Source organism: Belnapia mucosa (assembly GCF_016775475.1).
In the GTDB taxonomy this organism is placed as follows: Bacteria; Pseudomonadota; Alphaproteobacteria; order Acetobacterales; family Acetobacteraceae; genus Belnapia; species Belnapia mucosa.
The window spans coordinates 1-55595 of the sequence record NZ_JAEUXJ010000009.1 but is presented as its reverse complement, the minus strand read 5'-3'; the positions used below and the strand labels follow the sequence as shown (position 1 = coordinate 55595).

Annotated in this window: 54 protein-coding genes (1 of these 54 running past the window's edge); 26 read left to right on the top strand and 28 right to left on the bottom strand. The window is 70.8% G+C overall.

Annotated features, from left to right (window positions below; all coding sequences use genetic code 11):
• The 3 genes in view from JMJ55_RS19450 to JMJ55_RS19440 are tightly spaced (at most 14 nt apart) and all read left to right on the top strand, a layout consistent with a single transcriptional unit that may run on beyond the window.
• Nucleotides 1–557 carry the end of a glycosyltransferase gene (locus JMJ55_RS19450; RefSeq protein ID WP_202827260.1) on the top strand. 1651 nt of this gene lie to the left of the window's left edge, so the window shows 557 of its 2208 coding nt (coding positions 1652–2208); its start codon lies off the left edge, out of view; the stop codon is at nt 555–557.
• A 1-nt stretch (nt 558) separates the two neighbouring features.
• The gene (locus JMJ55_RS19445; protein WP_202827259.1) at nt 559–984 is read left to right on the top strand and encodes a hypothetical protein; all 426 of its coding nucleotides are present in this window, start codon (nt 559–561) and stop codon (nt 982–984) included.
• 14 nt (nt 985–998) lie between these two features.
• The gene (locus tag JMJ55_RS19440; protein WP_202827258.1) at nt 999–3470 is read left to right on the top strand and encodes an FkbM family methyltransferase; all 2472 of its coding nucleotides are present in this window, start codon (nt 999–1001) and stop codon (nt 3468–3470) included.
• On the opposite strand, the gene shc is transcribed toward JMJ55_RS19440, so the two are convergent.
• The 4 genes from shc to JMJ55_RS19420 form a co-directional block, all read right to left on the bottom strand.
• On the bottom strand, nt 3465–5468 hold the full coding sequence (gene shc, locus JMJ55_RS19435; protein ID WP_456237081.1) for a squalene--hopene cyclase: 2004 nt from the start codon (nt 5466–5468) through the stop codon (nt 3465–3467). The genes JMJ55_RS19440 and shc overlap by 6 nt on opposite strands.
• A gap of 150 nt (nt 5469–5618) precedes the next feature.
• The gene (locus JMJ55_RS19430) at nt 5619–6773 is read right to left on the bottom strand and encodes a glycosyltransferase (RefSeq protein WP_202827257.1); all 1155 of its coding nucleotides are present in this window, start codon (nt 6771–6773) and stop codon (nt 5619–5621) included.
• A complete protein-coding gene (hpnA, locus tag JMJ55_RS19425; RefSeq protein WP_202827256.1) occupies nt 6770–7765 on the bottom strand; it encodes a hopanoid-associated sugar epimerase in 996 nt (331 codons plus the stop codon). Before hpnA ends, JMJ55_RS19430 begins: the two co-directional genes overlap by 4 nt.
• A 43-nt stretch (nt 7766–7808) precedes the next feature.
• Nucleotides 7809–8930, bottom strand: a complete 1122-nt coding sequence (locus JMJ55_RS19420) for an RMD1 family protein (RefSeq protein WP_202827255.1) — start codon at nt 8928–8930, stop codon at nt 7809–7811.
• A 120-nt stretch (nt 8931–9050) separates the two neighbouring features.
• Here JMJ55_RS19420 and JMJ55_RS19415 point away from each other — a divergent pair, with 120 nt between their 5' ends.
• Nucleotides 9051–9626, top strand: coding sequence for an ABC transporter substrate-binding protein (locus JMJ55_RS19415; RefSeq protein ID WP_202827254.1), 576 nt, complete (start codon nt 9051–9053; stop codon nt 9624–9626).
• Nucleotides 9627–9630: 4 nt separating this feature from the next.
• Here JMJ55_RS19415 and JMJ55_RS19410 read toward each other — a convergent pair whose 3' ends face one another.
• From JMJ55_RS19410 to JMJ55_RS19395, 4 genes are read right to left on the bottom strand one after another with little or no spacing between them, the layout of a single operon-like run.
• Nucleotides 9631–10080, bottom strand: a complete 450-nt coding sequence (locus tag JMJ55_RS19410) for a DNA polymerase III subunit chi (RefSeq protein WP_202827253.1) — start codon at nt 10078–10080, stop codon at nt 9631–9633.
• A 5-nt stretch (nt 10081–10085) separates the two neighbouring features.
• Nucleotides 10086–11501 carry a leucyl aminopeptidase family protein gene (locus JMJ55_RS19405; RefSeq protein WP_202827252.1) on the bottom strand — a complete coding sequence of 472 codons (1416 nt, stop codon included), beginning with the start codon at nt 11499–11501 and terminating at the stop codon, nt 10086–10088.
• A 4-nt stretch (nt 11502–11505) separates the two neighbouring features.
• Nucleotides 11506–12405 (bottom strand): hypothetical protein, encoded by a 900-nt coding sequence (locus JMJ55_RS19400; protein WP_202827251.1) that lies wholly within the window; start codon nt 12403–12405, stop codon nt 11506–11508.
• 46 nt (nt 12406–12451) lie between these two features.
• Nucleotides 12452–13954: a leucyl aminopeptidase gene (locus JMJ55_RS19395; protein ID WP_202827250.1), complete on the bottom strand. Its 1503-nt coding sequence runs from the start codon at nt 13952–13954 to the stop codon at nt 12452–12454.
• Between the two features lie 193 nt (nt 13955–14147).
• On the opposite strand from JMJ55_RS19395, the gene cysQ reads away from it, so the two are divergent.
• Genes cysQ through JMJ55_RS19370 form a run of 5 tightly spaced genes read left to right on the top strand, consistent with a single transcriptional unit; the run spans nt 14148 to nt 18197 of the window.
• On the top strand, nt 14148–14906 hold the full coding sequence (gene cysQ, locus JMJ55_RS19390; RefSeq protein ID WP_202827249.1) for a 3'(2'),5'-bisphosphate nucleotidase CysQ: 759 nt from the start codon (nt 14148–14150) through the stop codon (nt 14904–14906).
• Nucleotides 14903–15874 carry an L-threonylcarbamoyladenylate synthase gene (locus JMJ55_RS19385; RefSeq protein ID WP_202827248.1) on the top strand — a complete coding sequence of 324 codons (972 nt, stop codon included), beginning with the start codon at nt 14903–14905 and terminating at the stop codon, nt 15872–15874. Before cysQ ends, JMJ55_RS19385 begins: the two co-directional genes overlap by 4 nt.
• 7 nt (nt 15875–15881) lie before the next feature.
• Entirely contained in the window at nt 15882–16658 is a 777-nt protein-coding gene (locus JMJ55_RS19380) for a DUF7168 domain-containing protein (protein ID WP_202827247.1), read from the top strand.
• Entirely contained in the window at nt 16655–17089 is a 435-nt protein-coding gene (locus JMJ55_RS19375; RefSeq protein ID WP_202827246.1) for a hypothetical protein, read from the top strand. The genes JMJ55_RS19380 and JMJ55_RS19375 overlap by 4 nt, the downstream gene beginning before the upstream one ends.
• Nucleotides 17090–17132: 43 nt before the next feature.
• Nucleotides 17133–18197: a ketopantoate reductase family protein gene (locus JMJ55_RS19370; RefSeq protein ID WP_202827245.1), complete on the top strand. Its 1065-nt coding sequence runs from the start codon at nt 17133–17135 to the stop codon at nt 18195–18197.
• Between the two features lie 7 nt (nt 18198–18204).
• Here the strand turns inward: JMJ55_RS19370 and JMJ55_RS19365 are convergent, their stop codons facing one another.
• Both JMJ55_RS19365 and htpX read right to left on the bottom strand, forming a co-directional pair.
• Entirely contained in the window at nt 18205–18579 is a 375-nt protein-coding gene (locus JMJ55_RS19365) for a c-type cytochrome (RefSeq protein WP_202827244.1), read from the bottom strand.
• Nucleotides 18580–18624: 45 nt separating this feature from the next.
• On the bottom strand, nt 18625–19545 hold the full coding sequence (htpX, locus tag JMJ55_RS19360) for a zinc metalloprotease HtpX (RefSeq protein WP_202827243.1): 921 nt from the start codon (nt 19543–19545) through the stop codon (nt 18625–18627).
• 93 nt (nt 19546–19638) lie between these two features.
• Between htpX and JMJ55_RS31670 the strand changes: the two genes are divergently transcribed.
• Nucleotides 19639–19908, top strand: a complete 270-nt coding sequence (locus JMJ55_RS31670) for a succinate dehydrogenase assembly factor 4 (RefSeq protein ID WP_268885359.1) — start codon at nt 19639–19641, stop codon at nt 19906–19908.
• Between the two features lie 201 nt (nt 19909–20109).
• On the opposite strand, the gene acs is transcribed toward JMJ55_RS31670, so the two are convergent.
• From acs to JMJ55_RS19330, 5 genes are all read right to left on the bottom strand, one after another.
• Complete coding sequence (acs, locus tag JMJ55_RS19350) at nt 20110–22044, bottom strand: acetate--CoA ligase (RefSeq protein WP_202827242.1); 1935 nt, start codon at nt 22042–22044, stop codon at nt 20110–20112.
• A gap of 225 nt (nt 22045–22269) precedes the next feature.
• Nucleotides 22270–22623 carry a Rieske (2Fe-2S) protein gene (locus tag JMJ55_RS19345; protein WP_202827241.1) on the bottom strand — a complete coding sequence of 118 codons (354 nt, stop codon included), beginning with the start codon at nt 22621–22623 and terminating at the stop codon, nt 22270–22272.
• Entirely contained in the window at nt 22620–23108 is a 489-nt protein-coding gene (locus JMJ55_RS19340) for a GFA family protein (protein ID WP_202827240.1), read from the bottom strand. Before JMJ55_RS19340 ends, JMJ55_RS19345 begins: the two co-directional genes overlap by 4 nt.
• 4 nt (nt 23109–23112) lie before the next feature.
• Nucleotides 23113–23529, bottom strand: a complete 417-nt coding sequence (locus tag JMJ55_RS19335; RefSeq protein WP_202827239.1) for an EVE domain-containing protein — start codon at nt 23527–23529, stop codon at nt 23113–23115.
• Between the two features lie 8 nt (nt 23530–23537).
• Nucleotides 23538–24134: a glutathione S-transferase N-terminal domain-containing protein gene (locus JMJ55_RS19330; protein ID WP_202827238.1), complete on the bottom strand. Its 597-nt coding sequence runs from the start codon at nt 24132–24134 to the stop codon at nt 23538–23540.
• A 114-nt stretch (nt 24135–24248) separates the two neighbouring features.
• On the opposite strand from JMJ55_RS19330, the gene JMJ55_RS19325 reads away from it, so the two are divergent.
• From JMJ55_RS19325 to JMJ55_RS19315, 3 genes are all read left to right on the top strand, one after another.
• Entirely contained in the window at nt 24249–25172 is a 924-nt protein-coding gene (locus JMJ55_RS19325; RefSeq protein WP_202827237.1) for a ketopantoate reductase family protein, read from the top strand.
• Nucleotides 25173–25240: 68 nt separating this feature from the next.
• Nucleotides 25241–25552 carry an HU family DNA-binding protein gene (locus JMJ55_RS19320; RefSeq protein ID WP_202827236.1) on the top strand — a complete coding sequence of 104 codons (312 nt, stop codon included), beginning with the start codon at nt 25241–25243 and terminating at the stop codon, nt 25550–25552.
• A gap of 69 nt (nt 25553–25621) precedes the next feature.
• On the top strand, nt 25622–26302 hold the full coding sequence (locus JMJ55_RS19315) for a glutathione S-transferase family protein (protein ID WP_202827235.1): 681 nt from the start codon (nt 25622–25624) through the stop codon (nt 26300–26302).
• Nucleotides 26303–26324: 22 nt separating this feature from the next.
• Here JMJ55_RS19315 and JMJ55_RS19310 read toward each other — a convergent pair whose 3' ends face one another.
• The gene (locus tag JMJ55_RS19310; protein WP_202827234.1) at nt 26325–28319 is read right to left on the bottom strand and encodes a calcium-binding protein; all 1995 of its coding nucleotides are present in this window, start codon (nt 28317–28319) and stop codon (nt 26325–26327) included.
• A 101-nt stretch (nt 28320–28420) separates the two neighbouring features.
• On the opposite strand from JMJ55_RS19310, the gene JMJ55_RS19305 reads away from it, so the two are divergent.
• The gene (locus JMJ55_RS19305) at nt 28421–29215 is read left to right on the top strand and encodes an enoyl-CoA hydratase/isomerase family protein (RefSeq protein WP_202827233.1); all 795 of its coding nucleotides are present in this window, start codon (nt 28421–28423) and stop codon (nt 29213–29215) included.
• Here JMJ55_RS19305 and JMJ55_RS19300 read toward each other — a convergent pair.
• Nucleotides 29160–30920 (bottom strand): PAS domain-containing protein, encoded by a 1761-nt coding sequence (locus JMJ55_RS19300; protein ID WP_202827232.1) that lies wholly within the window; start codon nt 30918–30920, stop codon nt 29160–29162. The genes JMJ55_RS19305 and JMJ55_RS19300 overlap by 56 nt on opposite strands.
• On the opposite strand from JMJ55_RS19300, the gene JMJ55_RS19295 reads away from it, so the two are divergent.
• Nucleotides 30919–31605 (top strand): DUF2459 domain-containing protein, encoded by a 687-nt coding sequence (locus tag JMJ55_RS19295; protein WP_202827231.1) that lies wholly within the window; start codon nt 30919–30921, stop codon nt 31603–31605. The genes JMJ55_RS19300 and JMJ55_RS19295 overlap by 2 nt on opposite strands.
• A gap of 289 nt (nt 31606–31894) precedes the next feature.
• The gene (locus JMJ55_RS19290; RefSeq protein ID WP_202827230.1) at nt 31895–32074 is read left to right on the top strand and encodes a hypothetical protein; all 180 of its coding nucleotides are present in this window, start codon (nt 31895–31897) and stop codon (nt 32072–32074) included.
• Between the two features lie 274 nt (nt 32075–32348).
• Here the strand turns inward: JMJ55_RS19290 and JMJ55_RS19285 are convergent, their stop codons facing one another.
• Genes JMJ55_RS19285 through JMJ55_RS31665 form a run of 4 tightly spaced genes read right to left on the bottom strand, consistent with a single transcriptional unit; the run spans nt 32349 to nt 35855 of the window.
• Nucleotides 32349–33311, bottom strand: a complete 963-nt coding sequence (locus JMJ55_RS19285; protein ID WP_202827229.1) for a tripartite tricarboxylate transporter substrate binding protein — start codon at nt 33309–33311, stop codon at nt 32349–32351.
• Entirely contained in the window at nt 33308–34066 is a 759-nt protein-coding gene (locus JMJ55_RS19280; RefSeq protein ID WP_202827228.1) for an SDR family NAD(P)-dependent oxidoreductase, read from the bottom strand. The genes JMJ55_RS19285 and JMJ55_RS19280 overlap by 4 nt, the downstream gene beginning before the upstream one ends.
• Nucleotides 34067–34078: 12 nt before the next feature.
• Nucleotides 34079–35740: a DUF6311 domain-containing protein gene (locus JMJ55_RS19275; RefSeq protein ID WP_202827227.1), complete on the bottom strand. Its 1662-nt coding sequence runs from the start codon at nt 35738–35740 to the stop codon at nt 34079–34081.
• Nucleotides 35727–35855 (bottom strand): hypothetical protein, encoded by a 129-nt coding sequence (locus JMJ55_RS31665; protein WP_268885358.1) that lies wholly within the window; start codon nt 35853–35855, stop codon nt 35727–35729. Before JMJ55_RS31665 ends, JMJ55_RS19275 begins: the two co-directional genes overlap by 14 nt.
• Before the next feature lie 201 nt (nt 35856–36056).
• Between JMJ55_RS31665 and JMJ55_RS19270 the strand changes: the two genes are divergently transcribed.
• The 4 genes from JMJ55_RS19270 (at nt 36057) to coaBC (ending at nt 38817) form a co-directional block, all read left to right on the top strand.
• The gene (locus JMJ55_RS19270; RefSeq protein WP_202827226.1) at nt 36057–36416 is read left to right on the top strand and encodes a response regulator; all 360 of its coding nucleotides are present in this window, start codon (nt 36057–36059) and stop codon (nt 36414–36416) included.
• Nucleotides 36417–36540: 124 nt separating this feature from the next.
• Nucleotides 36541–36678 (top strand): hypothetical protein, encoded by a 138-nt coding sequence (locus JMJ55_RS19265; RefSeq protein WP_202827225.1) that lies wholly within the window; start codon nt 36541–36543, stop codon nt 36676–36678.
• Between the two features lie 68 nt (nt 36679–36746).
• Nucleotides 36747–37625 carry a TauD/TfdA dioxygenase family protein gene (locus JMJ55_RS19260; protein WP_202827224.1) on the top strand — a complete coding sequence of 293 codons (879 nt, stop codon included), beginning with the start codon at nt 36747–36749 and terminating at the stop codon, nt 37623–37625.
• Nucleotide 37626: 1 nt separating this feature from the next.
• Nucleotides 37627–38817, top strand: coding sequence for a bifunctional phosphopantothenoylcysteine decarboxylase/phosphopantothenate--cysteine ligase CoaBC (gene coaBC, locus JMJ55_RS19255; RefSeq protein WP_202827223.1), 1191 nt, complete (start codon nt 37627–37629; stop codon nt 38815–38817).
• A gap of 234 nt (nt 38818–39051) precedes the next feature.
• Here coaBC and JMJ55_RS19250 read toward each other — a convergent pair whose 3' ends face one another.
• Genes JMJ55_RS19250 through JMJ55_RS19240 form a run of 3 tightly spaced genes read right to left on the bottom strand, consistent with a single transcriptional unit; the run spans nt 39052 to nt 42119 of the window.
• Complete coding sequence (locus tag JMJ55_RS19250) at nt 39052–39345, bottom strand: hypothetical protein (RefSeq protein ID WP_202827222.1); 294 nt, start codon at nt 39343–39345, stop codon at nt 39052–39054.
• Between the two features lie 15 nt (nt 39346–39360).
• Complete coding sequence (locus JMJ55_RS19245) at nt 39361–39801, bottom strand: DUF488 domain-containing protein (protein WP_202827221.1); 441 nt, start codon at nt 39799–39801, stop codon at nt 39361–39363.
• Nucleotides 39798–42119, bottom strand: a complete 2322-nt coding sequence (locus tag JMJ55_RS19240; RefSeq protein WP_202827220.1) for an NADP-dependent malic enzyme — start codon at nt 42117–42119, stop codon at nt 39798–39800. The genes JMJ55_RS19245 and JMJ55_RS19240 overlap by 4 nt, the downstream gene beginning before the upstream one ends.
• Before the next feature lie 141 nt (nt 42120–42260).
• Between JMJ55_RS19240 and mutS the strand changes: the two genes are divergently transcribed.
• Genes mutS through JMJ55_RS19225 form a run of 3 tightly spaced genes read left to right on the top strand, consistent with a single transcriptional unit; the run spans nt 42261 to nt 48085 of the window.
• The gene (gene mutS / locus JMJ55_RS19235) at nt 42261–44918 is read left to right on the top strand and encodes a DNA mismatch repair protein MutS (RefSeq protein ID WP_202827219.1); all 2658 of its coding nucleotides are present in this window, start codon (nt 42261–42263) and stop codon (nt 44916–44918) included.
• A gap of 20 nt (nt 44919–44938) precedes the next feature.
• Nucleotides 44939–47755 carry a [protein-PII] uridylyltransferase gene (locus tag JMJ55_RS19230; protein ID WP_202827218.1) on the top strand — a complete coding sequence of 939 codons (2817 nt, stop codon included), beginning with the start codon at nt 44939–44941 and terminating at the stop codon, nt 47753–47755.
• Nucleotides 47756–47806: 51 nt separating this feature from the next.
• Nucleotides 47807–48085 carry a hypothetical protein gene (locus JMJ55_RS19225; RefSeq protein ID WP_202827217.1) on the top strand — a complete coding sequence of 93 codons (279 nt, stop codon included), beginning with the start codon at nt 47807–47809 and terminating at the stop codon, nt 48083–48085.
• Here the strand turns inward: JMJ55_RS19225 and JMJ55_RS19220 are convergent, their stop codons facing one another.
• The 3 genes from JMJ55_RS19220 to JMJ55_RS19210 form a co-directional block, all read right to left on the bottom strand.
• Nucleotides 48086–49867 carry a chloride channel protein gene (locus tag JMJ55_RS19220; protein WP_236033855.1) on the bottom strand — a complete coding sequence of 594 codons (1782 nt, stop codon included), beginning with the start codon at nt 49865–49867 and terminating at the stop codon, nt 48086–48088.
• Between the two features lie 51 nt (nt 49868–49918).
• The gene (locus JMJ55_RS19215; RefSeq protein WP_202827216.1) at nt 49919–50068 is read right to left on the bottom strand and encodes a hypothetical protein; all 150 of its coding nucleotides are present in this window, start codon (nt 50066–50068) and stop codon (nt 49919–49921) included.
• A 91-nt stretch (nt 50069–50159) separates the two neighbouring features.
• Nucleotides 50160–50906, bottom strand: coding sequence for a TSUP family transporter (locus JMJ55_RS19210; RefSeq protein WP_202827215.1), 747 nt, complete (start codon nt 50904–50906; stop codon nt 50160–50162).
• 82 nt (nt 50907–50988) lie between these two features.
• On the opposite strand from JMJ55_RS19210, the gene JMJ55_RS19205 reads away from it, so the two are divergent.
• From JMJ55_RS19205 to JMJ55_RS19195, 3 genes are all read left to right on the top strand, one after another.
• Entirely contained in the window at nt 50989–51870 is an 882-nt protein-coding gene (locus JMJ55_RS19205) for a LysR substrate-binding domain-containing protein (protein WP_202827214.1), read from the top strand.
• A gap of 21 nt (nt 51871–51891) precedes the next feature.
• On the top strand, nt 51892–53436 hold the full coding sequence (murJ, locus tag JMJ55_RS19200) for a murein biosynthesis integral membrane protein MurJ (RefSeq protein ID WP_202827213.1): 1545 nt from the start codon (nt 51892–51894) through the stop codon (nt 53434–53436).
• Nucleotides 53437–53503: 67 nt separating this feature from the next.
• Nucleotides 53504–54391 carry an FkbM family methyltransferase gene (locus JMJ55_RS19195; RefSeq protein WP_202827212.1) on the top strand — a complete coding sequence of 296 codons (888 nt, stop codon included), beginning with the start codon at nt 53504–53506 and terminating at the stop codon, nt 54389–54391.
• Between the two features lie 27 nt (nt 54392–54418).
• Here JMJ55_RS19195 and JMJ55_RS19190 read toward each other — a convergent pair whose 3' ends face one another.
• Nucleotides 54419–55426, bottom strand: coding sequence for a class I SAM-dependent methyltransferase (locus tag JMJ55_RS19190; protein WP_202827211.1), 1008 nt, complete (start codon nt 55424–55426; stop codon nt 54419–54421).
• Nucleotides 55427–55595: the final 169 nt, after the last annotated feature.

Below are 55595 nucleotides of genomic sequence, written 5' to 3'. Positions count from 1 at the left end.
GGCGGTTCGAGCCGCGCAAGGGCTTCGACCTCGCGGTGGAGGCGGCGCTCGCGGTGTTGGAGGCGCTGCCGGAGGCGGAGTTCACCTTCGCCGGCGGCCTGCCCGACCGGCAGGGCTCCGCTGAAGGCCCGCTCGCCGCCCTGCTCGCCCATCCCCGCGCCCGCTTCCCCGGCCTGCTGGAGCGGGAGGCGCTGGAGACGGCTTATCGCGCCGCCGACCTCGTCCTGGTGCCGAGCCGCTACGAGTCCTTCGGCCTGGTGGCGATCGAGGCGATGGCGGCCGGCACGCCGGTGGTGGCGCTTGCGGCCGGTGGTTTGGCCGAGGTGGTCACCGATGGCGTCGATGGCCTGCTGGTCCCGGATGGGCCGGAAGCGGCGGAGGCGCTGGCCGCGGCGCTGCTCGACCTTGCCCGCGACCCGGCGCGCCGCGCCCAGCTGGCCGCCGGCGCCCGCCACAGCTTTGAGACGCGCTTCACCATCGCCGCCATGGTGGATCGGCTGGAACCCGCCTTCCAAGCGCTGGCCGCCGCCGCGCGCAACCGGCGGGAGGCCGCCTGAGATGCAATTCGACGCCGATGCCGTCCACCGCCTGCTCGCCATGCTGGAGCCGGGTGCGCCGGCGCCGGGTGAGGCCGCACGGCTTGCTGCCGAGGTGGGGTCCTGGCCGGAGATGCTGGCGCATCTCCTGCTCCGCCGCGGCAGCTTCGAGCCCTGGCCGGAGCTCTCGGCCGCGCTGCGGGCGCCGATGGCGCGCTTCCGCGGCGGGCCGCTGAACCGCCGGCCGCAGGCCCGCGCCGCCATGGACGTGCAGCGCCAGGAGGGCAGCCAGCAGGCGCTGGAGGCGGCGCTCGCCGCCCTGATCGAGGCCGAGCGGGCGCGGGCTGAGCCGGTGGCGGCCGCCGATGCCGCGTTGCGCGCCCATGTCGAGGCCCGGCCGCGCGGCGGCTTCGACCTGCATCATCGCATCCGGCCCGGGCAGGGCTGACGGGACACAGACTGATGGACGAGCGAGAGGGCCTGCTAATCGGCGGCGGGGACGCGGCCGGTTTTCGGGAATTGGCCTGGCGCAGCGGCGGCCGGTGGAGCAGCCGCATCAGCCCCTATACCCGGCGTGCCACGCTGTATGCCGGGGCGGCCGGGGCCTGGATGGAATTCCACCTGCCGCAGGGCCGCTGGCGGCTGATGCTGGTCCGCCATGGCTGGTCCGGCCATGTGCTGGTGCGGGAGGCGGGGCGCTATGCGATCCACGACCTCTACGCGCCCGAGGCCGAGAGCGGGATGCTGGAGATTCCGGTCGAGGCCGCCGGCGAGGCGGAGCCGGTGCGGATCGAGGCGACCGGCATGCGCCACCCCGATGCGCGCGCCTGCCAGCTCTGGTTCCTCGGCCTGCGCAGCGGCGCCGGCGTTTACCATCCCGAGCTGGGCCGGAAGGCCAGCCCGCATTGCCGGCTGATCGAGGCCGCCGAGGGCCGCTTCCTCGCGCTGCGGACTGATACCGGCGTCGCCGACTACCTCGCCGCCGCCGGCACCTGGGAACCGGACAGCCTGCGCATCTTCAGCCGCCATGTGCCGGGCAGCCGGGTGGTGGTCGATGTCGGCGCCAATATCGGCCACCACAGCATCGCCCTGTCGCGCCTGGTGCCGGGCGGCCGCGTGCTGGCCTTCGAGCCGCAGATGCAGATGTACAACCTGCTGAATGCGAATATCGCGCTGAACGGCTGCGCCAATGTCACGCCCTTCCGCATGGGGCTCGGCGCGCGGGAAGCGGTGCTGCGGATGTATCCGATCAGCTATGGCGGCTTCGCCAATTTCGGCGCCCTCGGCATCCGGCCGGACGAAGCGCCGGAAGGCGAGGCGGTGCCGGTGCTGCCGCTGGATGCGCTGCTGGAACGCCAGGGTATCCCGCACCGGGATGTCGGCTTCCTCAAGATGGATGTGCAGTCCTACGAATTCTTCGTGCTGCAGGGCGCGGCGCGGGTGCTGGAGGAAGCGCGGCCGGCGGTCTATTGCGAGATCGCGCCGCGCTCCATGCGCCGCGCCGGCTATGACTACCGCGAGATCTATGCGCTGCTGGACCGGCTCGGCTATGGCTTCCTCGACGATGCCGAGGCGCCGCATGCGCCGCCCGACTGGGATGGCGAGAGTGCGGCGGAGTGGAACATCCTCGCCCTGCCCGACCGGCAGCGCGCGCCGCTGGTGCTGGACCGCGCGCCGGCCTCCCCTGCGCCGGCCGCCCCGCCCCCGGTTCACCGCGTCGCGCTCGACCTGCCGCCGCCCGCTGCGCCGGCCGCCTGGCCCGAGGCGGAGGGCTTCGCCCTGCCGACCCGGATCAGCGACCTGCCGCGCTTCGCCGCCGGCACCGAGCCCTTGATCGACGAGCAGGAATCCGGCGCCTGGGCCTTCATCTGCCGCGACCCGGCGCTGCTCCAGCGCATCGGCGCCTGGTTCGGCCGCGACCCGGCCGGGCTGACCCTGAAGATCTGGCAATACCCCTATCAGGGCGACGACCTGCGCGGGGTGAACTGGGGCCGCTACTTCAACCTGGCGCATGAGCCGGGGCTCGACATCCGCAGCCAGGGCAATCTGCTGCTGTCGCTGAAGGCGCAGAATTTCGCCGCCATGGCCGGGCTGGCGCCGCGCATCCATGGGCTGTTCCTGCTGGAAGGCCCCTGCGGCACGTTGCATCCCGGCATCCTGACCGAGGATGCGGCGCTGCTCCGCCACGATGCCGAGCCGCCGCTACCGGAGGATCTGCATGGCCGGATCGCTGAATTCTGCGCCCGGCACGGGCTGAACCCACCCTTCGGCGACCTGGCGACGCCGGGCAACCACCGGCTCGGCACCTGGGTCGATTGGCAGTATGCCTATCCGACCGAGGCGCATGTGGAATTCCTCCGCACCCACTACCTGCGCCACACCCAGTTCGGCGAATCGAAATACCAGACCGCACCCGGCCTCGGCATCGGCGAGGGCATCCGCGACACGCTGCGGCGGGTGGGCGACCTTGGCCTCGACCGGATCGAATTCGGCGGCGCCACGGTGCTCGATATCGGCTGCAATGGCGGGCAATTCCTGAACTATGCCGCGGCGCGCGGGGCCCGGCATGGGCTCGGGCTCGACTGGCCGGAGACGGCGCGGGCAGCCGCCTATGCCTCGAACCATCTCGGGCATTTCAACATCGACTACCGCGGCGCCGCGCTGCATGAGGGGCTGCCCGAGGGCATCGGCGGCCTCGATGTCGTGCTCTACCTGGCGATGGTGACGCATCTCGGCGTGCCGGACTGGCTGCACGGGCTCGGTCGCCGCCTCGTGCTCGAGATCAACCACGCCCACCAGGTGGAGGCGACGCTGGCCGCGCTCGAGCCGCATTGGTGGCTGCGCTTCGTCGGCAAGGCGAGCGACCATGGCGACCGGGCGATCTACCACGGCTTCAGCCGCCGGCACTTCCCCCGAGCGCCTGAGGGCTTATAGCCCCCAGGCTACCCGCCGCGAATTCCCGCGCCGCAGGTTCCGCAGCCGCGCCAGCGCCCAGAGCGGAAACAGCCGCGCATAGCCGTGGTAGCGGAGGTAGAAGACGCGCGGGAAGCCGGTGCCGGTATAGTCCTCCTCCGGCCAGGCGCCGTCCGGTCCCTGGTTCCGCAGCAGCCACAGCGCGCCGCGCTCGACCGCCGGGTCATCCGTCGCCCCCGCCGCCATCAGCGCCAGCAGCGCCCAGGCGGTCTGGCTGGCGCTGCTCGGGCCCATGCGGCGGTCCGGGTCGGCGCGGGTGCCGCCGCGGCGGGGATAGGTCATCCCATCCTCGCCCCAGCCGCCATCCGGGTTCTGCGCCGATTTGAGCCAGGTGACGGATTTGCGCATCGCCGGATGTTCGGGCGGCAGGCCGGCGGCGTTCAGTGCGGTGACGGCCGACCAGGTGCCATAGACATAGTTGACGCCCCAGCGGCCATACCAGGCGCCATCCGGCTCCTGCTCGCCCAGAAGATAGGCCACCGCCTGCCGCACCACCGGGCTGTCCGGCGAATGGCCGAGCTGCGCCAGCATGGCGAGGCAGCGGCCGGAGACATCGGCGGTCGGCGGGTCGAGCAGCGCGCCATGATCGGCGAAGGGGATGCTGTTCAGGTATTGGTGGGTGTTGTCGGCATCGAAGGCGCCCCAGCCGCCGCCCTTCGACTGCATCCCCACCACCCAGTCAGTGGCGCGGGCGATGGCCGCTTCCAGCTGCGCCGCCTCGGCCCCGGCCGCCGCCCCCTTCCGGGCGCGGTCGAGGGCGAGGACCACCGCCGCGGTGTCGTCCACATCGGGGTAGTGCGGATTGGCATATTGGAAGGCCCAGCCGCCGGGCGGCACGCCGGGACGCGCCTCGGCCCAGTCGCCCTCCAGATCCGTCACCTGCCGGTCCAGCAGCCAGCCGAGGCCGCGCCCCGCCGCCGCCTCGGCCTCGGCGCCGCCGGCCTCCAGCAGGGCATGGGCGACGAGGGCGGTGTCCCAGACCGGGGAGAGGCAGGGCTGCACATAGGTCTCGTCGCGGTCCGGCCGGTCCATGACCAGCTTCTCGACCGCGGCCCAGGCGGTGACCAGGCGCGGATCGTCCTCCGGGACGCCGAGGCAATGGTACATCCAGATGGCATTGGCCATGGCCGGGTAGATGGCGCCCAGCCCGTCCTCGCCATTCAGCCGCTCGGTCACGAAGGCCTCGGCCCGGGCCTCGGCCCGGGCGCGCAGCGCCTCGGGGATCAGGCCATGGGCGCGCTGGAGGACCCCATCCATCTTGCGGAACAGGGTGCGCCAGGGCTCGGCGGCATGGGCGCCACCCGGCCAGTCCCGCACCTGGGCGGGCGGGGTGCGGAACAGCTCGGCAATGCCGACGCCCAAGGGCGCCAGCGGCTGCGGCCGGCGCGCCATCGCCACCGTCAGCGGCACCAGCACGGTGCGGGCCCAGTAGCTGATCTTCGACAGGTGGAAGGGGAACCAGCGCGGCAGCAGCACGATCTCGGGCGGCATCACCGGCACCGCCTGCCAGGGCACCTCACCGAACAGGGCGAGGGTGGCGCGGGTGAAGACATTGCTGCGCTCCGCCCCGCCGGCGGCCAGGATCGCCTCCCGCGCGCGGGCCATATGCGGCGCATCGGCCGGGTCGCCGATCAGGCGCAGGGCGAAATAGGCCTTCACCGAGCAGGAGATGTCGATCGGCGCGCCATGGAAGAGCGGCCAGCCGCCGCCGCAATTGGCATCCTGCTGCGCCTGGATGCGGCGGAGGTAGCGGCCGATCCGCGCCTCCCGCGCCGGGTCGCGGCGGCCGAAGAAGCGGCAGAGCATGAGGTATTCGGCCGGGATGGTGGCATCCGCCTCCAGCTCGAACACCCAATGCCCATCGGCTTGCTGGCGGGAGAGAAGATGCGCCGCGGCGGCATCGATGGCGGCTTCCAGCGGCTCCGGCACCAGCGGGCCCAAGGGTCCGTCCGGCGCCAGGTCCTGCCGCAGCGCCGCCGCGGCGAGATCCTGAATCGTGGACAAGGCAGACAAATCCCCTCTCGGTCAGCCCCGAGGCTGGCCTGTCATCGAATCGAATAAGACTTCCTATCGCGCTTGCGAAGAGTAAGCCCCCGGTATGGCTGCGGATTAATCCAGACCTGTGGCACGATCCGCGCGTGGACCGGCCTCCCCCTTCCACATGCCACCCCGACCCCGCCATTCCGCCAGGGCCGAATCCAGGGTGAACGCCATATAGGCCGCCGCGATGCCTGGCAGGGCGAAGCCGCGTAGCGGCGAGAGGCCGAAGCGCAGGAGGGTCGGGGCGAAGGCCAGCGCCATCGCCGCCCAGCCAAGCAGGCCGAGCCAGCGCGCCGGCCCCGCCGCCAGCAGCGCCAGCAGCGGCGGCGCCAGGAAGATCAGGGCCAGGGCCGCGATCATCCCCGCCAGCAGCAGGGGGTTGTAGCCGAGCTGGGCATAGGCCGTCCGCGCCACCATCCGGCGGATGGCATCGAGACCCTCATAGGGGCGGAGGCTCTCGACCCGCTCCGTCAGGCCGGTCCAGATCGGTCCCACCGCCTTCATCCGCCGCGCCAGGGCGCAGTCATCGATGATCGCGCCGCGGATCGGGGCGAGGCCCCCGGCGCGTTCGAAGGCCGCCCGGTCCAGCAGCACGCAGCCGCCGGCCGCCGCCGCCGTCCGCGCCCGCGGGTTGTTCGACCAGCGGAAGGGGTAGAGCATCTGGAAGAAGAAGATGAAGGCCGGGATCAGCCAGCGCTCCGCGGCGCTGGCGCAGCGCAGCCGCGCCATCAGCGAGACCAGGACCAGCCCCCGCGCCTCGGCCCGCTGGACCAGCCGGCGCAGGCTGTCCGGGACATGGCGGATATCGGCATCGGTCAACAGCAGCCGGTCGGGCACCTCGCGCAGCGCCTCGGCCAGGCCCTGCTCCAGCGCCCAGAGCTTGCCGGTCCAGCCCGGCGGCCGGGCCCGGCCCGGCACCACGGTCAGGCGCGGATCGCCCCCGGCGGCGGCCAGTGCGGCAGCGCCGGTGCCATCCGTGCTGCGGTCATCGACCACGACCAGGCGGAAGGGCCCGGGATAATCCTGGGCCAGCAGGCCCTGGACAGTGGCGCCGATCGTCTCCGCCTCGTCCCGCGCCGGGACCAGGGCGACCACGGCGGGCCAGCGGGCCGGGTCGGGCAGGCTGGCGGCGTCGCGGTCGTCATCCCGCGCCAGCCAGAAGAAGCCCCGGCCGAGCAGCAGCACGGCCCAGGCGAGCAGGGCGGCCAGCGCCAGCCATATCATCGCCGCAGCATCCCCTCCTCGCGGAACCAGGTAACGGCATCGCCCACCGCCTCCTGCCAGGGCCGGGCCCAATGGCCGAGCACCCGGGCGGCCTTGGCGGAGGAGAAATACATCGGCCGCGCCGCCATCCGCAGCCCGTCCAGGGTCAGCATCGGCTCCCGCCCCGTGGCGCGGGCCCAGGCCTCGGAGGCGAGGGCCGCCGGCCAGAGCGGGGCGCGGGGCAGGCGCACCGGGCGGCGGCGGCCGAAGATCGCCGCGATCCGCGCCAGCAACTCGCCGAGCGGGACGTCCTGGCCGCCGAGGATATGCCGCTCCCCGATCTCGCCCCGGGTCAGGGCGGCGACGCAGCCTGCCGCGACGTCATCCACATGCACCAGGTTGAGGCCTGTATCGACATAGGCCGGCATCTTCCCCCGCGCCGCCTCCAGGATGATGCGGCCGGTCGGCGTTGGGCGCCGGTCGCGCGGACCGATGGGGGTGGAGGGGTTGACGATGACCGCGGGCAGGCCGGCTTCCGCCACCAGCCGCTCGACCAGCCGCTCCGCCTCGGTCTTGCTGCGCTTGTAGGGGCCGATGGCCTGGGCGGGCGTCGCGGCATCCGCCTCGGTCGCCGGCTTGCCATCGGCGCGGGGCTTGAGGGTGGCGACCGAGGAGACATGCACGATGCGCCGGCAGCCCTCGGCCAGGGCGGCGCGCATCACCGCCTCGGTCCCCGCCACGTTCACCGCCCACATCCGGGCCGGGTCGGGGACGAAGATGCGGTAGTCGGCGGCGCAATGGATGGCGGCCTCGCAGCCCCGCATCGCCTCGGCGACCGAGGCGGCATCGGTCAGGTCGCCCGGGATGAACTCCACCGGCAGGCCGTCCAGCACCGCCCGCGGCGTATCCGGCCGGACCAGGGCGCGCACCGGATGGCCGGCCCCGGCCAGCGCCCGCGCGATGGCGGAGCCGAGGAAACCCGTCCCGCCGGTCAGCATCACCGTCTCCGCCATGGCTCCCCGCGCCCGATCCGGCCGGGGTTGTGGCCGGAAGCCGTCAGTGCCGCAACAGGGAGAGGATGATCTCGACGGCGATCAGGACCAGGATCGCGATCTCCAGCAGCTCCGCCCGGCCGCCGGCGGCCTCGCTATGCAGGGCGGTATAGGTCTCGCGGATGATGGCCAGCTTGCGGTCCACCGCGGCGCTGACATTGGGCACCCGGAAGAGGTCGATGGCGGTCTCATAGACCCGGGCGAGATAGACGTCCTCGGTGACCTGGAGGGCATTGTCCACCCGCTCGGTCAGCTCCGAGACCTCGGCGACCAGGGTGTGCAGCCGCCGCGCGAGCCGGGCATAGCGGCGGGAGGCGAGGAGGCTGGTGCGCCGCCGGGCCGCCTCGACCAGGTCGCGCATGCGCGGCAGCTCCTCGTCCAGCATCTCGTCATAGGTCCGCATCTCCAGCAGCTGGGCATTGGCCATCTCCAGCACATCGGCCACATCGGTCTCCCGCTGCGGCTCCAGGATGAAGGCGCGGTCCCAGGTGATCACCGCCAGGTCGTCCGGGTGGTAGGAGAAGCGGTGGCGCAGCAGCTCCCCCCGCGCGCCCTCCGAGAGCGGCCGCTCCTCGCCCGAGAGGAGGGGGATGAGGTCGAGGCGGCGGAGCAGCATCTCGGCGGTCAGCGGCTCCTCGAAGCCATCGACCAGGGCGATCAGGTAATCCTCCTGCAGCGGCGCGGCGGTCGGGCGGTCCAGCGCCTCGCGCAGCAGGGGGGCGAGCTCGGCCAGCAGCCGGTCCCAGATCGCCGGCGGCGCGGCAGGGCCGACCGCGGCATCCATCCGGTTCACCAGCCGCGTGTAGTCGTCCCAGGGCAGGTCCTGCACCGGCAACCGCAGGGTCAGGGTGGCGATGCCGAAATCATAGAGCCGCACCCCCGCCGCCGCGGTCATCGCCTGGCCGCCGATCTCGAGCGTGACGGGCCCCAGCTCCAGCGCCAGCGGCGGCACGCCGAAGGAGACGGCCTTGGGCGGGGTGCCGATCAGCCGGCTGCGGGCGCTGGCCCCGCCGCTGCGGCTGGCCCAGAGCTGCTCCGCCCGCTTCAGGTCGATCTCATAGGCGATGTCGAAGAGGCGGAGCGCGATGACCGCCCCCGACCGCACCCGCAGACCATCCTGTCCCACCCGCCGCTCCCCCTGTTGCCGGGCGGGACTATGCCCCAGCCCGGGATCGGCCGCCTGTGACCCTTGTGATGCACCCCCCGGATCGCGCCCCCCAGGCCGGGCATGCTAAGGCGCGGCCCCATGATCTCCCTTGCCCGCCGTGCCCTTCCGGCCCTGCTCCTCCTCCCCGCCCTGGCCCGCGCCCAGGCGGCGCCGATCGAGCGGCTGCATGCCGCCCTGCTCGATGTCATGCGGAATGCCGGGGCGCTCGGCGTCCGCGGGCGGGAGCAGCGGCTGCGGCCGGTGATGGAGCAGGTCTTCAATCTGCCGGCCATGACCCGGATCGCGGTCGGCCCGGCCTGGACCGGCTTCTCCCCGGCCGAGCAGGAGGCTTTGGTCACCGCCTTCAGCGACTGGTCCATCGCCACCTATGCCAACCGCTTCGACGGCTATGGCGGGGAACGCTTCGAGACGCTCGGCGAAAGCGCCCGGCCGAATGGCGACCAGCTGGTCAACACCCGGATCGTCCGGCCGAACGATGCGCCGGTGGCGATCAACTACCTCCTGCGGGAGGGACGGATCGTCGATCTCTACCTGACCGGGACGATCAGCGAATTGGCCAGCCGCCGGGCGGAATTCGCCACCATCCTGCGGGATGGCGGGGCGGCCCGGCTGGTGGAGGAGCTGCGGCGGCGGACGGCCGGGCTGCTGCGCTGATCGCTCAGGCCTTCTTCTCCCAGCCCCGCGCGCCCTGCTGCCAGTAGGACAGCGCATGGCCTGCCGCCTTCGCCGCGCTCCAGCGGCGGCGGGCGGCGGCGACGGCGGCCTCGTCGGCGCCGTCGAACAGGTCCAGCACGCGGTCGTAGTCCGAAAGCCGCGTGCTGTCGGCGCCGTCCACCAGCACCAGGAAGCGGGCGCCGTTCGGGGCGGGTGCATCCTCGGCGGTCAGCCAGATCGGCTGCATGGCGGCATGGCCGGATTTCGCCGAGCCATGCGGCAGCCAGTCCGGATCGGTCGAGGTCCAGAGCGCATCGTCCAGCGCCGCCACCCGCTCCTCGCTGCCGCAGAGCACCACCGCCCGCCCGCCGGTGCCCAGCACCCGGCCGAGCAGTTTCGGCAGGGCCAGCTCCAGCGGCAGGCGGGTGAGGTGGTAGAAGGCGACCTCGGCCATCGGGCTTAATGCTCGAAATACATGGCGACCAGCGCATCCAGCAGCCGCGCCCCGAAGCCGCTCGGCCCGCGGGGACCGAGCGCCACCGCTTCCGCCCGGTCATCGACCCCGGCGATGTCGAGATGCGCCCAGGGCAGTCCGCCGGCGAACTCCCGCAGGAAGGCCGCCGCATGGCAGGCATCGGGCTGGCGCGTCCCGCTGGCGCATTGCTTCAGGTCGGCGATGGCGCTGGCGAGATCCTCGCGGTGCCGCGCCCCGATCGGCATGGGCCAAAGCAACTCGCCCACCGCCTCCCCCGCCGCCTGGGCCTGGGCCAGCAACCGCTCATCCGTGCCGAACAGCCCGGCGCGATGCGCCCCGAGCGCGGTGACGATCGAGCCCGTCAGCGTCGCCAGGTCGAGCACCGCCCCCGGCTGGAAGCGCTGCGCGTAGTGCAGCGCATCGGCCAGCACCAGCCGCCCTTCGGCATCGGTGTCGATCACCTCCACGGTGCGGCCGGAGCCCATGCGCAGCACATCGCCCGGCCGGTAGGAGGCTGGTCCGACCGCATTCTCGGCGAGCGCCAGGATGGCGATGGCGGGCGCGGGGGAACGGCGCAGCGCCAGGGCCAGCATCGCCCCGGCGCAGGCGGCGGCGCCGGCCATGTCGGCCTTCATCGCCTCCATCCCCGCCGCGCCCTTGATGCTGATCCCGCCGGTGTCGAAGCAGATGCCCTTGCCGATGAAGACCAGGGGCGGGGCCGCCACGCTGCCGCGCCAGCGCAGCACCGCGAGGCGCGGCGGATTCTCGCTGCCGCCGCCGACCGCGAGCAGCCCGCCCAACCCCTCCCGCGCCAGCCGCTTGCGGCCGAGCACATCGACCGCGATGCCGTATTCGGCCAGCGCTTCCAGCCTTGCGGTGAAGGCGCGGGTCGTCAGCGCATTGCCCGGCTCCATCGACAGGTCGCGGGCCAGCAGGCAGCCCCGCACCCCGGCCGAGGCGCGGTCCCAGAGCGGCACCACTGCCTCCGGGTCATCGACGATGAGGTCGAGCCGGTGCGGGCCGGGCGTGGGCTTGCCGCGATAGCGGTTGAAGCGCCAGGCGCGCAGGCAGGCCCCGGCGGCGAGGGAGGCGGCGGCGACAGGCGGCAGGCCGCGGGCATCGATGCCGAAGCGCCGCACTTCCCCGGCCGCGGCGGCGGCATGGCCCCCGGCCTCCTCCCAGTCGAGGGGCCGGCGGGCGGCGCCGGTGCCGAGCAGCATCACCCCCCGCTCCGGCAGCAGCACCGTCTGGCCGGCAGCGCCGGCGAAGCCCGCCGCCTCCGCCGCCGCCCGCAACGCGGCCGGCACCGCGGCGGCATCCGACAGCGGCAGGGCGAGCGGCGCCCGCGCATCCTCGCGCGACGCGCGGCGCAGCTTCACCGTCAGCATTTCAGAAACCACTTCATCAAATATCCCCAAGATCTCTCGAGGATAATAGATCATCCACAACATAGCTGATTTGCTTCAGTGATATCGTCTTAATTAAATCTTCTAAAATTGACAGAAATACGCCGACTGCATTCCCATTTACAATGTATAATGGACATTTATACAATCTATTCTTTTCACCAACTGTGTTGCTTTGAATCACAGTATAATCAATTTTCTCAAGCCTGCTGCCTTCGTCGCTTCTATAGTACTCGTACATATCGCCGTAGAAAATAATCACTGGTATTATCATGCAGAGATCTATCAGTTCAGAATCAGATACATATTGGAAAAGCTCCAATGAATCTTTCTCGATTACTTCTGATGCTCTATATAACCTCGCCATCGCAGATGAAATCTGACCCAAGTCAAAATCATGGGGTTTATCTCCATTATTATTAACTACTACTGCTGAGCGAGCGGGTTGTTGAATTTGAAGTTTTTCAGAAAATCCGCTTATTAAGCAAAATCTACTGCGAAATTCATAATTTTCTTTGAAGATAGAAATAACACTGTATATATCATCACTGTCAAAAGATGACCATGGGGAAGAAAATACAACTAGGGGTCTGCTATACTTTTTTGCATCCATAACCACGTTAGTTGTTATATTTATGTGCTCGAAATTATATCTTTCATCACTAATTTTTATAGTTCTGTTTTTCAGTGCAATAAAATCAATCTCCTCAACAATTCCTTCTTCACTTCTTATTCTTGGATTCGCAATGTATTCCCAATCATGCTCGATGAGCTTTGAGGCAGTTTGTAGCTCCGAAGGAAATCCGGTTTGTTTCTCAATTTTTTCTTTCAGTTTATCGACACTGTAAGAAACCGAATTTTCGGCGATGTTTGCAGCGCTAGAAATTCCATTGGTCACGTTCCCACTTCTGTCTATTTTATTCGAAGATTTCTTCATTGCAACATCAGCCTTCGTAATGCTCGGCGACCAGCCGGTCGAGCAGCCGGACGCCGAAGGCCGTCGCCCCTTTCGGCGCGGTCGGCAGGTCCTTGCTGCTCCAGGCGACGCCGGCGATGTCGAGATGCGCCCAGGGCATCGGCCCCGCCTTGGTGTCGATGAAGCGCTGGATGAATTGCGCCGCGGTGATCGACCCGCCCGGCCGGCCGCCGACATTCTTCATGTCCGCGATCTCGGATTTCAGCTGCTTGTCATAGGCATCGCCGAGCGGCATCCGCCAGCAGGCCTCGCCCACCGCCTTGCCCGCCGCCATCAGCCGCCCGGCCAGCTCGTCATCGTTGCTGAACAGGCCGGCATGCTCATGGCCGAGCGCGATGATGATGGCACCCGTCAGCGTCGCCAGATCGACCATGAAGCGCGGGGCGAAGCGCGTCTGGCAGTAATGCAGCACATCCGCCAGCACCAGCCGGCCTTCGGCATCGGTATTGATGACCTCGACCGTCTGGCCGCTCGCCGTCGTCACCACATCGCCCGGGCGCTGGGCATTGCCGCCCGGCATGTTCTCGACCAGGCCGACGATGCCGACCGCATCCACCTTGGCCTTCCGCCCCGCGAGCGCCGCCATCAGCCCGATGACGGTGCCGGCGCCGGCCATGTCCCATTTCATGTCCTCCATCCCGGCCGCGGGCTTGATGGAGATGCCGCCGGTATCGAAGGTCACGCCCTTGCCGATGAAGGCGACCGGCTTCTGCCCCGGCTTCTTGCCCTTCGAGGCGCCGTTCCATTGCAGCACCACCATGCGCGGTTCCTGCGCGCTGCCCTGGGCGACGCCGAGGAAGGCGCCGAAGCCGAGCTTCTTCATCTCCTTCGGCCCGATGATCTCGACCGTGAGGCCGAGGCTTTCCAGGGCGCGGCAGCGCTCCGCCATCTCCGGCGGGTTCAGGATGTTCGGCGGCTCGCTCACCAGGTCGCGGCTGATGAAGACGCCATCGGCGATGGCGCGCAGCGGCGCCCAGGCCGCCTTGGCCGCGCTCCCGGCATCGGTGGCGATGGCCAGGCGCTCGAGCTTCGGCTTGTCCTCCTCCTTCTCCGTCGTGCGGTAGCGGTCGAAGCGGTAGCTGCGCAGCAGCAGGCCGAGGCCGAGCGCCGCGGCGACCGGGGCCGAGAGCGCCTCGGCGGCGACCACCGCCTCCCGCTCCGCCTGGACCAGGGCATGGAGGGCGCCGCCCGCCGCCTCGGCGGCCTCCGGCGTGATCTCCTTGCCGAGGCCGATGGCGACGATGCGGCTCGGCCCCGCGACTCCATCCGCCAGCGCCGGGGCCCAGAGGGTGCAGCTCTGCCCCTTGCGGCCCTTGAAGCCGGCGGCTGCCAGCACCCGCGTCACCGCCCCGCCGCTCGCCGCGTCGATCGCCTGCGCGAGCCCGGAGAGCGCCTCCGCCCCTTCGCCGATGGGCAGCACCAGCGCGCCATGGCGGGGCAGGGCGGGCTTCACGAAAGCGATGTCGATCATGCGGCGGGGGTTCCGGCAGAAGGGTTATAGCATTTTCAAGTCCGGCGGATGCGCCGGACGACTCGGAAAATGCGGCCAAACAATAGGCAGATCGCTTCCACCTGTGCACAGCACGGGTGGAAGCGGTCTGGCCGCCGAGGATAGCACCCTCCGCCGCTGGCGGGAGGCGGGGCGGGCAGGTAAAGCTGGGCGCATGGACGATGCCCCCCTGCTGGAACTCGCCGCCGGCCTCGCCCGCCGCGCCGCTGCCGCGATCGAGGCGGTGCGCCGCGCCGGCTTCGTGGTGGACCGCAAGACCGATGAGAGCCCCGTCACCGAGGCCGACCGCGTCGCCGAGGCGCTGATCGTCGAGGGGCTGCGCGCCGCGACGCCCGACATCCCGGTGGTGGCGGAGGAGGAGGTGGCCGGCGGCGTCGTCACCGCCGCCTGCCCGGCCTTCTGGCTGGTCGATCCTTTGGATGGCACGCGGGACTTCGCCAAGGGCCGCAGCGAATATGCCGTCTGTATCGGCCTTGTACGGGACGGGCGGGCGGTGCTCGGCGCGCTCGCCCTGCCGGCCACTGGCGAGGTCTTCGGCGGGCTGCTCGGCGCCGGGGCCTGGAAGGAGGATGCGGCGCCGCGCCGCCCCATCCAGGCCCGCCGCCCGCCGCCCGAGGGGCTGACGGTGCTGGCCAGCCGCCAATATGCCGACGATCCGCGCATGGGCCCCTTCCTGGCCGGCCGCCCGGTCGCGGAACGCCGCAGCGCCTCCTCGGCGCTGAAATTCTGCCGGGTGGCGGAAGGCGCGGCGGATCTCTACCCCCGCTTCGGCCCGACCATGGAATGGGATTCCGCCGCCGGCCAGGCGCTGGTCGAGGCCGCGGGCGGGGCGGTGACGCTGGTGGATGGCACCCCCCTCCGCTACGGCAAGCCGGACTGGCGCAACCCCGACTTCATCTGCCGCGGCGCATGACGGAGCGGCTGACGCCCGCCGAGCTGGGCCGCGCCGCGGCGCTGCTGCGCGCGGGTGAGTTGGTCGCCTTCCCGACCGAGACGGTCTATGGCCTCGGCGCCGACGCCCGGAACGCGCGGGCCGTCGCCGGCATCTTTGAGGCCAAGGGCCGGCCGCATTTCAACCCGCTGATCTGCCACTACCCGGAAGCCGAGGCGGCCTTCGCCGAGGTCCGCGCCGATGACCGCGCCCGGCGCCTCGCGGCGAGGTTCTGGCCAGGGCCCCTGACCCTGGTGCTGCCGCGCCGGCCGGAATGCCGGGTGGACCTGCTGGCTGGGGCGGGGCTCGATACGCTGGCGGTGCGGGTGCCGGCGCATCCGACCGCGCTCGCCCTGCTGCGGGCGGCGGGGGTGCCGGTGGCGGCGCCCTCGGCCAACCGCTCCGGCCAGGTGAGCCCGACCACGGCCGAGCATGTGCTGGCCGGGCTCGGCGGGCGGATCGCCGCGGTGCTGGATGACGGGCCCTGCGCGGTAGGCGTCGAGTCGACGGTGCTGGACCTGACCAGCGCCGGCCCCGTGCTGCTGCGCCCTGGCGGGGTGCCGGTGGAGGCGATCGAGGCGGAGCTCGGCCCGGTCGGGCGGACGCTGCCGCTCGCCGCCGCTGCGGCGACGGCCTCGCTGCGCTCGCCGGGGATGCTGCTCTCGCATTATGCGCCCGGCCTGCCGGTCCGCCTCGGCGCCACCGAGGTTGCGGCGGACGAGGCGCTTCTGGCCTTCGGCCCGCCCCTGCCAGGCGCGGCGGTGGTCTGGAACCTCTCGGAGACCGGCGACCTGCGCGAGGCCGCCGCGCGCCTCTTCGCCGGGCTGCGCTGGCTGGATGAGGCCGGCGCGGCGCGCGGCTGCCGCGGCATCGCCGCTATGACGGTGCCGGAGACGGGGCTGGGTGCCGCGATCAACGACCGGCTGACGCGGGCCGCAGCGCCGCGCTGAGCGGGCCTTGACCGCCCCCCACACCCCGCCTCATCTGCCCGCGATGGACCAGCAGACCGAACTCGCCAAGGTGAAGGCCCGCATCCGGGCCCTCGCCGCCAAGACCGTCGAGCGCGGCTGTTCCGAGGCGGAGGCCATGGCGGCGGCGGCCAAGGTGGGCGAGCTGCTTGAGGTCTATGGCCTCTCCATGGGCGAGGTGGAGCTGCGCGAGGAGGCCTGCGTCCAGGCCCGCCTGACCGTCCAGGGCACGGCGCGCATCGCGCTGCGCTGGCTCTTCCCCTCGGTGCTCCGCTTCTGCGAATGCCGCGGCTGGACCGATGGGCGGGAGGATTTCGTCCTCTATGGCCTCGAGCCCGATGTGCAGATGGCGGAATACCTGCTGCGGGTGATCGAGGGTGCGCTGGGCTGGGAGGAGGCGCGCTACCGCCAGAGCCCGGCCTATCGCAGCAACCCGCTGCCGGGCCAGGCGATCCTGCGGAGCTTCCGCTACGGCTTCGCCGACCGGGTGGCCAAGCGGCTGGATGCCATGGCGGAGGAGCGGCAGGCCTCGGTCGAGGCGCGCCGAGCCGCCGCCGCCGCCCCCACGACAGGCACCGCCCTGGTGCTGGCCAAGGCGCGCAAGGTGGAGGAGGGCTTCCGGGGCCTCGGCATCCGGCTGCGGACGGTGACCAGCACGGCGACGGTGCGGGACCGTGGCGCCTGGGGCCATGGCGCCGCGGCTGGCGGGCGGGTCGGGCTGAACCGCCCGGTCGGGGCCGATCCGGGCGCCCGCCGCCTCAAGTGAGCCGGGCCGACGCCGCGGCCCGGCGCCTCTATGCCTGGGAGGACCGGGTGGTGGCGCCGCGCGACACCAGCCTCGTGCCCTTCGCGCAGCTCCAGGCGCTGGTCGACCATGTCTGGGCCGCGGAGGGGCTGCGCTTCCCGCCGCGCGTACGGCCGCTGCCGCGCCAGGCGCGGCGCACCGTGGCGCGGGCGACGCGGCTGGCGATCGAGGCGCCCTCCGCGCTGCCGAGCTGGATCCTGCTGCACGAACTCGCCCATGCCATGACCAGCACGGCGGAGGGCGAGAGCGCCGGCCACGGCCCGGCCTTCGTCGGCCTCTACCTCCATCTGCTGGTCCGCCATGCGCGCATGCTGGAGGAGGCGCTGGCCGCCTCGCTCCGCGCCGCCGGCATCCCCTTCGACCCCGCGGCGCGGCCCGTCTTCCTCGGCTGACATGCGGGTGCGAGACTGCGTCCGACACAGGGGGAGGGATGCGATGCGGCCGAGGATCGCTTTCGTCGGGGCCGGCGCGGTGGGTGGCTATGTCGGCGGGCATCTCGCCCGGCTCGGCCATGACGTGACGCTGATCGACCCCTGGCCGGAGCATGTGGAGACGATCCGCGCCCGCGGCCTCGCCCTCTCGGGGCTGGAGCCGGAGGAGAATGTCACCGTCCAGGTGCCGGCGCTGCACCTGACGGAGGTGCAGGGCCTGTCGCGGCAGCGCCCGGTCGACATCGCCTTCGTCAGCGTGAAGTCCTACGACACGGTCTGGGCCGCGCATCTCATCGCGCCGCATCTGGCCGAGGGCGGCTTCGTCGTCTCCCTGCAGAATTGCATCAATGAGGAGCGGATCGCCGGCGTGGTCGGCTGGGGCCGCACCCTCGGCATGATCGCCGCCACCATCTCCGTCGATCTGTATGAGCCGGGGCGCATCCGCCGCACCGTCGGCCGCGGCGGCGCCGGGCGCATCGTCTTCGCGGTGGGGGAGGTGCATGGGCGCATCACCCCGCGGCTGGAAGCGCTGCGCGACATGGTCGCCGGCATCGACAGCGTGAAGGCCACCAGCAATCTCTGGGGCGAGCGCTGGTCGAAGCTCTGCGTCAATGCCATGCGGAACGGCACCAGCGCCGCCACCGGCCTCTCGGGCAACCAGTGCGACCAGGACCCGCATATCCGCCGCTTCGCGCTGCGGATCGGGGCGGAAGCGGTGCGGATCGGCGAGGCGCTGGGCTATGGGCTGGAGCGCATCCAGGGCATGGAGCCCGCCCTGCTCGCCGCCGCCGGGGAGGGCGAGCCGGCGGCGCTGGCGGCGGCGGAGGAGACGCTGCTGGAGAATGGCCGCCGCGCCCAGCGCAGCGACCTGCAGCGGCCCTCCATGGCGCAGGATATGGCCAAGGGCCGCAAGACCGAGATCGACTTCATCAACGGCTTCATCGCCGCCGAGGGCGCCAAGGCCGGGCTGGCGGCACCGGCCAATGCCGCGCTCACGGCGGTGGTGAAGCGGGTGGAGCGCGGCGAGATCCCGGCGCGACCGGAGAACATCGCCGGGATCAATCTCTGAACCGCGCCTAGCTGTTCGACTTGAGATAGGCGATCAGGTCGTTCAGCTGCTGCTCGTTCCGCAGGCCGGGATAGGACATGGACCCGGCCGGGACCACCGCCTTCGGGTTGGCGAGATAGGCGCGCAGGTTGTCCTCGTCCCAGGTGAGGCCACCCTCGGCCTTCTCCCGCATGCTGGCGGAGTAGCGGAAGCCCTCGATGCTGCCCGCCTTGCGGCCGACCGCGCCATGCAGGTTGGGCCCGACGCCGTTGCGGCCGCCGGCCTCGATCGTGTGGCAGGCACGGCACTGGTTGAAGACGCGCTGGCCGGCCGCCGCATCCTGCGCCGCGGCGGGCAGGGCGGGGGCGAGTGCCAGCGCGGCGATCAGGGCGGTGCGGAGCATGGTCCTCTTCCTCTCGGTTGGTGATGGGCCCTGGCGGAGCGCGGCTCAGCCCCAGGGGTTGCGGCGGTCGGCTGTGCCCCAGGCGCTCGGGGCCACCGGCTGCGGCCAGGCCGGGGCGGGCGGCATCATCGCCAGCAGGCGGCGGATGCGCTCCTCGGTCGGCGGATGGGTGGTAAACAGGCTGTCCAGCCGCAGCCCCGACAGCGGATTGACGATGAACATATGCGCGCTGGCCGGATGCGCCTCGGCGGTGTGGTTCACCAGCCCCTGCTTATAGTGCTCGAGCTTCTGCAGCCCGCTCGCCAGCCAGCGCGGGTCGCCGCAGATCTCGGCGCCCAGCCGGTCGGCCTCGTATTCGCGGCTGCGGCTGATCGCCATCTGCACCAGCATGGCGGCGATCGGGCCGAGGATCACCAGCAGCAGCCCGCCGATCGGGCCGAAGGGGTTGCGCCGCCCATCCTCGGTCCGGCCGCCGAAGAGGAAGCCGAATTGCGCCAGCATGCCGATGGCGCCGGCCAGCGTCGCGGTCAGCGTCATCAGCAGCGTGTCGCGGTGGCGGATATGCGCCAGCTCATGCGCGACCACGCCGGCGACCTCCTCCTCGGACAGCAGGTCGAGCAGGCCGGTATTCACCGCGACCGCGGCATTTTCCGGGTTGCGGCCGGTGGCGAAGGCGTTCGGCTGGTCCTCATGAATCACATAGAGGGCAGGCATGGGCAGGCCGGCCCGCGCCGCCAGCCCCGACACCAGCTGGAACAGGCGCGGGGCGCTCTCCGGCGCGATCGGCTCGGCATTGTGCATCGAGAGCACGACGCGGTCGCTGTTCCACCAGGACCAGAGATTGGTGCCGCAGGCGACGAGGAAGGCGATGACCATGCCCTGCCACCCGCCCAGCATGTAGCCGATGGCGAGGAACAGGGCCGTCAGCCCGGCCAGCAGGATCGCGGTGCGCAGATATCCGCCCATCGGGTGCCGCCTCTCCTCTCCTTGCGCGTTGGCGTTCGTACGGCAGGACACCAGATGAGACTGCACCCTGTCATGCGACAAGAAGGAGACCCGATGTCCGACCCCACCCCGCTGCCCCCGAGCGATCCGCCCGCCCCGGTGCCGCCGATCCCGACGCCGCCGCCCGGCCCGGAGATTCCGCCCCCGCCGGTGACCGACCCGACCGGGCCCGACATGCCCATTCCCGGCGACCCGATGACGCCGCCGGCCGGCGACCCACCGCCCGAGCAGCCGCTGCGGATGCGGGAGGTCGGCGGCCCCGCCGGCCCCGAGCCGACCCGCTATGGCGACTGGGAGCGGAAGGGGCGCGTCAGCGACTTCTGATCCCGATTCGGTCCCTGACCGGAGCGGGAACGGGCTTGTGGGTCACCGGCTGGTCAGCCCACAAGCCCTTGCGGTGAAAGGCTTTCCCGCCGTCCCGAGTCGCGCGTCAGCGATTCGTTCGCACGACTCGGGCCAGGGCCTTGATTCCAGGGCTTCTAATTTTCGCGCCCTGGACTCGGGATTCACCCCCTGTTCCAGCCTTCAGCCGACGCGGTTCGCCACCAGCTCCTGCACCACCCCGGGATCGGCGAGCGTCGAGGTGTCGCCGAGCGCCTCGGTCTCGTTCGCCGCGATCTTGCGGAGGATGCGCCGCATGATCTTGCCCGAGCGGGTCTTCGGCAGGCCCGGCGCCCATTGGATGGCATCCGGCGAGGCGATCGGCCCGATCTCCTTCCGCACCCAGGTCACCAGCTCCTTGCGCAGCGCCTCGGTCGGCTCCTCGCCGGTCTTCAGCGTCACGTAGCAGTAGATGCCCTGGCCCTTCAGGTCGTGCGGCATGCCGACCACGGCCGCCTCGGCGACCTTCGGATGGGCGACCAGCGCGCTCTCGATCTCCGCCGTGCCCATGCGGTGGCCGGAGACGTTGATCACGTCATCGACGCGGCCGGTGATCCACCAGTAGCCATCGGCATCCCGCCTTGCGCCGTCGCCGGTGAAATACATGCCGGGGAAGGTGGAGAAATAGGTCTGGATGAAGCGCTCATGGTCGCCATAGACCGTGCGCGCCTGGCCGGGCCAGCTATCGAGGATGACGAGATTGCCCTCCGTCGCCCCATCCAGCAGCTTGCCCTCGCCATCGACCAGCGCCGGCATCACGCCGGGCAGCGGCAGGGTCGCCGAGCCCGGCTTCTGCGCTACCGCCCCCGGCAGCGGCGAGATGAGGATGCCGCCCGTCTCCGTCTGCCACCAGGTATCGACGATCGGGCAGCGCTCATCGCCGACGACGCGATAGTACCAGAGCCAGGCCTCCGGATTGATCGGCTCCCCGACGGAGCCGAGGATGCGGAGCGACTTGCGCGAGGTCTTCTTCACCGGCGCCTCGCCATCGCGCATCAGGGCGCGGATGGCGGTCGGTGCGGTGTAGAAGATATTCACCTGATGCTTGTCCACCACCTCCCAGAAGCGGGAGACGCTGGGGTAGTTGGGCACGCCCTCGAACATCAGCGTGGTCGCGCCATTCGCCAGCGGGCCATAGACGATATAGGTGTGGCCGGTCACCCAGCCGACATCGGCGGTGCACCAGTAGATCTCGCCGGGGCGGTAGTCGAAGACCAGCTCATGCGTGTAGCTGGCCCAGACCAGGTAGCCGCCGGTGGTGTGCAGCACGCCCTTCGGCTTGCCGGTGGAGCCGCTGGTATAGAGGATGAAGAGCGGATCCTCCGCCTCCATCGGCTCCGGCGCGCATTCGGCCGGCTGCTGGGCAGTGATCTCCTCATACCAGTGGTCGCGGCCGTCCTGCATGGGTACGGCGGCGCCGGTATTCTTCACGACGACGACGGATTTGATGCTCGGGCAGCTCGCCAGCGCCTCATCCGCATTGGTTTTCAGCGCCACGCTGCGGCCGCCGCGCCGGCCCTCATCGGCGGTGATGAGGACCGAGCATTCGCTGTCCTGGATGCGCGACGCCAGGCTGTCCGGGGAGAAGCCGCCGAAGACGATGGAATGGACGGCGCCGACCCGGGCGCAGGCCAGCATGGCCACCGCCGCCTCGACGATCATCGGCAGGTAGATGCAGACCCGGTCGCCCTTCTTGACGCCCAGCTCGCGCAGCGCATTGCCCAGGCGGCAGACCTTCGCATGGAGTTCCTTGTAGGTGACTTTGGCATCGCTGGCCGGATTGTCGCCTTCCCAGATGATCGCCACCTGGTCGCCGCGGCTCGCCAGATGCCGGTCGAGGCAGGAGACGGAGGCGTTCAGCACGCCATCCTCGAACCAGCGGATCGCAACATCGCCGGTGAAGCTGGTGTTCTTGACCCGGGTCGGCGGCCGGATCCAGGCGACGCGCCCCGCTTCCTTGCCCCAGAAGGCGCCGGGATCGGCGGCGGCGGCCGCGGTCATGGCCGCATGCTGCTCCGCGGTCACATGGGCGGTGGCGGCGATCGCCGGCTTCACCGCGATCAGCTGGTCGTCGGACATTCTGGTGTCTCCCCTCGGGCGGGCCTTTATAGGGGCAGTTTGGCCATGCCGCCTTGAGCCGCGTCAATCGGGGAGGCGATGCCGGAAGGGCGTTGACGGCGGCATTTCGTTGCTATTACGTTCAGGCATCATCGGCCGGATTGCGTCATGGCGGCGCGATTCGAAACCGGACAGGCCAGCGCGGACGGGGCGAAGGGGGTTTTGTCCGAAAGCTGCGGGTTCAGCTCAAGCGCCCGCATCCGCCGGCACCACCAGCATCCCGTCCTCCACGCGGCTCGGCACCGCCTCCAGCGCCTGGCCGATGCAGGGGCCGCTGACGCAGACCCCGTCCTCGATCCGGAAGCGGGCGCCATGGACGGCGCAGATGATGTGGGCCTTGCGGGTATCGAGGAAGCGGTGCGGCAGTGGCTCCAGCGGCAGGCCGATATGCGGGCAGGAATTCACATAGACCACCACCTCCCCGCCCTTCCGCACGGCAAAGAGGCCGGTGAAGCGGCCGGGCGGGGCGGGGTAGCCGCGGGCGGCACCCTCGGCGATCTCCTCCACGGGGCCGAGCACCCGCTCATCCGCACCGATCATCCGGTGAGGCCCAGCCGTTCATGCCATTCGGCGATGCTCTCCTCCGGGTAGCGGTCATGCCGGCGGTCGCGCGGCCCGGCCTCCACCGCCACCCAGGGCGCCCGGAATTCCAGCATGATATGCGTCGTCTCCGGCGGCTCGGGCAGCGGCGTGTCGATGGCCGAGGCGAAGGGATGGATCAGCTCCGGCCAGCGCGCGTCATACAGCCAGAGGGCGCTGCCGCAGGTCCCGCAGAAATGCCGCTCGGCGGGGCTGCGATGCGCCCGGGCATCGCCTGGGTCCTTCAGCCGGGCATGGTAGACGGTGATGTGCTGCCGCCCGGTGACATGGAGGGAGGCGTTGTCGGCGCCGAGATTGATGGCATAGCCGCCCCCGCCCTGGGTCTTGCGGCAGATGGAGCAGTAGCAGCGCTGGTACGGATAGGGGTGCGGGCTTTCCACCCGAAATTTCACCGCACCGCATTGGCAGGACCCTTCGAGCTGCATCGCCTCACTCCCCGGCCAGATCACCCATGCGGCAGAGGATGGCCCAATGCGGGTCGGAGATGGGCATCACGGAAAGGCGCGACTGCCGGACCAGGGCGAGATCGGCCAGATCGGGCGCCGCCTTGATGGCGGCGAGCGTGACCGGCTTCGGCACCGGCCGCACCGCCCTCATGTCCACGCAGACCCAGCGGCCGGTCTCGTCGGTCGGGTCGGGATAGGCCTCCCGGACTACCTCGACGATGCCCACGATCTCCTTGCCGATATTGGAGTGGTAGAAGAAGGCGCGGTCGCCGAGCTTCATGGCACGCAGGTTGTTGGCGGCGAGCGCATTGCGCACGCCGGTCCAGGGCTCGACCCCGTTCGCCACCTGCTGGTCCCAGGAAAAGGCGTCCGGCTCGCTCTTCACCAGCCAACGGGCCATGCGCCGCCTCAGCCGACCGGCATGGTCTGGGCCAGCGGCGGCAGGGCGAGGACCTTCTCGTACCAGGCCGTGAGCTGCGGGTGGCCGGGCCGCCAGGGCTCGTGCGGGTAGCGGAAATCGAGATAGCCGAGGGCGCAGGCGATTGAGATCTCGCCGATGGTGGTGAGCGCGCCGAGCGTCGCCGCCTCCGCCTCCAGCGCATCGAGGGCGCGGGTGACCTTGCCCTGCTGCTGGGCGATGTATTCGCGGCGCCCGTCATCCTGCGGCAGCGCCACCTCGCGCCGGCGCGGCTGGGTGGCATCCAGGATGCCATCGGCCAGCGCCTGCTGCCGCAGCGCATTCCAGCGCGCCGGGCCGGGGGCGGGGAAGAGCTTTGGCGCATCGCCGATGCTGTCGATATATTCGCAGATCACCGGGCTGTCGTAGAGCGCCATGCCGTCATCGGTCAGCAGCGAGGGCACCTTGGAGAGCGGGTTCACCGGCACCAGCGCGGGGTCGGTGGTCGAGACCTTCCAGCGCTCGACCTGCGCATCCAGGCCGCGGGCGATGGCGCAGGCCGTGACCTTGCGGACATAGGGGCTGGCCGGGGAGAAGGCGAGTTTCATGGCGTTTCCTTCGCTGCGCCGGCGAACAATCCCAGAGCCCGGCCCCCGCCGCAAGGTTGGACGGCGCCGCCGAATCCCCCGATGATCGGCGGCAGCGGGCGGACAGGAGCAGTGATGCGGATTGCAGTGATCGGGGCCGGCGGCGTCGGCGGCGGCTTCGGCCTGGCGCTTGCCAAGGCCGGGGCGGATGTCACCTTCCTCGCCCGTGGCGCGCATCTGGCGGCGATGCGGGAGAAGGGGCTCAGGATCGAGGGCGGCCGCGGCGCCAGCCATCTGATGCCGACCCAGGCGACCGACGACCCGGCGGAGATCGGCCCGGTCGATCTCGTGCTGTTCTGCGTGAAGCTCTGGGATGTCGAGCAGGCGGGGGAGCGCATCCGGCCGCTGATCGGGGCGGAGACCGGGGTGCTGCCGCTGCAGAACGGGATCGATTCCAGCGAAAGGCTGATCCCGATCCTCGGCGAGGCGGCGGTGATGGGCGGCGTCGCCCAGATCAGCGCCACCATCGCCGAGCCGGGGCTGATCCGCCAGACCGGCAGCTTCATGCGGATGATCTTCGGCGAGCTCGACGGGCGCAGCAGCAAGCGGGCGGAGGCCTTCCTCGCGCTCTGCCAGAAAGCCGGGTTCGACGCGGTGCTGAGCCCCGCCATCCAGACCGAGCTCTGGCTGAAGTTCATCATGCTGGCCACGAATTCCGGCCTGACGGCGCTGACCCGCCAGCCGATCGGGCGGCTGCGGGACGACCCGGACATCGCCCCCTTCTTCGGGGAAGCCTATGCGGAGGTGATCGCCGTCGCCCGCGCGCGCGGCGTGGCCCTGCCGGCGGATGTCGAGGCGCGGATGGCCGCCCATAACCGCAATGCGCCGGCCGACATGATGGCTTCCATGGCCCATGACCTGATCCGGGGCAACCGGATCGAACTGCCCTGGTTGTCCGGCAAGGTGGTGGCGCTGGGGCGCGAGCTTGGGGTGCCGACCCCGGTCCATGCGCTGATCCATGCCGCGCTGAAGCCTTATGTAACAGGGTCGCCCGACTAAATTGCAGTATAGGACTGACAAATCGCTCGGTTCGCGCTATTTCCCGGCGAATCGAAAGGAGATCCTGCGTGTCGAAGAAGTTCCTGACCGATGTGATCGTGAAGTCCGCCGAGATGCCGACCCTGGCCGCGAATGCGCTGGCGAGCGACATCATCGCCGCCATCAAGCAGCAGATCGTCGAGACCGGCCGCTTTACCATCCCCGATTTCGGCGCCTTCATCGTGCGCGAGACGGCGAAGCGCACCGCGCTGAACCCCCGCACCGGTGAGAAGGTGGCGGTGAAGGCGGGTGCGACCGTCCGCTTCAAGGCCAGCCCGTCCCTGAAGGATGCGGCGCTGGCCGGCATGAAGAAGGCGAAGCGCAAGGCCGCCAAGGCCTGAGCATCGCCCCCTTGCCTCCGTGCAAGGGGACAGGCCTTATCCTTCCACCACGCGTGGGAGGATAAGGCCATGATCCGCTTCTACTACAACCTCGCCCCGAACCCGACCAAGGTCGCGCTCTGCCTTGAGGAGATGGGGCTCGAATACGAGCCGGTGCCGGTCGATACCCGCAAGGGCGAGCAGCACAGCCCAGAATTCCTGAAGATCAATCCGAATGCCAAGGTGCCGGCCATCGTCGATGGCGACCAGGTGGTGTTCGACAGCAATGCGATCCTGCTCTACCTCGCGGAGAAGACCGGCCAGTTCCTGCCGCCGGCCCATGAGCGTGGTTCGATGCTGTCCTGGCTGATGTTCGTCGCCAGCGGCATCGGCCCCTATTCCGGCCAGGCCGTGCATTTCACCCGCTTCGCGCCGGAGCCGAAGGAGTATGCGGTCAGCCGCTATGTCTTCGAGGCGAAGCGGCATTGGGGCATCCTCGACGCAAGGCTGGCCGAGCGCCGCTTCATGCTGGGCGAGACCTACGGCATCGTCGACATGGCCGTCTGGGGCTGGTCGCGGCTGGTGCCCTTCGTGCTGGGCGAGGACGGCTTCGCTGGCCTGCCGAACGTGAAGCGGCATCTGGAGGAGATCAACGACCGCCCCGCCGCCGCCCGCGCCCTGGCGCTGAAGGACCGGCACGCCTTCAAGGCGGATATGGACGAGGCGGCGAAGCTCGCGATGTTCCCGCACCTCGCCCAGAAGGTCGCCTGATCAGGTCGCCTGATCAGGTCGCCTAGCCGAGGATGAAGTCCGCGGTGGAGAGATCCGCCGCGGCAATGCCGCGCAGCAGCACCGTGTCGCTGGCCGAGAGGTGCAGCGTCACGCCACCGGCGCCATCGGTGAAGGTGACCTTGGCGAGGTCGGAGACGCCCACCAGCTGGATGCGGTCGCTGCCCTTGGCGAAGTCGCCGACGAGATCGGCGCCGCAGCCGGCCGCGAATTCGAAGACATCCGCCCCGGCCTCGCCGAACAGGATGTCGTTGCCGCCTTTGCCATCGAGCGTATCCGCCCCGGCGCCGCCCAGCAGCCAATTCGCGCCATCGCTGCCGACCAGCAGATTCGCCGCAGCATTGCCGCGGGCGAAGATGGTGGCGCCGAGCAGCACCATCACCTCGATATTCTCGGGCAGGGCGAAGCCGCCGCCGGCGATATCGATGAGGAGGGCGTCCCATCCGGCGCCCGGCGCCTCCAGCACCCGGTCCGCGGTGCTGCGCACCAGATAGGTGTCGTCGCCCGCGCCGCCGACCATCACGCCGGCCTCGCCCGCCGCGCTGCCGCTGTCGATCGTGTCATGCCCGGCACCGCCTTGCAGCAGATCGCCGCCGCCACCGCCGACCAGGCTGTCCTGCCCTGCCTCGCCCGCCAGGCGGTCGCGGCCGGCGCCGCCCTCCAGCGTATCCTGGCCCTCGCCGCCCGCGAGGCTGTCATCGCCTTCGCCGCCCTGGAGGGCATCATTGCCATCGCCGCCGCGGATGGTGTCGTCGCCCGCCAGGCCGATCAGGAGGTTCTCGCCCTCATTGCCGGTGATGAGATTGGCGAGCGCATTGCCGATGCCGACGCTGTTCCCGGTGGCCGGCAGCAGGGTGAGGATCTCGACATGGGCGGGCAGGGTGTAGCTGGCCGAGATGCGGACCTCATCCACGCCACCGCCCGGCGTCTCGAGGATGATGTCGGCGGCGTCATCGGCGTAATACACGTCATTGCCGTCGCCGCCGGCCATGCGATCGGGGTTGGCACCGCCTTGCAGCGTATCCTCGCCCGCGCCGGCCGAGAGGCTGTCCTGCCCGTCGCCGCCATCGAGCAGGTTGCTGCCCTGGATATCCACCAGCACGTCATCGCCGCCGCCGCCATAGAGCGTATCGGCATCGCCGCCGCCATCCAGGCTATCAGCCTCGATATCGCCATAGAGGGTATCCTGCCCGGCGCCGCCGAGCAGGGTGTCGTTGCCGGCATCGCCCGCGACGGAGTCGTTGCCCTCGCCGCCATCGAGGGAATCCGCCTCGGTGCCGCCGAACAGGCTGTCATGGCCCACCTCGCCATGCAGCGTGTCCTGCCCGGCTTCGCCATAGAGGGTATCGTCGCCGATGCCGCCCAGCAGGCTGTCATTCTCGACGCCGCCATAGGCGATATCATTGCCCTCGGCGCCGTCGAGCGTGTCACGCCCGGCCTCGCCGAACAGGGTATCGTTGCCGCCCTGGGCATAGACCTGGTCGTTGCCGGTGCCGGCCTCGATCCGGTCATGCCCCTCGCCGCCGAGGACGACGTCATTCCCCTCGCGTGCCCGGATGGTGTCGTCGCCGGCATAGCCGTTGACGAGATCGTCGTGGAAGGAGGCGGTAATGGTGTCGCTGCCGGCGAGGATCAGCGCGGCGGCGCCGGCCTCGTCATGGTTGCGGATGAACTGGCCGAGCGCATAACCGGAGACGCTGATGCCGTCGATGAAGAGGAAGGGCACATCGGTGCCGGTCTGCAGCCGCAGGATCTCGGTGATGATGCCGCCCGTGGGCACGGCACCATCGAAGGTCATGCCGATGCCCTTGAACTGGAGCGAGACCTCGACCTGCGCCGGTCCGCCGCTGCCGGCATAGGGATTCGGGACCAGATTGGTTGCGACATACTGCGTCGCCGTCGCGGTGAGGACATGCAGGGCGGCGAATTCATCCGTCCGCATGAAGCCGGGGATGTTCTCGGCATAGGTGGGATCGGGGGCGACGACGAACTGGGCCATAGGGAGACAGATACAGGAAACTCGCCCCAGGGTGGAATAACAGCCGGGTTGCCTCCGCCCCCGCCCACCCGCAGACTGCCCGGGACAAGGGAGGCCTCAGCATGGCAGTCGTCGAGACCGAACGGCATGGGCAGGTGCTGGTCGTCCGGCTGAACCGGCCGGAACGGCTGAATGCCCTGAACCACGAGATGCGCTGCGCCCTGGCCGAGATCTGGTCGGATTTCCGCGCCGACCCCGATCTCGAGATCGGCATCCTCACCGGCACCGGCCGTGGCTTCTGCGCCGGGGAGGATATGAAGGAATCCCTCGCCGACGGCGCCCCCGGCGGCCGCCAGCCGGAGCGGGAGGACCCCTTCGCCAGCGGCGCGCTGGAGAAGCCGGTCATCGCCGCGGTCAACGGCTTCGCCATGGGCGGCGGATTCATGCTGGTGGAGCGGACCGACCTGCGCGTCGCCGTCCGCGGCGCGGTGTTCGAGGTCTCGGAGGCGAAGCGCTGGCTGCTCGGCGGCTATAACCACGGCCATCTCGCCAACCTGCCGCATCCGGTCGCGCTGGAGATGGCGCTCGGCTTCCGCTTCACCGCGGAGCGCTTCCACGAACTCGGCTTCCTGAACCGGCTGACCGAGCCGGAGGCGCTGCTGCCGACCGCGCTGGAAATGGCGGCGCATATGCTGACCCTGCCGCCGGCGGCGCGGGTCAACACCGTCCATATGATGCGTCAGATGCGCCCGCGGGTCGGCCCGGCCGAGGCGCGCCTGGCGGCCCGGCTGCACGACCACGGCGCGAAGAGCGACCTGATGGAAAGCCGCGCCGCCTTCGCCGAGAAGCGGCCGCCGCGCTTCAAGGGCTGGGACGATCCGGCCGACCGCTTCCGCCTGCCGACCTTGGATCAGTAGCCGGCGCGTCGAAGGAGAGCTCGGGCGGCGCCTCCGCCCCGCCCGGCAGCAGGGCGGTCACCCGCGCCGCCGGCAGGGCGATGCGGCAGAGCAGGCCCCCTGGCCGCCAGGAGCGTTCGACCGTGCCGCCGAGCTGGCCGTGCAGCGTCGCCTCGATCACCCGGCCGCCGAAGCCGCGCCGCGTCGGCGCGCCCGCGACCGGTGGCCCGCCGCTCTCGCTCCAGTCGATCAGCAGCCGATCGCCCTCCAGCCGCCAATGCACCGCCACCTGGCCGCCGGCGGCCGAGAGGGCGCCGTATTTCATCGCATTGGTCGCCAGCTCATGCACCGCCATGGCGATGGGCTGGGCGGCGACGGCGGCCAGCCGCACCGGCGGACCCTCCAGCAGCATCTGCCCGGCGGCGCCGAGGAAGGGTTCCAGCTCGCCTTGCAGCAGGCTGCGCAACTCGGCGCCGCTCCAGCCGCCCTCGGCCAGCAGCGTGTGGGCGCGGGTCAAGGAGGCGACGCGGCCCTGCACGGCGCGGGCAAAGCTGTCCGGGTCCTCACGCGAGGTCAGGCGCAGCGCCGCCTGCACCACGGCCAGGGCATTCTTGGCGCGGTGGTCCAGCTCCCGCGTTAGCAGGGCCTGGCGTTCCTCCGCCCGCACCCGGTCGGTGATGTCGAGATTGACGCCGACGACCCGCACCGCCCGGCCCGAGGCGTCGCGGAACACCCGGCCGAGGGCGAGGATCGAGCGGATATCGCCATCCCCCGCATGGCAGATGCGGAATTGGTGGCGGAAGCTGCCATCGTCGCGCGGCGCGGGGACTTCGTGCTGAACCCGCTCGATCACCATGCGGCTGCGATCCTCGGGCAAGATCCGGGCCTGCAGCCTCTCCCGGTCGGGCGGGCCCTCGGCGGGGTCGAAGCCCATCAGGGCGAATTGCTCCGGCGACCAGATGGCCTGTCCGGTGCGGAGGTCGCGTTCCCAGATGCCGAGGCCGGCGGCTTCCTGCGCCAGCCGCAGCCGCTCCTCGCTGGCGCGCTGGCTGGCCTCGGCCTGCTTCAGCTCCGTCACATCGACATGGGCGCCGACCATGCGGAGCGCCCGGCCCTCGGCGTCGCGCTCGATCTCGGCCCGCGCGGCGATCCAGCGCACCTCGCCGCCGGGGGCGAGGATCCGGTAGTCCTGGGCATATTCGGTGATGCCGGAGGTATCGGAGACCGCCTCCAGGAAGCGCCGCTCGGCCCGGTCCCGGTCGTCCGGGTGCAGCCGCGCCACCCAATCCGCATGGCGTTCCAGCCGCGCTTCGCCGGGCATGCCTTGAAGGGTCATGTATTCCTGCGAGCGGCGGTTGACGCCCGAGCGCAGGTCGATCTCGAAGCCGCCGACGCGGCCGATGCGCTGCGCCCGGCGCAGCCGCGCCTCGCTCTCGGCCAGCGCCGCGGTGCCGGCGGCGACCTGGGCGCCGAGTTCCGAGAGGCGCTTCGCCATCTCCGCCTCGGCCGCCACCAGGGCCCGGCCGCGGCGGGCCAGCAACAGCGCGGTGCCGGCCAGGGCGAGGCTTGCCAGCGCCAGCAGCCCACCATACCAAGCGCCGGAGATGCTGGCCCCGCCCGACCAGCGCGGCAGGATCGCGGCGACGGACAGGGCGATGGCGAGCAGCAGCGTGAGGCCGAAGGCATGGTCTGGCTTCGGGCCCTGGCGGCTCCGGTCAGGGGGCATGGCGAAGCCCGGCCGGCGCGTCCTGCTGCTTCTGCTCCTGCTGCTGCCGGCCTGCGTCGCCGCGCCGCCGGCGTCGCCCGTGTCCGGCCCGGCCGTGGCCGAGATTCAGGTCATCGGCCGCGACTGGCATACCGATATTGCCGTGCCCGCCGACGACCCGCGCCTGCCTCCGGTGCTCGCGGCCGTGGCGCGGGATTTTCCGGGCGTCCGGCACCTCGTCTTCGGCTTCGGTGACCGCGCCTGGCTGCTGGGGCGGGATGCATCGCCCCTCGGCATGCTGCGGGCGCTGCTGCCGGGGGCTGGCGCCATCCTGGTGACGGCGCTGGCCCGCCCGCCGGAGGAGGCCTTCGGCCCCGCGAATGTCGTGACGCTGCCGGTCTCGCGGGCCGAGCTCGACCGGCTGGAGGCCTTCCTTGCCGCGAGCATCGACGCGCCGGGACGTCCGGGCGACCGGCTGGTCCCGCTGGCTGATGGCCCCTATCCCGGCAGCCTGTTCCATCCATCCCCGGTCATCTATTCGGCGACCCGCACCTGCAATACCTGGACCGCGGAGGCGCTGGCGGCATCCGGCTTGCCGGTATCCGCCAACGGAGTTCTCCTCGCCGGGCAAGTGATGGCGCGCGCGCGCAGGGTTGCGGCCCTACGTCGGGGAAAGCCTAGCCCAGAATCATCGCCCCTGGAATGACCAGCCGGTTCAGCGCGCGGGCACGACGACGGTATTGGACGGCGGCGGGCTCGGGTCGCTGCTGCTGAAGCTGACGCAGCCGGCCAGCCCGAGCGTGACGAAGACGAGCAGGGCGAGATGGCGCATGGCGGTTTCCCTTTCGCGGTTAGGCGTGGCCATGACGCCGCGGCGCAGGGTTGGTTCCACCTGCCGTGCGATACGATATTGCAATTATCCGATCACGGAATTGCGGGCGACAGCGGTGGGAACCCATGCCATTTTTCCGCATCGGCACGACGGGGATGCTGCGATGGGATACCGGTTCCTGGCCCTTCTGTTCGCCTTCTGCCTGCCGGGCTGTGCCGTGAACAGCTTCGGCGCGCCGCAATGGCGCGACAATGCCGAGGCGCCGGCTTGGCGCCGCCAAGCCCCGAGCGAGCTCCCGCCGCTCCAGCGCCTGCCCGCGCCCGCCTATAGCGCCCGGGCCTAGAGCATTTTCAGGTCCGGCGTGTCCGCCGGACGACTCGGAAAATGCGACCAAACAACAAGCCAGACCGCTTTCACGTGTGCGCAGCGCAGGTGAAAGCGGTCTAAGGCCCGTTAGACAAGGCCGATCGGGTCGGTCCGCCGGGTCTTTTTCGCCCCCGGTGCGTCGGCCGGCTTGCCGATGCAACCAGCATCGGCCGCGCCGTCCTTCTTCCGGGGCCAAAAAATCCCTCGCCAGCCCTCAACCGCCGACCTTGTCTAACGGGCCATAGGCCCCGCTACTTCCCCGCCTCGGCGGCCAGCGCGTCCCGCACCAGCGGGGCGAGCCCGGCTTCCTCCGCGATCCAGTAGTCGCGGAAGGCGGCCGGTCCCATGAAGCGGATCGGCAGGCCCAGCTCCTCCATCTTGCGCCGGTGCTCCGCGCCGGTGATGGCGCGTTCCAGCGCCGCGGCCAGCACCCGCTCCACCTCCGGCGGCAGGCCGGCCGGGGCGACGAAGCCGCGGGCCGAGCCAGTGACGATCGGCGTGCCGAGCGAGGCGGCGGTCGGCACGCCGGGCAGGAAGGGGCTTTCCGCCCGGTCCAGCACCGCCAGGGTCCGCGCCGCCCCGGACCGGGTCTGCGCCATGGCGGTGCCGCCAGCGACCAGCGCCACCTCGATCTCGCCCGAGAGCAGCGCCACCAGCTCGGGCGCCGAGCCCTGGTAGTGGATCTGGTTCACGGTGATGCCGTGCAGCCGTTGCAGGGCGAGGGAGGCGAGGTGCTCCCAGCTCAGAATGCCGGGGTCGGAGACCCGCAGCGCCCCCGGCCGCGCCCGCGCCGCGGCAATGAGGTCGGAGAGCGTGCGCAGCGGGCTGTCGGCCCGGACGATGATGCTGCCGGGATCGATCACATGCATGGCCAGCGGGGTGAAGCTCTCCCGCGTGAAGCCGGCATTGCGGGCGGGGTCGAGATAGAGGGTGATAGTCGAGGGCCAGAGCCCATAGGCGAGGGTATAGCCATCCGGCCGGGCGCGGGCGGTCTGCGCCATACCGATCTGCGAATTGGCGCCGGGCCGGTTCACGATGACGACGGGGGTGCCCAGCTCCCGCTCCAGCACCGGGGCCAGGGCGCGGGCGGAGATGTCGCTGCCGCCGCCGGGCGGATAGGGCAGGATCACCTGCACCGGCCGGCCGGCTTCGGGAAACTCCGCCCGGGCCGGGGCGAGCGCCAGCAGCAGCAGCGCGAGGGCGAGGCGGATCATGAGGGGGTCAGCCGCAGCGCGCCGTCGAGGCGGATGGTCTCGCCATTCAGCAGCGGGTTGGCCGCGATGGACAGCACCAGCGCCGCCACCTCCGCCGGCCGGCCGAGCCGGTTGGGGAAGAGCGGCAGCCGGCCCAGCGCCTCCCGCGCCTCCTCCGGCATGCCGGCCAGCATCGGCGTCTCGATCAGGCCGGGGGCGATGGTCATGACGCGGATGCCGAAGCGCGCCAGCTCCCGCGCCGCCGGCAGGGTCATGCCGACCACGCCGGCCTTGCTGGCGGCATAGGCGCATTGGCCGATCTGCCCCTCATAGGCGGCGATGGAGGCGGTGTTGACGATCAGGCCCCGCTCCCCGGTCGGCAGCGGGTCGAGCGCCGCCATCCGGGCCGAGGCCAGGCGCAACACGTTGAAGCTGCCGGTCAGGTTCACCCGCAGCACCTGCTCGAACAGACCGAGCGGGTGCGGACCTTGCCGGCCGGCGACGCGGGCGGCGGGGGCGATGCCGGCGCAGTTCACCGCCAGGCGCAGCGGGCCGAGCGCCATGGCGGCATCCAGCGCCGCCTCGACCGCCGCCTCATCCGCCACGTCGCCCGTGGCGGCGGCGCCGGAGATGCGGGTGGCGAAGGCTTCCACCGCTTCCCGCTTCAGGTCCATGACCACGACGCGGGCGCCGGCCGCGGCCAGCGCCTCCGCCGTCGCGGCGCCGAGGCCGGAGCCGCCGCCGGTGACGATGGCCGAGATACCTGCGAGATCCATGCCCTTAACCCCTCAGCCTCCGGCGAGCGGCCGCAGGCGCCAGCCCGGCGCCAGCAGCCAATAGCCATCCGCTTGCAGAATGGCATCCCGGGCCGGGTCATGCGAAGCCCGGGCGAGGTCGAGGCTCGCGGCATCCCGCAGCACATAGAGGGTGCCCGGCTCATAGGCGCCGGAGCGGAGGATCCCGGCGGTCTTGGCCCGCAGCGCGGCCGCCGCGCCCTCATCGACGCGGGCCATGTAGATGGAATCGGTCGGCAGCCCGGCCTGCGCGGCGAAGCGGGCGATGGATTCCCAGCCCTCGCCCATATTCGAGGCCGGCACGGCGCGGACCCGGGCATAGGCGCCGGCCAGGGCCGGCCAGACGGGATCGAACAGCCGCTGCGGCACCCCGGCCGGGGCGCCGGCGACGAAGGAATGGCGCCTGGCGATCCCCGGGCGGAGATCCACGGCCTGCACCGCCAGCAGCGCCGCCAGCAGCCAGCCGGCGCGCTGCCCGCCCCAGGCCCGCGCCGCCAGCGCCGCGGCGCCCAGCATCAGCGCGTAGGAGAGGGGCCAGACCATGCGCTCGGCATTGCGGAGCATCCCACCCACTCGCATCAGCGCCTCGGGCGGGGTGAAGAGCCAGCCGCCCCAGCCGCCGATGGTGACCCGAGGGGTGATGGCGAAGGCGAGCAGCGCCAGCAACGCCGCGGCCAGCAGCCAGAGCCGGCGCGGCAGCGCGACCGGGCGGCGCAGCCAGGCCAAGCCGCCCGCCGCCAGCAGCAGCAGCCCACCCAGGCCGAGATAGCTGCTGCCCGCCTCCCAATGGCCGGGATCGGGCAGGTCGGGCAGCAGGCTGGACCAGATCCCGCCATCGAGGAAGGCGAGCAGGTCGAAATTCCAGGTGCCATAGCCGCCGGATTGCGAGCCCGGCCCGGTTTCATAGCCGCCGCGCAGCAGGAAGAAGCCGCCGGTCCAGAGCGCGGCGGCGACGGCGGCCGGGACCAGCAGCGCCTCGGCCAGCAGCCAGCGGTCGCGCTCCAGCCAGGCGCGGCGCAGCCAGTCAGCGGCCCAGAGCGGCAGCGCCATGGCCAGCAGATAGGAATGGACCAGCGCCGTCACCGCCAGCAGCGCCGCCCAGGCCAGGGCCTGCCGCCAGCCCCGGCCGGGCCCGAGCGCCAGCAGCAGCGCCGCCAGCAGGGTCCATTGCCCGGCGAGCGGGGTATGGCCTGCCATGCGGTTGATCAGCATGGGTTGCAGGGCCAGCAGCCCGGCCCCGCAGATGCGGGCCAGCGGATGGGCGGTCGCCAGCCCCATCAGCCGCCAGCCGAGGAAGCCCTGGAGCAGCCCACAGGCCAGCAGCCAGGGCCCAACATATTGCGGCACCTCGACCAGGCCGCGCAGCGCCTTCAGCACGAGCGCCAGCAGGGGGATGGCATCGGCGAAGTAGATCGCGGTGCCGAGTTCCATCCCATACGCCGGGTTGGCGCCGGGCGGCAGCAGCCAGGGGGTATGGCGGAAATAGGTCCAGCCGAGCCAGAGCTGCACCGGATCCGGCCCCAGCGGCCCGGCCAGCAGCCAGCCCTGGTTATGCGGGTTGATCGGGCCGAGGCCGAATACCGCCAGCACCACCGCGGCGCCTGCCAGCGCGGCCAGCAGGGCGCCGAGGGCGGGCGGCGCCTCAGCCCGGCTCACGCGGTGCCGGCTCCTCCGACGGGGGTTTGGCCGGGGTGGCGGGGGCGGGCCCGCCGCCGGTGCCGGAGGGTTGCTGCGGCGTTTCGACGAATTCGGGGTCCTGGTCGTCGGGCATGGGAACCTCTATAGCGCCGCCGGACATGGCCCGGCGGATTTGTAGACACTTGGCTGGGACGGCCCCTGGGTTCAAACAACAGCCGCGCTAGGCAACGCGGTGCCGCGGATCGGGATGCGCCGGCCGAACCAATCGGGTGCCGGACCGGATGATCCCGAAGGGCGTTGATTCGTTGATCAGGCCGGGGACGGAAGGGAGGCGATGCGGGTTCTGCTGATCGAGGATGATGCGATCCTGCGGATGATCCTGGCCGATGAACTCGGCGAGGAGGGGATCGAGGTGAATGGCCTCGCCAATGCCGAGGATGCATTGATCCTGCTCGGCGCCGGTCAGGTGCCGGACGTGCTCGTGACCGATATCAGCCTGGGCGGCGGGCTCAGTGGCTTCGACTTGGCCGAGCTGGCGCGGGCCAAGCATCCGGAGGTAGCGGTCATCCTCATCAGCGGGACGGCGCCCGATCCCGCGCAGCACCCGCTGCGGCGGCGGGAGATGTTCCTGGCCAAGCCCTTCCTGCCCTCCACCCTCGCCGCGGCCATCCGCAAGGCGGGGCAGAAGGAGTAGCTGCCTTTCTTGAAGGCAGTTGGCCGGCCATCTGTGCCGGTCGCGCCAAAGCCGGGGCGCGGGCGCCTGAAAGCGGGGCATTGGGCCTTGCCGCTGGACTGATGGGTGCCGCAGCCTCGGTTGCATGGCCTGTGCCGCCCTGGATCGCCCCCTCTTCACGCCCATACCGCTCCGCCTGGCGCGCGGCCTGCTGACGCATATGACGGAGCCGCGCTTCGTCCATGAGCATCACTGGCGACCGGACGACCGCCGCCCGGAATAGCCGGGACTTGGCGCCCGAGGCCGGCCGGGGCTAGCCTCCCGGTCACACGGCCCGCCAAGGAAGCAACAATGTCGCTCAATGCCCTGGACGGCCCCCGCATCCGCCACCTGACCAATGCGGGCGAGCCCTATCAGACGATCCGCCTCGACAAGCTGACCCCCGTGATCGGCGCCGAGATCGAGGGCGTGGACCTCGGCCAGCCCATCGCCCCGCGGCAGATGGAGGAGATCAAGCGGGCCCTGGCCGAGAACCTGGTCATCTTCTTCCGCGACCAGCAGATGTCAGCCGAGCAGCATCTGGATTTCGGCCGGCAGTTCGGCCCGCTCCACCTCCACCCCGCCGCGCCGCATGAGCCGGGCCATCCGGAGCTGATGGTCATCAAGGCCGATGCCAATTCCCTCCGCGCCAATGGCGAGGGCTGGCATTCCGACGTCTCCTGCGACGAGGAGCCGCCGATGGGCTCCATCCTCTATATCAAGGAATGCCCGCCGAATGGCGGCGATACGCTCTTCGCCAGCATGTACGCGGCCTATGACGCGCTCTCGGACCGGATGAAGGCCTATCTGGAGGGCCTCATTGCCCTGCATGACGGAGAGCCGGTCTATCGCGGCCTCTTCGCCAAGGACGGCGTGGCCGACAAGGCAATCTATCCGCGGGCGGAGCACCCGGTCATCCGCACCCATCCGGTGACGGGCCGGAAGGCGCTCTACGTGAATCGCGGCTTCACCGCCCGCATCCTCGGCATTCCGCGCGACGAGAGCGACGGTATCCTGCGCTACCTCTACGAGCATATGGAGAATCCGCTCTTCCAGTGCCGCTTCCGCTGGCAGCCGAACTCCGTCGCCTTCTGGGACAACCGCTGCGCCCAGCACCGGGCGATGTGGGACTACTGGCCGCATCGCCGCTACGGCAACCGCGTCACGGTGAAGGGCGAGCGTCCTGTCTGATATGCGCCTCGCCGACCGCCGGATCCTGCTGGTCGTCTCCGGCAGCATCAGCGCCTACAAGGTGCTGGAGCTGACGCGCCTGCTGCGCAAGTCCGGCGCCGCCATCACCGGCGTGCTGACCGCGGGCGGCGCCCGCTTCGTGACGCGGGAGGCGCTGGCCGGCATCACCGGGCAGCGGGTGCATGACGATCTCTGGGCGGCGGAGGCGGAGATCGGCCATATCCGCCTGGCCCGCCTGCCCGATCTGGTCGTCGTCGCCCCCGCCTCGGCCAATATGCTGGCGAAGATGGCGCAGGGCCTGGCCGACGACCTGGCGAGCACCATCCTGCTGGCGACCCGCGCCCCGGTCCTCGTCGCCCCGGCGATGAACACGGCGATGTGGGAGCACCCGGCGACGCGCGCCAATATGGCGGCGCTGACCGCCCGCGGCGTCCGCATCGTCGGCCCCGGGGTGGGCGCCATGGCCGAACCGGAGAGCGGCCCCGGCCGCCTCGCCGAGCCGGCCGAGATGCTGGCCGCGGTCGAGGCGATCCTGGCCCCCGCCGCCGGGCCCCTGGCCGGACGCCATGCCCTCGTCACCTCCGGCCCGACGCATGAGCCGATCGATCCGGTGCGCTACATCGCCAATCGCAGCAGCGGCAAGCAGGGCCATGCCATCGCCGCCGCGCTCGCCGCCCTCGGCGCCCGCGTCACCCTGGTCGCCGGGCCGGTGACGCTGCCCGATCCGCCCGGCGTCACCACCCTTCATGTCGAATCGGCGCGGGAGATGCTGGCCGCCTGCGAGGCGGCGCTGCCCGCCGATATCGCCATTATGGCCGCTGCCGTTGCCGACTGGCGGGTGGCGCGGGAGGCGACGCAGAAGCTGAAGAAGGAGCCGGGGGCGGAGGCGCCGACCCTCTCGATGGCCCTCAACCCCGACATCCTGGCGACGATCTCGCACCATGCCCGGCGCCCCCGCCTGGTCATCGGCTTCGCCGCCGAGACCGAGCATGTGGTGGAGCACGCCATCGCCAAGCGGGCGCGGAAGGGCTGCGACTGGATCCTGGCGAACGACGTCTCGGGCGATGTGATGGGGGGCGATTCGAACCGCATCCACCTCATCACCGCCGAGGGGGTGGAGGACTGGCCCGAAATGTCGAAGGGGAATGTCGCACAGCGCCTCGCCCAACGCGTGACAGACGCGACAGACTGAGACGAATCCGTCTCAAAAAGTCGTGGCAAGCCTTAGAGCAAGGAACAGGCAACACGTTTTCGGGAAGCTGTCTTGGGCGACGGAGCGAATTCGATATGTTCGGGTTCTCCCCAGCGCCTCCCCGCCAGTCATTCCGTGGATGCCTGCCGCATGTTCCAGTCGCTCCTCACCCGTCTTCGCCACTGGCTCACCTACCGGCCGGAGCGCCGCTACATGCGGGGGCGCGCCTAGGCGCTAATCCTCCAGCACCCGCCGCAGCCACTCCTCCCCCTCGGCGGGGAGGTTGTGCCAGGCGGCATCGGGGGAGACACGGGTGATGGTCAGCACCACATCGGGTGCCTCCTGCTTCTTCAGGGCCCGCAGCAGGTGGTCCCGGAGATAGGCGGGAGAGACGCCGGTGGCGACCAGCACCGCGCGCGGCGTGATCGGCCAGTGTTCGGGCGCGATCTCATAGATCGCCTCGAAGAACACCTTCTCGGCCGCGGCCGGCGCATCGCCGAGGTCATGCAGGACGAGGCAGAGGGACATCGGACAATACCTTCCTCAGGCCGGGTGGAGATGCGTCACCGCGACCCCGGATGTGGCGGCCACCGCCTCCGCAACCAGGGTCCGGTGACAGCGGGCCGGATCCGCTTCCAAGCATAGCAGGCAGACCGTTTCGCGTCGCGCCTGATCGGCAAGCCCGGCCAGCGCCGCCTGGGCCTCCAGCCCGGCGAGATGGTCGCCGAAGATGCGCCGCATCTCGGCCGGCCGCCCGGCGCGCACCGCCGCCCGCCCCTCGGCCGGGGTGCCGAGCGCCTTCACATGCTGGTAGCCGATGCCGGCCTCCGCCAGGGCGGTGGAGAGCGCGGTCTTGGCGAAGCCGGGCTTCCGGCTGTTCGCCAGGGCCCGGACATCCACCAGGGTGGTGACCCCGGCGCCGCGCAGCGTCTCGATCAGCCGCGCGGGCACCATGTCCTCATAGCCGATGGTGAAGAGCGTCACCGGCCGATCGCGGCATGGGCCGCGAGGCAGGCCATGTCGAGGAGCTGGGTCACGCTGGCATCCATCGGCACGATCTGCACCGGGCGGGACATGCCCATCAGCAGCGGGCCGATGGTCGTGGCGCTGGTCAGGCGGGGGACTGCCTTGGTCAGGATATGGGCGGCATGCAGGCCCGGCATCACCAGCACATTGGCCGGCCCCGTCAGGCGGCAGAAGGGATAGAGATGCGCCCGCAGCGCCGGGTCCAGCGCCACATCGGCGGCCATCTCGCCGTCGTATTCGAAATCCACCTTCCGCTCGTCCAGCAGCCGCACCGCCTCACGGAGGCTCCCCGGGATATGCCCCTTGGGGTCGCCGAAGGTCGAAAAGGAGAGGAAGGCAACCCGTGGCTCATGGCCCAGCCGCCGGGCGGCGGCGGCGGACTGCACCGCGATCTCGGCGAGCGTCGCCGCATCCGGCCGCTCATGAATGGCGGTGTCCGCGACGAAGACCGTGCCGGAGACCCGGGCCAGCAGCAGGGTCAGGCCGAACAGCACCTCCCCCGGCGCCTGGTCGATGGCGGAGGCGATGCCCTCCAGCGCCACCGCATAGCTCCGCGTCACGCCGGTGACGACGGCATCCGCATCGCCGAGCGCCAGCATGCAGGCGGCGAAGACATTGCGGTCCTGGTTGACCAGGCGCTGGCAGTCGCGGAACAGGAAGCCCTCCCGCTGCCGGCGGGCATAGAGGAATTCCGCATAGCGCCGGTTGCTGTCGGAATTGCGGGCGTTGCGGATGGTGATGCCGGGCGGCAGCTGCACGCCGAGGCTCCGCAGCACGTCCTGGATCCGGTCTTCCCGCCCCACCAGCACCGGGCTGCCATAGCCGGAATTGTGGAAGGCCAGCGCCGCGCGGACCACCTTCTCCTCCTCGCCCTCGGCGAAGACCACGGTGCGCGGATTGGCCCGCACCCGTTCGGTGATCAGCTCCATCGCATTGGCCGTCGCATCCAGCCGTCCGGCTAGGGTGCGAGCATAGCGCGTCAGGTCGGTGATGGGCTTGCGCGCCACGCCGCTTTCCACCGCCGCGCGGGCGACGGCGACCGGGACGCGGGAGATCAGCCGGGGGTCGAAGGCATTGGGGATGATGTATTCCGGCCCGAAGCGCAGCGCCTTGCCGGGGCCGCCGCCGGCGGTGTTCACCTCCTCCGGCACATCCTCCCGCGCCAGCATCGCCAGCGCCCGGGCCGCCGCCACCTTCATCGCATCGTTGATGGTGCTGGCCCGCACATCCAGCGCGCCGCGGAAGATGAAGGGGAAGCCGAGGACGTTGTTCACTTGGTTCGGGTAGTCGCTGCGGCCCGTGGCGATGATGCAGTCCGGCCGCACCGCCTTCGCCTCCTCCGGCGTGATCTCCGGGTCGGGATTCGCCATGGCGAAGACGATCGGCTTGTCGGCCATGCTGCGCAGCATCTCGGGCGTCACGGCGCCCTTCACCGAGAGGCCGAAGAAGCAATCGGCGCCCTCCATCGCCTGGGCCAGCGTGCGCTTCCCGGTCTCGACCGCATGGGCCGATTTCCACTGGTTCATGCCCTCGGTGCGGCCGCGATAGACCACGCCCTTGGTATCGCAGAGGATGACGTTGCGCGGCGTGACGCCCATCGCCTTCATCAGCTCGGCGCAGGCAATCGCGGCAGCGCCGGCGCCGTTGATGACGATGGTGATGTCGCGCAGTTCCCGCCCCGTCAGGTGGACGGCGTTCAGCAGGCCGGCCGCGGCGACGATGGCGGTGCCGTGCTGGTCGTCATGGAAGACGGGGATGTCCATCAGCTCGCGCAGCCGCTGCTCGATGACGAAGCATTCGGGCGCCTTGATGTCCTCGAGATTGATGCCACCGAAGGAGGGACCGAGATGCTTCACGGCATTGACGAAATCGTCGACATCCTCGGTATCGACGCAGAGATCGATGCCGTCCACATCGGCGAAGCGCTTGAAGAGCGCGACCTTGCCCTCCATCACCGGCTTCGAGGCCAGCGCGCCGAGATTGCCGAGGCCGAGCACGGCGGTGCCGTTGGAGACGACGGCGACGAAATTGCCCTTCGAGGTATAGTCATAGGCCAGCGCTTGGTCGCGGGCGATGTGCAGGCAGGGTTCCGCCACGCCCGGGCTATAGGCCAGGCTGAGATCGCGGGCGGTGATCAGTGGCTTGGTCAGCCGGATCTCCAGCTTGCCTGGCCGCCCTTCGGCATGCAGCGCCAGCGCTTCCTCCGGCGTCACCCGCGCGGTGCGCACATCCGCCAGCGAAATGGGGGGCATGCTGCCCTTGTGCGCATCGTCCATGGCCGTTCTCTTCCCTGAAGCCGTTGCGGCGGCGCACGATGCCGCCATCCGTGAGGATGCAGTGTCGCAGCCAGGACGCGTCTCGAAAAGGCCGCGGGTTTGCGGCTGCGAAGGTTCGGCATCCGGGCTAGACAGGCCGGGATGGACAGCCTGCCGGAACCCCCCCGCCCCACCGCCGAAGGCGCCTCACCCGCCATGGCGCAATGGTTCGCCAACAAGGCCGAACATCCGGATGCGCTGCTGTTCTTCCGGATGGGCGACTTCTTCGAGCTTTTCTTCGCCGATGCGGAAGCGGCTTCGGAAGCGCTTGACATCGCACTGACCTATCGGGGCGAGCATCAGGGGCAGAAGATCCCGATGTGCGGCGTCCCGGCCCATAGCCATGAGAGCTATCTGGCCCGGCTGATCCGCCGCGGCTTCCGGGTTGCCATCTGCGAGCAGATGGAAACGCCGGAGGAGGCCAAGCGCCGCAAGGCCCCGGCGGTGCGGCGCGAGGTGGTGCGACTCGTCACCCCCGGCACCGTCACCGAGGAGACGCTGCTGGAAGCGGCGCGGCCGGCTTGGCTGCTGGCCCTTGCGCCCGGTGAGGAACGGCTCGGTGCCGCCTGGCTCGACCTCTCGACCGGCGCCTTCGAGACCGAGGCGCTGGCCCCGGCCGATCTGCACGCCCTGCTGTCCCGGCTGGAGCCGACGGAGGTGCTGGCGCCGGCCGCGCTCGGCCTGGCCGGGGCGGTGGAGACGGCGGTGCCGCGGGATGCCGCCCGCCGCGTCGCCGAGGCCTATGGGCTGGCGACCCTCGACGGCTTCGGGGAATACCACCCGGCCGAGATCGCCGCCGCCGCCATGGCGCTCGACTATCTGAAGACGACGCAGAAGGGGGCGCAGAGCGGGGCGCTGGCGCATCTCTCCCGCCCGGTGCCGCGCGGCAGCCAGGGCGTGCTGCAGATGGATGCGGCGACGCGGCGCAGCCTCGAGATTCTCCGCGCCGAACGTGGCGGGGCGCGGGATTGCCTGCTGGGCGCGGTGGATCGCTGCGTGACGGCGGCCGGCAGCCGCCTGCTCGCATCCCGGCTGGGCTGTCCGCTGGCGGAAGCGGCCCCGATCCGCGCCCGGCATGATGCGGTGGCGGCGCTGCTCGGCGCGCCGGCGCTGCGGGGCGCCATCCGCGCGGCGCTGAAGGGGGCGCCGGATATGGCGCGGGCCCTGGCCCGGCTCTCGCTCGACCGCTTCGCCCCACGCGACCTGGCCGCGATCCGCGACGGCCTCGCCCGCGCCGCCATCATCGCCGAGGCGCTGGACCGGCCGGAGGGGCTGGCGGCCATCCCGCCGCTGCTGGCCGGGGCCGCCGCGGCGCTGCGGCCGGAGCCCGATCCGGCGCCGGAACTCGCCCGGGCGCTGGCCGAGAGCCTGCCGGCGCGGCTCGACGATGCGGGCATCGTCGCCCCCGGCTATGACGGGCAGCTCGATGCGCTGCGCCGGCTGCGGGACGATGCGCGCGGCGCCATCGCCGCCCTGCAGCTCGATCTCTGCCAGGCCTGGGGCGTGGCCGCGCTGAAGATCCGCCACCACCAGCAATTCGGCTACCTGGCCGAACTTCCCGCTGCTGCCGGCGAGAAGCTGCTGCGGGACGCACCACCCAAGGCCACCGGCGATTTCGCGCCGATCCACCGCCAGACCATGGCGAATGGCGTGCGCTTCACCTGCGCGGCGCTGGCCGGGCTCGACCGGCGCCTCTCCGAGGCGGCGGATGAGGCATCGCGGCGGGAGCGGCTCATCACCCGCCATCTCCGCACCCTCTGCCTCGGCGCCGCCGCCGGGATCGCCGGCGCAGCCGAGGCGCTGGCCGAGATCGACATCCAGGCCGCCAGTGCCGAGCTCGCCGCCGATGGCGGCTGGTGCCGGCCGGAGATGACCGAGCGGCCGGACTTCGCCATCACGGGCGGGCGGCACCCGGTCGTCGCCGCGGCGCTGGCCCGCAGCCGGGCGGGCGCCTTCGTCCCCAATGACTGCGACCTCTCGCCAGGGGGGCGCATCTGCCTGCTGACCGGGCCGAACATGGCGGGCAAATCGACCTTCCTGCGGCAGAATGCGCTCTTCGTCGTGCTGGCCCAGGCCGGGCTCTTCGTCCCGGCGCAGCGGGCGCGGATCGGCCTTACCGACAGGCTCTTCTCCCGCGTCGGTGCCTCCGACGATCTGGCCGGCGGCCGTTCCACCTTCATGGTGGAGATGGCGGAGACGGCGGCGATCCTGAACCTCGCCGGGCCGCGCAGCCTGGTGGTGCTGGATGAGGTCGGGCGCGGGACGGCAACCTGGGACGGGCTCGCCATCGCCTGGGCGGTGCTGGAGGCGCTGCATGACCGCACCCGCTGCCGTACGATCTTTGCCACCCACTTCCATGAACTGACGGCGCTGGCAGGGAAGTTGCCCGAGCTGCAACTGGCCACGATGCGCGTCAGGGAGTGGAAGGGCGAGGTCGTCTTCCTCCACAGCGTCGCTCCGGGCACGGCCGAACGCAGCTGGGGCCTGCATGTGGCGAAGCTCGCCGGCGTGCCGCGCGCCGTCCTCGCCCGGGCCGGGCAGGTGCTGGCCTCGCTCGAGGAGCGGGCGCGGGGCCTCGATCCGCTCTCGGACGAACTGCCGCTCTTCGCGCGGCCGGGTGGGACGCAGCCCGCGCCGGCACGGCATCCGGTGCTGGAGGCGCTGGCGGCGCTCGATCCCGACAGCCTCAGCCCGCGCGAGGCGCAGGAGATGGTCTATCATCTCCGCAGCCTCATGGATGGCGCTGTCAACCTCGGCTGACCCGCGTTAGGCTAGGGGGGATGACCAAACCGGCGTCCTTCCCGGCCCTGGGCAACAGCCCCCGGCCGCCCGCCCCGGCCGATGCGCCCGGGGTGATCCCCGACCTGATCGCCGAACTGGTGGCGGGCCCGCTCCGGCGCGAACAGGCGCTCGACCTGTTGCGCACCCATCTCGGCCGCATCCAGGGCCGGGTGCAGGACGCCTTCGAGGCGCATGAGCTGGACGGGCTGCCGGCCGCGCGCTGGCTGGCGGCGCTGACCGATGGGCTGATGCTGGCGATCCATGCCTATGCCCTGGCCATGTCCCCGGCCCGCAACGCGGCGGAGGAAGCCGAGGCGCCCTTCGCCCTGGTCGCCACCGGCGGCTATGGCCGCGGCGTGCTGGCGCCCTATTCGGATATCGACCTGCTCTTCCTCACCGACCAGCAGGCCGGGCCGCGGGCCCAGCGGGTGGTGGAGTTCATCCTCTACCTGCTCTGGGATCTCGGCCTGAAGGTCGGCCATGCGACGCGCAGCCTCCGCGACTGCATGGAGGAGGCGGAGCGCGACACCACCGTGCTCACCGCCCTGGTCGATGCCCGCTTCCTGGTCGGCGAGCGGCCGGTCTACGAGCGTTTCTCCGCCGCCTTCGACAAGTCACGCCGGGAACGCGGCCTCGCCGCCTTTCTCGCCGCCAAGCGGCAGGAGCGTGCCGGGCGCCATGCCCGCTATGGCGACAGCCCCTTCCTGGTCGAGCCGCATGTGAAGGAAGGCCGCGGCGGCTTGCGCGACCTCCAGACCCTCTACTGGCTCGCCCGCTACGCCTTCGGCACCCAGCGCATGCCGGAGCTGGTGGGCGAAAACAGCCCGGGCGGCGGGTTGCTGACCGAGCATGAGGCCCGCGCCATCCGCCGGGCCTGGAACTTCCTCTGGACCGTCCGCTTCCATCTTCATTACGTCGCCGGCCGGGCCGAGGAACGGTTGACCTTCGACTTCCAGCCCGTAGTCGGCGCCCGCATGGGCTATACGCCGCGCGGGCGGCAGGACGGCGTCGAGCGCTTCATGAAGCACCTGTTCCTGACGGTGCGGGACGTGCTGCGCCTGACCCGGGTGCTGGAGCCGGCGATCGAGCGCGCCGCGCTCGGCCCCCCCGCCATCCGCCGCCAGGGCGATGCGGCGCTGGCCGAGGCGGGGCTGGCGCTGGCCGATGGCAAGCTGGTGGCGGCGCCGCCGAACCGCGACTTCTCGCGCGAGCCGGTGCTGATGCTCCGCATCGTCAAGGCGGCGCGCGACCGGAAGATGGAGATCCATCCGCTGGCGATCCGGGCGCTGATCCGCAACGCCCATCACGCCGCGGCGCTGCGCGGCCAGCCGGAAGCCAATACGCTCTTCCTCGATATCCTGACCGGCCGGGACGCCGCGCTCTGGCTGCGGCTGATGAACGAGACGGGCTTCCTCTCCCGCTACATTCCCGACTGGGCGCGCATCGTCGGGCTGATGCAGTTCGACACCTACCATGTCTTCACGGTGGACGAGCATACGATCGAGGCGATCGGCGTCCTCCAGCAGATCGAGCGCGGCGAGCTGGCGGAGATCGCGCCCGTCGCCTCGGAGCTGATCGGCCAGCTCCAGTCCCGCCGGGCGCTCTATGCCGCAGCGATGCTGCACGACATCGCCAAGGGCCGCGGCGGCGACCATTCCGAACTCGGCGCCCGCATCGCCACCGAGATCTGCCCGAAGATCGGCCTGACGCCCGAGGAGACGGAGACGGTCTCCTGGCTGGTGCTGCACCACCTGCTGGTCAGCCAGACCGCCTTCAAGCGCGACATCGAGGATCCGAAGACCATCCTCGACATCGCCGATCTGGTGCAGTCGCCGGAACGGCTCCGCCTGCTGCTGGTGCTGACGGTCTGCGACATGCGCGCCGTGGGGCCCAAGGTCTGGAACGGCTGGAAGGCGACCCTGCTGCGGGAGGTCTATTGGCGGGTCGCCGAGGTGCTCGCCGGCGGGCTTTCGGTGCCGGAGCGGGATGTGCGCGTGGCCCGCGCGCGGGAAGCGGCCGGGGCCATGCTGCAGGCCTGGCCGGCGGCGGAGCGGGAGAAATTCCTCGCCCTCGGCTATCCCGGCTACTGGCTCTCCTTCGATGCGGAGACGCATGCCCGCCACGCCGCCCTGATCCGGGAGGCGGAATCGGTCCAGGCGCCGCTCACGGTCCGCACCCGGGTGCTGGAGGCGCGGGCGGTGACCGAGGTGACGGTCTATGCCGCCGACCATCCCGGCCTGTTCAGCCGGATCGCCGGCGCCCTGGCGGTGGCCGGGGCCAGCATCGTCGATGCCCGCATCCATACTCTGACTAATGGCATGGCGCTGGATACCTTCTGGGTGCAGGACGCGGCCGGCGGCGCCTTCGATGCGCCGCACCGGCTGGCCCGGCTTTCGGTGCTGATCGAGCAGTCTCTCTCGGGCCGGCTGCGGCTGCGGGACGAAATCCGCAAGGTCCGGCGCGAGCCGGCGCGGCTGCGGGCGGTGACGGTGCCGCCGCGCGTGGTCTTCGACAACCATGCGAGCAACACCCATACCGTCATCGAGGTGAATGGCCGCGACCGGCCCGGCCTGCTGCATGACGTGACGGCGGCGATCAGCGACCAGGGGCTGCAGATCGCCTCGGCCCATATCACCACCTATGGCGTGCGGGCGGTGGACGTCTTCTATGTGAAGGACGTCTTCGGCCTGAAGGTGGAGAATGAGCGCAAGCTGGCCAGCCTGCGCCGGGCGATGGAGGCCTCGCTCACGCCGCCAGGCGGGGAGGGGGGCGGCATGGTGGCCGCGGCCCCGCGGGCGGCGGCTGACCCAGCGTAAACTTGCGGCTGCCCCGGCGCGTTGCCCCCATCTTACCGGGAGCAACCGCCGATGCCTGAACCTGATCGCCGCAGCAATATCGAGCCGCAGGAAAACCTGACCAGCAGCCATGGCCCGCACGCCCCGGTGCGGGACAAGACGCATCAGTACAAGCCCTCTCCCGGCGAGAACAACAACCGCAACGACCCCGCCGCGCCGGGCGGGCCGGTGAATATCGGGGTGAAGGGCGGCGTGCCGGACGACAACGGCCCCGAAGGCGCCGGACAGGCGGAGGACCGGGCGACCGGCCTCGGCAAGAAGGACAGCTCGGCCGGGCTGGCCCAGGAATAGTCAGCCCGAGGCGATCCCGCTTTCCTCCCGTCGTCGCTTCTCCACCTCCTCGCCATAGCGGCGGAGGAGGTGGGCTTCGGTCAGCAGGCCGATGACGCGGCGGGCGGGACCGTCCACCACGGCCATGGCCTCGGCCTCCGCCGCCTCGAAGGCGGCCATGGCGACGCTGGCATTCATGCTCGGCAGCAGCACCCGGTCCGTCAGGTGCAGCAGCCCCTCCAGCGCGGTCTCGGGCGGCGCTGCATGCGCCTCGGGCACCGAGACGATGCCGGCATAGCGGCCGCCCTCGCCCAGTATCACCACCCGCGTCGCCGCACCCAGCGGGAAGCGCTGCCGGAAAGCGGCGAGGTCGAGCGCGGCCGGCGCGGTCGGCACCGCCCGCCGCATCAGGCTGCCGACCGTCAGGTCGTTCACCCAGCCGATGTCATGCGCGCTGCGGATCGCCTCGCCGCGCAGGTGGAAGCGCCAGGTGGCGAAGGAATAGCCGAAGAGGCGCCGGACGATCAGGCCGGAGACCGCCACCGCGGCCAGGACCGGCCCGGCCACCGCGAGGCTGCCGGTGGTCTCCAGCGCCAGGAAGGTCATCGAGAGCGGCGCGCCAATGACCGCGGCGCCGAAGGCGCTCATCCCGATGATGGTCAGGATCAGCGGATCGGGCCCTGGCGGTGAGAGCATGGCCAGCACCCCGGCGAAGAGCTTGCCGCCCAGCGCCCCGATCAGAAGCGAGGCGAAGAACAACCCGCCGCGGAAGCCGCTGCCGAGCGAGACGATGGAGGCCGCTGCCTTCACCAGCAGCAGCACCAGCACCGGCCAGGCCGGCGCCTCGGTCATGAAGGCCAGATGCAGCGCGCCATGCCCGGCCGAGAGCGCGACGGGCGAGATCAGCGCCAGCCCGCCCACCGCCAGCCCGCCCAGCATCAGCCGCAGGGGGACGGAGGGTATGAAGCGCGTCAGCAGCGTTTCGGTCGTGCCGACGCCGCGCATCAGCAGGATGCCGCTGAGGCCGCAGAGCGCGCCGAGCAGCAGCGCCAGAGGGTAGTAGCCGGGATCGACCACCCCGGGCGCCGCCGTCTCCACCACATAGGTCCCGGCCTGGAGCAGGCGGGCGACCAGCACCCCGCTGACCGCGCTGGCCACCACCGGAAAGAGGGCGGCGATGCTGTAGGTGCCGATCACCAGCTCGAAGGCATAGAAGGCGCCGGTCAGGGGGGCGTTGAAGGCGGCGCCGATGGCGGCCGCGGTGCCGGCGCCGACCAGGATGCGGAGATCGCCCCGTCGCAGCGAGCAGGCCCGGCCGAGGCGGGAGGCGATGCCGCCACCGACCTGGGTATAGCCCGCCTCCAGCCCGACCGAGGCGCCGACGCCGTTCGAGAGCACGGTCTGCGCCCCGACCACGGCGCCATCGGTCAGGGACAGCCGCCCGCCATGCAGGGCATTGGCCTCGATCGGGTCGATCGGCCGCTTCGGCCGCCAGCGGGCGATGAGATGGTTCAGCCCGGCCAAGGCGAGCCCGCCCAGCACCGGCACCAGCAGCACCAGCTCATCCGGCAGGCGCGTCGCGGCGGAGAGGCGCAGATGCGGCTCCAGCCCGTAGAGCAGGCGCTGCAGCCCATGCGCCGCCGCGCCCATGCCCCAGGCGAGCAGCCCGACCGCGGCCCCGACCAGCACGGCGAGGCCGACCACCGCCACCTCGCTGCCGCGGACCCAGCCGCGCAGCCGGGCCGCCATCCGTTCCCAGCGGCGTTGCAGCAGCACCCGGCGGCGGAGGGCGAGGCTTGTCATGCCCGGCGTCATGGACTGCGGCGCCGCTGCTGACGAAACAACTTCCGGTGGTCAGTTCCCGGTGAGCAAGGCCCGGCCCCGCTCGGTCGGGGCGACCAGCACGGCGCCGCCCTCGCCACGCATCAGGGCGACGAAGCCGCCATCCACTGCATCCTCCCAGACCGTCAGCCGGGGGCAGGAGGTGCGCCAGGCCTCGATCACCTCGGGGTAGGGGCGCGGCGAGGTGGCGACGGAGGCGACGAGGTCGCGGTCAGCGGAGTGATCACATCCGGCTGCATGGTTTTTCCTCCCGTCATGGCGGCAGCAGGATCAGGGTGCTGCCGTAGAGAACGTAGTAGCCGGAGACGAGGCCGATCAGCCGGTCGGTCCAGCGCCGGTACTGGCTGTCCGTCATCGCCTCCAGGATGCGGCGGGCGAGAGTGGTGCCGAGCATGGAGCAGAGCACCCCCGCCGCCGCCAGCACCGGGTCGAGCCCCGCCGCCTGCTCCGCCAGCCCGCTGAAATAGAGCAGCTTCAGCCCGTGGCCGAGGATCTGCCCGGCCGCCTTGGTGGCGACGATCTGCCGCCGCTCCAGCCCGCCACCCAGAAAGAAGCGGTCGATCAGGGGGCCGGAGACGCCGGTCAGCAGCATCAGCGACATGGCGCAGGCGCCATAGGCCAGGCCCTGCACCGGGCTATGCGGATCGGGCGCCAGCCGCGCCGGCATCAGCTTCACCAGGAAGGGCGTGATGCCGAGGGCGAGCAGGGCCAGCGGCTTGTCCGGCACCCAGCCGACCAGGCTCCAGCCCAGCAGGGCGAGGCCGAAGCCGCCGCCGACCGCGACCAGGGGCCGCCAGAGGATATGCTTCCGCCAGAGGAAGCCGCGCCAGCCATTGGAGGCCATCTGCGTCACCGCATGCAGCGCCATCGCCTCCGGCAGCGGCATCAGCGCCAGCAGCACGCCGATCAGGACCAGCCCCCCGGCCATGCCGAAGATGCCGGAGAGGAAGGCGGTGCCGGTCATGACCAGGCAGAGCAGGGGCAGGAGGGCGAAGCTCATGCCCCCTGCTCTGCGCCCGTTGAGCCCCCGTCACAAACCGAGATATGCTGCGCTCAGCCTCAGGAAAGTTGAGCCTGCCCGCATGCGCCGGCTGCCCTTCCTCAACGGAATCCGCGCCTTCGAGGCCGCCGGACGCACCGGCAGCTTCGCCGCGGCGGCGGCGGAGCTGCATGTCAGCCCCGCCGCCATCAGCCGCATGGTGAAGCTGCTGGAGGCGCGGCTCGGCCTGCCGCTGTTCGAGCGGCGGGCCAACCGGCTGACCCTGACCGCCGCCGGGGCCCGCTACCGGGGCGGATTGACCAGCCTGCTGGATGAGCTGGCGCGGCTGACCGGGGAGGTGGCGGGGATGACGGGGCGGCAGGTCCTGACGCTCGGCGTCGGCCCGACCTTCGCCATCCGCTGGCTGATTCCCCGCCTCGCGGATTGGCAGCGGCGGCAGCCGGGGATCGAGGTGCGCATCACCACCGGCGGGGCGGCGGCACCCTTCGCCGAGGACTGGACCTGCGGCATCCGTCTCGGCGACGGGCAATGGCCCGGGCTGATCGCGCAGCCGCTCTTTGCCGCCGATCTCACCCCGGTCTGTGCCCCGGCGACCGGCCGCCGCCTGCGCCGGCCCGAGGACCTGGCCGGGGAGAGCCTCCTCCGCGTCGCCCATGCGCCGGAGGATTGGCCGCGCTGGCTGGAGGCGGCGGGCATCCCCAGCCTCCTCGCCCATGGGCCGCGCTTCGATTTCTACGGCCATGCCCTGCAGGCGGCGGCCGATGGGGTGGGGGTGGCCATGGGCATCCGGCCCTATATCGATGACGACCTGGCGGCGGGGCGGCTGGTGGCGCCCTTCCCGCGCTCGGTCGCCAAGGGCGGGGGGTGGTTCCTGGTCCACCAGCCCTTCCGCGCCGGGGAGCCGGCCTTCGCCGCCTTCGCCCGTTGGATCGCCGAAGCCGCTGGAGCCTCGCCGCCGGGCTGAATACCGGCTAGAGGGCGCGCCATGCTCAAAGGCGTCCTCACCGTTGGCGGCTGGACCATGGCCAGCCGCGTCCTCGGCTTCGCGCGCGACATGTTCATCGCCGCCCGGCTCGGCGCCGGGCCGATGGCGGATTGCTTCTTCGTCGCGCTCAAGCTGCCCAACCTGTTCCGCCGGCTGTTCGGGGAGGGCGCCTTCAACGCCGCCTTCGTGCCGGCCTTCGCCGGCACCCTGGCGGTGCAGGGGCCGCGGGTGGCGCAACAGCTGGCCGAGCGGATGGCGGCGCTGATGACCCTCTGGCTGAGCCTGCTGGTGGTGATCGGCGTCATCGCCATGCCGCAGCTGATGCGGGTGCTGGCGCCGGGCTTCTCGGACGACCCGGCCAAATTCCAGCTCGCCATCGAGCTGACGCGGATCACCTTCCCCTATCTGCTGTTGATCTGCCTGACGGCGCTGGTCTCCGGCGTGCTGAACGGGCTGGACCGCTTCGCGGCGGCGGCGGCGGCGCCGATCTTCTTCAACCTGCTCTCCATGGCCTCGCTGCTGGTCCTCACCCCCTATGTGGCGACGCCAGCGCATGCGCTGGCCTGGGGCGTGACCGTCTCGGGCGCGGTGCAGCTGGCCCTGGTGCTATGGGCCTGTGCGCGGGCGGGGATGGCGCTGCATTTCCTGAAGCTACCGAGCCTGGCGCCGGAGGTGCAGCAGGTGCTGCGGCGGATGGTCCCCGGCATCATCGGTGCCGGCGTCACCCAGCTGAACCTCGCAGTCGATGTCATCATCGCCAGCTTCCTGCCGGCGGGGGCCGTCTCCTACCTCTACTACGCCGACCGGGTGGGGCAGCTGCCGCTCGGCGTCATCGGGGCGGCGGTGGGGACGGCGATGCTGCCCCTGCTGTCCCGCCAAGTGCGGGCCGGGGAGAGCCTGTCGGCGCACCGGACCATGAACCGGGCGGCGGAGCTGTCCCTGCTGCTCTGCCTGCCGGCGGCGGTGGGGCAGGCGGTGGCGGCCTGGCCGATCGTCGTCGTGCTGTTCCAACGTGGCGCCTTCGGGGCCGAGGAGGCGGGGGCGACCGCGGCGGCGCTGGCCGCCTATGCGATCGGCCTGCCGGCCTATGTGCTGGTGAAGATCTTCGCCCCCGGCTTCTTTGCCCGGGGCGACACCTCGACGCCGGTGAAGGTGGGCTTCGCCGCGGTGGCGCTGAACCTGCTGCTGAACCTGCTGCTGACCCGCTATCTGAGCCATGTCGGCGTGGCGCTGGCGACGGCGCTGTCGGCCTGGTTCAACGCGGTGATGCTGGGCGGGCTGCTGTTGCGCCGGGGCCAGTTCCTGCCCGACCGGCGGCTGCGGCGGAACGGGCCGCGGCTGCTGCTGGCGGCGGCGATCATGGGGGCGGTGCTCTGGGCGCTGGAGGGGCTGCTCTTCCCCGCCGGGCCGGGCCTCCGCTTCGCCGCGCTGGCGGCGCTGATTCTGGCCGGGTGCCTGGCCTATTTCGCGGCGGCGCACCTGCTGCGGGCGGTGGATCTGCGCGAGGTGCGTCGGATGCTGCGGCGGCGGCGGAAAGCGGGGTAAGATTAGTCAAGGGATCACCATGGCGTTATGGTAAGGCCCCTGAACAGTGCTCCTGCCAAGGTTTCCCATGCCGACCGATGACTGGATCGATCTCCTCACGCTTGACGACTTGATCGGCAATCATGACCGAACCCGTCTGGAAGCTGCCATGCGCAGGCGGTGCCATACGGTTCCGGTCGATCCTCACACGATCCTCTGTCGCATCCTTGGCCGCTACAAATTCTTCGTCGATTGCCGAGACCGCGGTCTTGCTCCGCATCTAATGCTGGACGGCTATTGGGAATACTGGGTTTCTGACTTCATCTGGCGAAACGTACGGCCTGGTGGCACGGTCCTCGATGTCGGGGCCAACCTTGGCTACTACACCGTGCTGATGGCCGAACTCGTCGGTGCGGGCGGCAATGTCTTCGCCTTCGAGCCAAATCCACGGCTATTCGATCTGCTGAAGCGCAATGTGGATATCAACGGCTTCACGACCCGGACCGAGTGCATGCCGAAGGCAGTGACCGGGCGCAGCGGCGAGATCCTGCATTTTCGTGCCAAGACAACAGACCCAAAGAATGGCGCGTTGCTGCCGCCGTTGGCCACGGGCGAAACTTTACCGGATGTGGTGGAACTGAAGGTCGAGAGCCTTGCCCTCGACGATTTGCCAACCGGCCCAGTGGATTTTGCCAAAATCGATGTCGAAGGCGCGGAGGAGGATTTGTGGGCTGGCATGCAGGGCTTGATCGCACGCAGCCCCGACATCCAGATTCTGCTGGAGTTCAACCCATTGCGGTGCCGGGAACCGCAGCAGATGCTAGCGCAGATGTCGGCATTGTTTCCGCTGCGTCAACTCGACGACGATGCGGTGGTGCGTCCGACCGAACCTGACCGCATCCTGGGCACACGGGAGGATACGATGTTGTACCTCTCACGGCTTGAACCGATCGATTTCGCCAACCGCCGGGGCTGAGAAGCCCTCCCTTCCGGGGGGCGGGCCTCAGCCTGCCTTGCGGATGATAAGACCGATCGACGTAGTCACGAAACCGGCGGCCAGCAGCTTCAGATGCGGCAGGGCGAAGGGCGGTAGGTCGATATGGCGGTCGATCTCGCGGTCGCCGGGGTGGAAATTCAAAGGCGCCACCTCGTGCCCCGCAGCCACTAACCGGCTGGCCAACGCTTCGATGTCGCATTTGCGGAACAGCGAAAGGGCCGGTGCTTCAAGCGTAGCGTCGTTCGAGGAAAGATTGAATTCCGTGGTGTGGATAGCATAGCCCCCCGGGCGCAACGTCCTCAGGCTATTTTCAATGAAGCGCAGCCCGTGCTCCAGCGAGCCCAGATGCTCAAGCGCGCAGGAGGACCAGCACACGTCGAAATCGGCTAGGTCTGTGGGGATCGCATTCATGTCCACCGGCTGGAAGCTGACCTGGCGCCGCAGATCGTCGAAGGGCAGTATTGCTGGATGGTTCAGCGCCTGCAGGCCAGCCGCATGCTGATTGGTGGTGTCCCAGCCTTGGCCGCGGATGAGATCGGCTGGAGCATCGGTGGCCAGCACGATCGCGCCAGCCTTGGCAAGCAAGGCGGGCAATGGTTCTTCACCAACGCCGAAGCCAAGGGCGCGTATTCCCGGCCGCAACAGCGCCTTGGCCTGCATCGCAGAGACCAAGTAACAGAATTCCCACACCTTCCGGTGCGGCGAAGCCGCCATATTCAGGCGAGCACAGTATTCAGCGAAGGCCGGTTCTGTAAGCTGTCCTGCGGTGCAGAGCTGGCTGACCGGTTCCGTAAGGCTGGGCGGTGCAAAGCGCCAAAGCAGAGAGGGGTCGGCCGGCGGCTGCAGCAGGAACAGCGGCGCTGCATAGGCCCTGGAGGGATCGGCCGCGATCTGAAGGTTTTTGAACTCGCCGGTTTGCAGGAAGGCAGCACGGAGTGAGGCGAGGTCGGCATGCTGCTGATGCAGGGCGATCTCTGCCTCGTTCAGCGGTTCGCGGCCGATCAGTAGGCGCATAGCCCAAATCACCGCTTCTCGGCTGACCGAGGCCGGCGGCTGGAGTGCAGGGTTTTCTGTCGCCCCGGCGTCTGTGCTTTTCGACATTATACGACGAAGTCGCTTTCGAGCAGTTGGGCTTTGGTGATGCCGACGAGGTAGAGGTAGTCGAGGCCGTCGCCGAGGGCGA

Coding starts and splice junctions, on each gene's coding strand:
- JMJ55_RS19445 (WP_202827259.1), top strand. CDS start 559: ATGCAATTCGACGCCGATGCCGTCCACCGCCTGCTCGCCATGCTGGAG.
- JMJ55_RS19440 (WP_202827258.1), top strand. CDS start 999: ATGGACGAGCGAGAGGGCCTGCTAATCGGCGGCGGGGACGCGGCCGGT.
- JMJ55_RS19430 (WP_202827257.1), bottom strand. CDS start 6,773: ATGATATGGCTGGCGCTGGCCGCCCTGCTCGCCTGGGCCGTGCTGCTG.
- hpnA (WP_202827256.1), bottom strand. CDS start 7,765: ATGGCGGAGACGGTGATGCTGACCGGCGGGACGGGTTTCCTCGGCTCC.
- JMJ55_RS19415 (WP_202827254.1), top strand. CDS start 9,051: ATGATCTCCCTTGCCCGCCGTGCCCTTCCGGCCCTGCTCCTCCTCCCC.
- JMJ55_RS19410 (WP_202827253.1), bottom strand. CDS start 10,080: ATGGCCGAGGTCGCCTTCTACCACCTCACCCGCCTGCCGCTGGAGCTG.
- JMJ55_RS19395 (WP_202827250.1), bottom strand. CDS start 13,954: ATGATCGACATCGCTTTCGTGAAGCCCGCCCTGCCCCGCCATGGCGCG.
- cysQ (WP_202827249.1), top strand. CDS start 14,148: ATGGACGATGCCCCCCTGCTGGAACTCGCCGCCGGCCTCGCCCGCCGC.
- JMJ55_RS19385 (WP_202827248.1), top strand. CDS start 14,903: ATGACGGAGCGGCTGACGCCCGCCGAGCTGGGCCGCGCCGCGGCGCTG.
- JMJ55_RS19370 (WP_202827245.1), top strand. CDS start 17,133: ATGCGGCCGAGGATCGCTTTCGTCGGGGCCGGCGCGGTGGGTGGCTAT.
- JMJ55_RS19365 (WP_202827244.1), bottom strand. CDS start 18,579: ATGCTCCGCACCGCCCTGATCGCCGCGCTGGCACTCGCCCCCGCCCTG.
- htpX (WP_202827243.1), bottom strand. CDS start 19,545: ATGGGCGGATATCTGCGCACCGCGATCCTGCTGGCCGGGCTGACGGCC.
- JMJ55_RS31670 (WP_268885359.1), top strand. CDS start 19,639: ATGTCCGACCCCACCCCGCTGCCCCCGAGCGATCCGCCCGCCCCGGTG.
- acs (WP_202827242.1), bottom strand. CDS start 22,044: ATGTCCGACGACCAGCTGATCGCGGTGAAGCCGGCGATCGCCGCCACC.
- JMJ55_RS19345 (WP_202827241.1), bottom strand. CDS start 22,623: ATGATCGGTGCGGATGAGCGGGTGCTCGGCCCCGTGGAGGAGATCGCC.
- JMJ55_RS19340 (WP_202827240.1), bottom strand. CDS start 23,108: ATGCAGCTCGAAGGGTCCTGCCAATGCGGTGCGGTGAAATTTCGGGTG.
- JMJ55_RS19335 (WP_202827239.1), bottom strand. CDS start 23,529: ATGGCCCGTTGGCTGGTGAAGAGCGAGCCGGACGCCTTTTCCTGGGAC.
- JMJ55_RS19330 (WP_202827238.1), bottom strand. CDS start 24,134: ATGAAACTCGCCTTCTCCCCGGCCAGCCCCTATGTCCGCAAGGTCACG.
- JMJ55_RS19325 (WP_202827237.1), top strand. CDS start 24,249: ATGCGGATTGCAGTGATCGGGGCCGGCGGCGTCGGCGGCGGCTTCGGC.
- JMJ55_RS19315 (WP_202827235.1), top strand. CDS start 25,622: ATGATCCGCTTCTACTACAACCTCGCCCCGAACCCGACCAAGGTCGCG.
- JMJ55_RS19310 (WP_202827234.1), bottom strand. CDS start 28,319: ATGGCCCAGTTCGTCGTCGCCCCCGATCCCACCTATGCCGAGAACATC.
- JMJ55_RS19305 (WP_202827233.1), top strand. CDS start 28,421: ATGGCAGTCGTCGAGACCGAACGGCATGGGCAGGTGCTGGTCGTCCGG.
- JMJ55_RS19295 (WP_202827231.1), top strand. CDS start 30,919: ATGGCGAAGCCCGGCCGGCGCGTCCTGCTGCTTCTGCTCCTGCTGCTG.
- JMJ55_RS19300 (WP_202827232.1), bottom strand. CDS start 30,920: ATGCCCCCTGACCGGAGCCGCCAGGGCCCGAAGCCAGACCATGCCTTC.
- JMJ55_RS19290 (WP_202827230.1), top strand. CDS start 31,895: ATGGGATACCGGTTCCTGGCCCTTCTGTTCGCCTTCTGCCTGCCGGGC.
- JMJ55_RS19285 (WP_202827229.1), bottom strand. CDS start 33,311: ATGATCCGCCTCGCCCTCGCGCTGCTGCTGCTGGCGCTCGCCCCGGCC.
- JMJ55_RS19280 (WP_202827228.1), bottom strand. CDS start 34,066: ATGGATCTCGCAGGTATCTCGGCCATCGTCACCGGCGGCGGCTCCGGC.
- JMJ55_RS31665 (WP_268885358.1), bottom strand. CDS start 35,855: ATGCCCGACGACCAGGACCCCGAATTCGTCGAAACGCCGCAGCAACCC.
- JMJ55_RS19270 (WP_202827226.1), top strand. CDS start 36,057: ATGCGGGTTCTGCTGATCGAGGATGATGCGATCCTGCGGATGATCCTG.
- JMJ55_RS19265 (WP_202827225.1), top strand. CDS start 36,541: ATGGCCTGTGCCGCCCTGGATCGCCCCCTCTTCACGCCCATACCGCTC.
- JMJ55_RS19260 (WP_202827224.1), top strand. CDS start 36,747: ATGTCGCTCAATGCCCTGGACGGCCCCCGCATCCGCCACCTGACCAAT.
- coaBC (WP_202827223.1), top strand. CDS start 37,627: ATGCGCCTCGCCGACCGCCGGATCCTGCTGGTCGTCTCCGGCAGCATC.
- JMJ55_RS19250 (WP_202827222.1), bottom strand. CDS start 39,345: ATGTCCCTCTGCCTCGTCCTGCATGACCTCGGCGATGCGCCGGCCGCG.
- JMJ55_RS19240 (WP_202827220.1), bottom strand. CDS start 42,119: ATGGACGATGCGCACAAGGGCAGCATGCCCCCCATTTCGCTGGCGGAT.
- mutS (WP_202827219.1), top strand. CDS start 42,261: ATGGACAGCCTGCCGGAACCCCCCCGCCCCACCGCCGAAGGCGCCTCA.
- JMJ55_RS19230 (WP_202827218.1), top strand. CDS start 44,939: ATGACCAAACCGGCGTCCTTCCCGGCCCTGGGCAACAGCCCCCGGCCG.
- JMJ55_RS19225 (WP_202827217.1), top strand. CDS start 47,807: ATGCCTGAACCTGATCGCCGCAGCAATATCGAGCCGCAGGAAAACCTG.
- JMJ55_RS19220 (WP_236033855.1), bottom strand. CDS start 49,867: ATGACAAGCCTCGCCCTCCGCCGCCGGGTGCTGCTGCAACGCCGCTGG.
- JMJ55_RS19210 (WP_202827215.1), bottom strand. CDS start 50,906: ATGAGCTTCGCCCTCCTGCCCCTGCTCTGCCTGGTCATGACCGGCACC.
- JMJ55_RS19205 (WP_202827214.1), top strand. CDS start 50,989: ATGCGCCGGCTGCCCTTCCTCAACGGAATCCGCGCCTTCGAGGCCGCC.
- murJ (WP_202827213.1), top strand. CDS start 51,892: ATGCTCAAAGGCGTCCTCACCGTTGGCGGCTGGACCATGGCCAGCCGC.
- JMJ55_RS19195 (WP_202827212.1), top strand. CDS start 53,504: ATGCCGACCGATGACTGGATCGATCTCCTCACGCTTGACGACTTGATC.
- JMJ55_RS19190 (WP_202827211.1), bottom strand. CDS start 55,426: ATGCGCCTACTGATCGGCCGCGAACCGCTGAACGAGGCAGAGATCGCC.